43 protein-coding genes and 1 tRNA gene (1 of these 44 running past the window's edge) are annotated in these 57671 nt (G+C 45.0%); 18 read left to right on the forward strand and 26 right to left on the reverse strand.

Annotated features, from left to right (window positions below; translation table 11 throughout):
* Nucleotides 1–15 precede the first annotated feature (15 nt).
* Together FDF36_RS13095 and FDF36_RS13100 are read left to right on the forward strand one after the other, a co-directional pair.
* Nucleotides 16–597, forward strand: a complete 582-nt coding sequence (locus FDF36_RS13095) for a DUF3109 family protein (protein ID WP_005779295.1) — start codon at nucleotides 16–18, stop codon at nucleotides 595–597.
* The gene (locus FDF36_RS13100; RefSeq protein WP_220391608.1) at nucleotides 594–3566 is read left to right on the forward strand and encodes an AsmA family protein; all 2973 of its coding nucleotides are present in this window, start codon (nucleotides 594–596) and stop codon (nucleotides 3564–3566) included. Before FDF36_RS13095 ends, FDF36_RS13100 begins: the two co-directional genes overlap by 4 nt.
* Before the next feature lie 139 nt (nucleotides 3567–3705).
* Here the strand turns inward: FDF36_RS13100 and gyrB are convergent, their stop codons facing one another.
* From gyrB to FDF36_RS13115, 3 genes are all read right to left on the reverse strand, one after another.
* Nucleotides 3706–5664, reverse strand: a complete 1959-nt coding sequence (gene gyrB / locus FDF36_RS13105) for a DNA topoisomerase (ATP-hydrolyzing) subunit B (protein WP_220391609.1) — start codon at nucleotides 5662–5664, stop codon at nucleotides 3706–3708.
* A gap of 180 nt (nucleotides 5665–5844) precedes the next feature.
* Nucleotides 5845–6099: a 30S ribosomal protein S20 gene (gene rpsT, locus FDF36_RS13110; RefSeq protein ID WP_220391610.1), complete on the reverse strand. Its 255-nt coding sequence runs from the start codon at nucleotides 6097–6099 to the stop codon at nucleotides 5845–5847.
* A 39-nt stretch (nucleotides 6100–6138) separates the two neighbouring features.
* A tRNA-Glu gene (locus FDF36_RS13115) sits at nucleotides 6139–6210 on the reverse strand.
* Between the two features lie 298 nt (nucleotides 6211–6508).
* Here FDF36_RS13115 and recO point away from each other — a divergent pair.
* Nucleotides 6509–7237: a DNA repair protein RecO gene (recO, locus tag FDF36_RS13120; RefSeq protein WP_220391611.1), complete on the forward strand. Its 729-nt coding sequence runs from the start codon at nucleotides 6509–6511 to the stop codon at nucleotides 7235–7237.
* A 109-nt stretch (nucleotides 7238–7346) separates the two neighbouring features.
* Here the strand turns inward: recO and FDF36_RS13125 are convergent, their stop codons facing one another.
* From FDF36_RS13125 to FDF36_RS13195, 15 genes are all read right to left on the reverse strand, one after another.
* On the reverse strand, nucleotides 7347–7796 hold the full coding sequence (locus tag FDF36_RS13125; RefSeq protein WP_005783995.1) for a GatB/YqeY domain-containing protein: 450 nt from the start codon (nucleotides 7794–7796) through the stop codon (nucleotides 7347–7349).
* A gap of 74 nt (nucleotides 7797–7870) precedes the next feature.
* Nucleotides 7871–9181: a cell division protein FtsZ gene (gene ftsZ, locus FDF36_RS13130; RefSeq protein ID WP_220391612.1), complete on the reverse strand. Its 1311-nt coding sequence runs from the start codon at nucleotides 9179–9181 to the stop codon at nucleotides 7871–7873.
* Between the two features lie 26 nt (nucleotides 9182–9207).
* The gene (gene ftsA / locus FDF36_RS13135) at nucleotides 9208–10638 is read right to left on the reverse strand and encodes a cell division protein FtsA (protein ID WP_220391613.1); all 1431 of its coding nucleotides are present in this window, start codon (nucleotides 10636–10638) and stop codon (nucleotides 9208–9210) included.
* 76 nt (nucleotides 10639–10714) lie between these two features.
* Complete coding sequence (locus FDF36_RS13140; RefSeq protein ID WP_005784001.1) at nucleotides 10715–11455, reverse strand: cell division protein FtsQ/DivIB; 741 nt, start codon at nucleotides 11453–11455, stop codon at nucleotides 10715–10717.
* Between the two features lie 31 nt (nucleotides 11456–11486).
* The gene (murC, locus tag FDF36_RS13145; RefSeq protein ID WP_005813788.1) at nucleotides 11487–12881 is read right to left on the reverse strand and encodes a UDP-N-acetylmuramate--L-alanine ligase; all 1395 of its coding nucleotides are present in this window, start codon (nucleotides 12879–12881) and stop codon (nucleotides 11487–11489) included.
* On the reverse strand, nucleotides 12878–14020 hold the full coding sequence (murG, locus tag FDF36_RS13150) for an undecaprenyldiphospho-muramoylpentapeptide beta-N-acetylglucosaminyltransferase (RefSeq protein WP_005784003.1): 1143 nt from the start codon (nucleotides 14018–14020) through the stop codon (nucleotides 12878–12880). The genes murC and murG overlap by 4 nt, the downstream gene beginning before the upstream one ends.
* A 1-nt stretch (nucleotide 14021) precedes the next feature.
* Nucleotides 14022–15317, reverse strand: coding sequence for an FtsW/RodA/SpoVE family cell cycle protein (locus FDF36_RS13155; protein WP_005784004.1), 1296 nt, complete (start codon nucleotides 15315–15317; stop codon nucleotides 14022–14024).
* A gap of 58 nt (nucleotides 15318–15375) precedes the next feature.
* Entirely contained in the window at nucleotides 15376–16710 is a 1335-nt protein-coding gene (gene murD, locus FDF36_RS13160) for a UDP-N-acetylmuramoyl-L-alanine--D-glutamate ligase (protein WP_005801874.1), read from the reverse strand.
* 139 nt (nucleotides 16711–16849) lie between these two features.
* A complete protein-coding gene (gene mraY, locus FDF36_RS13165) occupies nucleotides 16850–18118 on the reverse strand; it encodes a phospho-N-acetylmuramoyl-pentapeptide-transferase (RefSeq protein ID WP_005784008.1) in 1269 nt (422 codons plus the stop codon).
* An 85-nt stretch (nucleotides 18119–18203) separates the two neighbouring features.
* Entirely contained in the window at nucleotides 18204–19661 is a 1458-nt protein-coding gene (locus FDF36_RS13170; protein WP_010991957.1) for a UDP-N-acetylmuramoyl-L-alanyl-D-glutamate--2,6-diaminopimelate ligase, read from the reverse strand.
* A gap of 17 nt (nucleotides 19662–19678) precedes the next feature.
* Nucleotides 19679–21778 (reverse strand): penicillin-binding protein, encoded by a 2100-nt coding sequence (locus FDF36_RS13175; RefSeq protein WP_005784012.1) that lies wholly within the window; start codon nucleotides 21776–21778, stop codon nucleotides 19679–19681.
* Between the two features lie 27 nt (nucleotides 21779–21805).
* Entirely contained in the window at nucleotides 21806–22147 is a 342-nt protein-coding gene (locus FDF36_RS13180; RefSeq protein ID WP_005784014.1) for an FtsL-like putative cell division protein, read from the reverse strand.
* Nucleotides 22148–22175: 28 nt separating this feature from the next.
* Entirely contained in the window at nucleotides 22176–23090 is a 915-nt protein-coding gene (gene rsmH / locus FDF36_RS13185) for a 16S rRNA (cytosine(1402)-N(4))-methyltransferase RsmH (protein WP_220391614.1), read from the reverse strand.
* Between the two features lie 20 nt (nucleotides 23091–23110).
* A complete protein-coding gene (gene mraZ / locus FDF36_RS13190) occupies nucleotides 23111–23563 on the reverse strand; it encodes a division/cell wall cluster transcriptional repressor MraZ (RefSeq protein WP_022012506.1) in 453 nt (150 codons plus the stop codon).
* A 106-nt stretch (nucleotides 23564–23669) separates the two neighbouring features.
* On the reverse strand, nucleotides 23670–24170 hold the full coding sequence (locus tag FDF36_RS13195) for an HU family DNA-binding protein (RefSeq protein WP_220391615.1): 501 nt from the start codon (nucleotides 24168–24170) through the stop codon (nucleotides 23670–23672).
* A 526-nt stretch (nucleotides 24171–24696) separates the two neighbouring features.
* Here FDF36_RS13195 and FDF36_RS13200 point away from each other — a divergent pair.
* The 3 genes from FDF36_RS13200 to FDF36_RS13210 are packed head-to-tail and all read left to right on the forward strand — an operon-like array spanning nucleotide 24697 to nucleotide 26493.
* Nucleotides 24697–24945: a hypothetical protein gene (locus FDF36_RS13200; RefSeq protein WP_259281442.1), complete on the forward strand. Its 249-nt coding sequence runs from the start codon at nucleotides 24697–24699 to the stop codon at nucleotides 24943–24945.
* 2 nt (nucleotides 24946–24947) lie between these two features.
* Nucleotides 24948–25988, forward strand: a complete 1041-nt coding sequence (locus FDF36_RS13205) for a 6-bladed beta-propeller (protein WP_259281443.1) — start codon at nucleotides 24948–24950, stop codon at nucleotides 25986–25988.
* The gene (locus FDF36_RS13210; RefSeq protein WP_220391617.1) at nucleotides 25948–26493 is read left to right on the forward strand and encodes a hypothetical protein; all 546 of its coding nucleotides are present in this window, start codon (nucleotides 25948–25950) and stop codon (nucleotides 26491–26493) included. The genes FDF36_RS13205 and FDF36_RS13210 overlap by 41 nt, the downstream gene beginning before the upstream one ends.
* 98 nt (nucleotides 26494–26591) lie before the next feature.
* Here the strand turns inward: FDF36_RS13210 and FDF36_RS13215 are convergent, their stop codons facing one another.
* Nucleotides 26592–27098: an RNA polymerase sigma factor gene (locus tag FDF36_RS13215; protein ID WP_005784022.1), complete on the reverse strand. Its 507-nt coding sequence runs from the start codon at nucleotides 27096–27098 to the stop codon at nucleotides 26592–26594.
* 613 nt (nucleotides 27099–27711) lie between these two features.
* Between FDF36_RS13215 and FDF36_RS13220 the strand changes: the two genes are divergently transcribed.
* The 4 genes from FDF36_RS13220 to glsB all read left to right on the forward strand — a co-directional run bounded on the left by FDF36_RS13220 (nucleotide 27712) and on the right by glsB (nucleotide 32499).
* The gene (locus tag FDF36_RS13220) at nucleotides 27712–29871 is read left to right on the forward strand and encodes a TonB-dependent receptor (protein WP_220391618.1); all 2160 of its coding nucleotides are present in this window, start codon (nucleotides 27712–27714) and stop codon (nucleotides 29869–29871) included.
* Entirely contained in the window at nucleotides 29868–30371 is a 504-nt protein-coding gene (locus FDF36_RS13225; RefSeq protein WP_220391619.1) for a DUF4625 domain-containing protein, read from the forward strand. Before FDF36_RS13220 ends, FDF36_RS13225 begins: the two co-directional genes overlap by 4 nt.
* Before the next feature lie 265 nt (nucleotides 30372–30636).
* Entirely contained in the window at nucleotides 30637–31455 is an 819-nt protein-coding gene (gene glsA / locus FDF36_RS13230; RefSeq protein ID WP_220391620.1) for a lyso-glycine lipid O-acyltransferase GlsA, read from the forward strand.
* Nucleotides 31456–31485: 30 nt separating this feature from the next.
* A complete protein-coding gene (gene glsB / locus FDF36_RS13235) occupies nucleotides 31486–32499 on the forward strand; it encodes a glycine N(alpha)-acyltransferase GlsB (RefSeq protein ID WP_220391621.1) in 1014 nt (337 codons plus the stop codon).
* On the opposite strand, the gene FDF36_RS13240 is transcribed toward glsB, so the two are convergent.
* Nucleotides 32471–33799: a deoxyguanosinetriphosphate triphosphohydrolase gene (locus FDF36_RS13240; protein WP_220391622.1), complete on the reverse strand. Its 1329-nt coding sequence runs from the start codon at nucleotides 33797–33799 to the stop codon at nucleotides 32471–32473. The genes glsB and FDF36_RS13240 overlap by 29 nt on opposite strands.
* Before the next feature lie 101 nt (nucleotides 33800–33900).
* Between FDF36_RS13240 and dut the strand changes: the two genes are divergently transcribed.
* From dut to FDF36_RS13265, 5 genes are all read left to right on the forward strand, one after another.
* Nucleotides 33901–34335, forward strand: a complete 435-nt coding sequence (dut, locus tag FDF36_RS13245) for a dUTP diphosphatase (RefSeq protein WP_220391623.1) — start codon at nucleotides 33901–33903, stop codon at nucleotides 34333–34335.
* 30 nt (nucleotides 34336–34365) lie between these two features.
* Nucleotides 34366–36123, forward strand: coding sequence for a tetratricopeptide repeat protein (locus tag FDF36_RS13250; protein WP_220391624.1), 1758 nt, complete (start codon nucleotides 34366–34368; stop codon nucleotides 36121–36123).
* An 8-nt stretch (nucleotides 36124–36131) separates the two neighbouring features.
* Nucleotides 36132–36707: a lipoprotein insertase outer membrane protein LolB1 gene (lolB1, locus tag FDF36_RS13255; protein WP_409013157.1), complete on the forward strand. Its 576-nt coding sequence runs from the start codon at nucleotides 36132–36134 to the stop codon at nucleotides 36705–36707.
* Nucleotides 36704–38017: a murein hydrolase activator EnvC family protein gene (locus FDF36_RS13260; protein WP_220391626.1), complete on the forward strand. Its 1314-nt coding sequence runs from the start codon at nucleotides 36704–36706 to the stop codon at nucleotides 38015–38017. Before lolB1 ends, FDF36_RS13260 begins: the two co-directional genes overlap by 4 nt.
* A 70-nt stretch (nucleotides 38018–38087) precedes the next feature.
* Nucleotides 38088–42077: a hybrid sensor histidine kinase/response regulator transcription factor gene (locus FDF36_RS13265; RefSeq protein WP_220391627.1), complete on the forward strand. Its 3990-nt coding sequence runs from the start codon at nucleotides 38088–38090 to the stop codon at nucleotides 42075–42077.
* Nucleotides 42078–42386: 309 nt separating this feature from the next.
* Here the strand turns inward: FDF36_RS13265 and FDF36_RS13270 are convergent, their stop codons facing one another.
* The 5 genes from FDF36_RS13270 to FDF36_RS13290 all read right to left on the reverse strand — a co-directional run bounded on the left by FDF36_RS13270 (nucleotide 42387) and on the right by FDF36_RS13290 (nucleotide 51146).
* Nucleotides 42387–43463, reverse strand: coding sequence for a glycoside hydrolase family 43 protein (locus tag FDF36_RS13270; protein ID WP_220391628.1), 1077 nt, complete (start codon nucleotides 43461–43463; stop codon nucleotides 42387–42389).
* A gap of 192 nt (nucleotides 43464–43655) precedes the next feature.
* Nucleotides 43656–44822 (reverse strand): glycoside hydrolase family 76 protein, encoded by a 1167-nt coding sequence (locus FDF36_RS13275; RefSeq protein ID WP_220391629.1) that lies wholly within the window; start codon nucleotides 44820–44822, stop codon nucleotides 43656–43658.
* 285 nt (nucleotides 44823–45107) lie between these two features.
* Entirely contained in the window at nucleotides 45108–46892 is a 1785-nt protein-coding gene (locus tag FDF36_RS13280) for a glycoside hydrolase family 2 protein (RefSeq protein ID WP_220391630.1), read from the reverse strand.
* Nucleotides 46893–46997: 105 nt separating this feature from the next.
* Nucleotides 46998–49046 (reverse strand): beta-L-arabinofuranosidase domain-containing protein, encoded by a 2049-nt coding sequence (locus tag FDF36_RS13285; protein WP_220391631.1) that lies wholly within the window; start codon nucleotides 49044–49046, stop codon nucleotides 46998–47000.
* Nucleotides 49047–49082: 36 nt separating this feature from the next.
* Nucleotides 49083–51146, reverse strand: a complete 2064-nt coding sequence (locus FDF36_RS13290; protein WP_220391632.1) for a beta-L-arabinofuranosidase domain-containing protein — start codon at nucleotides 51144–51146, stop codon at nucleotides 49083–49085.
* A 277-nt stretch (nucleotides 51147–51423) separates the two neighbouring features.
* Here FDF36_RS13290 and FDF36_RS13295 point away from each other — a divergent pair, with 277 nt between their 5' ends.
* The 3 genes from FDF36_RS13295 (at nucleotide 51424) to FDF36_RS13305 (ending at nucleotide 57048) form a co-directional block, all read left to right on the forward strand.
* The gene (locus FDF36_RS13295) at nucleotides 51424–52530 is read left to right on the forward strand and encodes a glycoside hydrolase family 43 protein (protein WP_220391633.1); all 1107 of its coding nucleotides are present in this window, start codon (nucleotides 51424–51426) and stop codon (nucleotides 52528–52530) included.
* A gap of 100 nt (nucleotides 52531–52630) precedes the next feature.
* Nucleotides 52631–54445 carry a glycoside hydrolase family 2 protein gene (locus tag FDF36_RS13300; RefSeq protein ID WP_220391634.1) on the forward strand — a complete coding sequence of 605 codons (1815 nt, stop codon included), beginning with the start codon at nucleotides 52631–52633 and terminating at the stop codon, nucleotides 54443–54445.
* 95 nt (nucleotides 54446–54540) lie between these two features.
* A complete protein-coding gene (locus FDF36_RS13305) occupies nucleotides 54541–57048 on the forward strand; it encodes a glutaminase domain-containing protein (protein ID WP_220391635.1) in 2508 nt (835 codons plus the stop codon).
* A 343-nt stretch (nucleotides 57049–57391) separates the two neighbouring features.
* Here FDF36_RS13305 and FDF36_RS13310 read toward each other — a convergent pair whose 3' ends face one another.
* Nucleotides 57392–57671 carry the final stretch of a glycoside hydrolase family 38 N-terminal domain-containing protein gene (locus tag FDF36_RS13310; RefSeq protein ID WP_220391636.1) on the reverse strand. Its footprint extends 3338 nt past the window's final position, so 280 of the gene's 3618 nt are visible here — the last part of the coding sequence; its start codon lies off the right edge, out of view; it ends in the stop codon at nucleotides 57392–57394.

Genomic DNA, 57671 nt, shown 5'->3' on the forward strand with positions numbered 1-57671 from the left:
TTATAGGATAGAATTATGATTCAGATAGATGACGTTGTTGTAAGCCTGGATGTGCTTCGCGAAAAGTTTATATGCAACCTGGATGCCTGCAAAGGTGAATGTTGCATTGAAGGAGATGCCGGGGCCCCGGTAGAACTGGAGGAAGTGGAGAAACTGGAGGAAGTGCTTCCGGTCGTTTGGGACGAATTGTCACCCGAGGCGCGTGCCGTGATAGACAAGCAGGGAGTGGTGTATACCGATCCGGATGGCGATCTGGTGACTTCCATTGTGAACGGAAAGGACTGTGTGTTTACCTGTTATGACGAGAAAGGATATTGTTATTGTGCCATCGAGAAAGCATACCGGGAGGGAAAAGTAAATTTCTATAAACCGGTCTCTTGCCATCTGTATCCCATACGGGTAGGTAATTATGGACCTTATAAGGCGGTAAACTACCATCGGTGGGATGTGTGTAAGGCTGCTGTATTGTTGGGCCGGAAAGAGAATGTGCCTGTCTACCGTTTCCTGAAAGAACCGTTGATTCGCAAGTTTGGTCAGGAGTGGTATGATGAACTGGAAATTGTGGTAAAAGAGTTACAGGATAGAGGGATGATATGAACAGACAAGTAAAGAAGATACTCAAGATCAGTGGCATCACATTGGGCTCTGTACTCTTGGTGCTGCTTGTAGCCATTGCTTTCGTGATTAATTTTATCGTAACTCCGAAGAAACTGACTCCGGTCGTGTTGGATGCTGCCAATCAGACTCTGAATGCACACTTGGATATGGAAAGCGTAGAATTGACTTTCTTTTCGACTTTCCCACAATTTGGACTGAAAGTTAAGAACGGCTCTCTGGTGTCCAGAACTTTGAATGATAGTAATTGGTGTAAAACCGATTCATTGCTTTCTTTCAAAGAGTGTGTGCTGACTGTAAACCCGGTGGCATATTTGACGGAGAATCGTATTATCGTTCATAATCTCTCTTTGGACGAAGTATCAGTGTATGCCTACCGGGACAAGGCCGGACAGGCAAACTGGGAAGTGACCCGTGCTTCGGCAGATACGATTCCGGAAGATACTGTGTCTGCTGACTTTGATAGCGAAATTGATATCCGGAATATCGAACTTAAACATGCCAATCTCATTTTCGATGACCGGAATACGGATATCTATTCGCGGATAGATGATGCTAATCTGAAGTTGAGACTTTCATTGACAAAAGGTGTTTCTACCCTGGGACTGAAGTTCGACAATAAGAATATACTTTTCTGGCAACAGGGAGAATTGCTGGTCAATAAGATAGCTACTTCTCTTCGGACGGATATTACGGTGGATCGTCAGACTGCTGTCTGGAAACTGAAAGATACGGAGCTTAATGTAAATGGGATTCAATTGGATGTGAACGGGGCATTCCGTCGGGATACTGTGGCAAAAACGATCGGTATGGATCTGGAATATGGCTTGCATGCTCCATCTATGGAGACAGTACTTCGAATGATTCCGAAAGCATATGTGAAAGACAGTAAAGTATCGGCCAAAGGGGAGGTTACTGTCAGTGGCAGGGTGAGAGGTGTGTATGGTGACAAAAAGTTACCGGCTGTGTCATTGAAGATCGGTATTAAAGAGGCTTCGGCACAATACAAGGGTTTGCCGTATGGCATTGATGAGGTGACGGCGGATTTTGATGCGTATGTCGATCTGATGCGTCATCAGCCTTCTTATCTGAATCTGAAAATCTTCCACTTTAAGGGGGCGCATACCGAAGTACTGGCCGATGCGAAAGTAGACGATTTGTTGAACGATCCGTTGATCACTTTTCATACCAAGTCGACCGTTGACCTGGATGCACTTGCCAAAACCTTTCCGTTACAGGAAAGTGTGACGATCCGGGGTAAACTGGATGCGGATATGGGAATGAAGTGTCGTCTTTCTACTTTGAAGAAGCAGGACATCGGACGTATGAAGTTGGGAGGCAAGCTCGAACTGAATGATTTCGAATTGAAAGATACTGCTAAAGATTTCAACTTCCTGGGTAATGCGACTTTCCGTTTCCGTGATAACGAGACTTTGCAGGCTCAGGTGGATATCCGGAAACTGGTGTTGAGAAGCCGTTTGCTTTCTTCTGATATTGAACGGTTGGTTGCCAACGTAACTTCTACTAATCCGCAGGATACTACCCGTATCGTTTCTTTGCAGTGCGATATGGAAGTAAGTAAACTTCATGCTTCGATGGGAGATTCGATAAAGTTATACAGTGCCCGTGCTAAGGCCCAAGCGGCTTTGGAACCTCAGGAAGCGGATGTAACAAAGCCGGCGGTTGATTTCTCGCTTCGTGCCGATTCGCTTTTCTTCAGTGCGGCGGAGACTCGTATGGCTATGAATGTGGCCGGCATCAAGATGAAAGCTGAGAAATTAAGTGACTCTTTGTGGGTGCCTAAGGGAATCGTTGGTTTCGATCGTTTGCGTTTCCGTACACCGGAGTTCGGATTGCCCATCCGTATGGCAAAGACAGCGGTAACAGTCGATGGGCCGAAAATCAGGCTGAAGAATGCTTCTGTCCGTATCGGACGTTCTGACATGACGGCTACCGGTGATATGGAGGGCGTTTACAGGGCTATGACGAAAGGCGAGAAGCTGACAGCGCATTTATCCCTTACTTCCAATCTGATAGATTGCAATCAATTAATTAATTCATTGTCTTTTCCTCAGGACACTACGGAAGTGCTTACCGACAGTGTGCCTTCGGAGATGAAGTTATTCGTGATTCCCCGAAACATAGATTTTGAACTGCAGACAGATTTGAAAAAGGTAGTTTTTGAAAAAATGCTTTTTGAAAATGTGCATGGTGCGGTGGATATTAAAAATCAGGCCATACATCTGGAAGACCTTTCGATGCGCGCTCTCGATGCGGATATGAAAGCGGTAATGGTTTATAAGGCCAGTAGCCCGCGTGGTGGATATGCTGGTTTCGATTTCAAAATCCGGAATATCAATATTGCAAAGCTGGTTGATTTCGTGCCTTCACTCGACACGATAGTGCCCATGCTCCGTTCTTTTAAAGGGCGTGTTATGTTTGATGTGGCAGCCGATGCCCGCTTGGATTCGGCTATGAATATCCGTATCCCGACTTTGCGCTCGGCTATTCATATCAAAGGGGACAGTCTGGTTCTGATGGACGGGGAAACCTTTGCTGAGATTTCAAAGATGTTGATGTTTAAGAATAAGAAAGAAAATGTATTCGACAGTATTTCTGTCAATGTGACGGTACATGACGGTAATGTGACCGTTTATCCGTTCCTCGTAGAGATAGACCGTTATAAAGCGGCTATCGGCGGTGAACAAGGACTGGATATGAATTTTAATTATCATATTTCCATTCTTAAATCGCCATTGCCGTTTAAAGCCGGAGTAAATATTACAGGTAATCTGGATAAAATGAAATTCCGCATTGGCAAGGCTAAGTATAAAGATGCGGTTACTCCTACTGCAGTGCATCGGGTGGACAGTACCCGTGTGAATATGGGTAATGAGATTGTTAACCGCTTCCGGAGAGTAATTACCGGACGAAGGCCCAGGCAGAAATAAGTGTTGCTTGCCCTCTTCTGAGGAGTGGTGAGGCAATTGAAGTAATTGAACCGATGAAAAAAGCGCCGGCCCGAAGGATTTCCCTTCAGTACCGGCGCTTCTTCGTTGTAAGATGTGAGGTTGGTGTTTATATTACGAATTATGCATCGATATTTGCATACGTTGCATTCTCTTCAATGAATTCGCGGCGTGGTCCTACGTCTTCGCCCATTAACATAGAGAATACGTAGTCGGCTTCTGCTGCGTTTTCAATATTGATCTGTTTCAGCATACGGTTTTCGGGATCCATGGTTGTTTCCCACAACTGCTGGGCGTTCATCTCACCCAAACCTTTATAGCGTTGTGTGTGTACCGCATTTTCCGAACCGCCACCGTAAGTGTCGATAAACTTCTGGCGTTGTGCATCTGTCCAGCAATACTCTTCTACTTTACCTTTTTTGCAAAGGTAGAGTGGGGGAGTGGCAATATACAGATATCCGTTCTGTATGATTTGCGGCATGTACCGGAAGAAGAAAGTCATGATCAGTGTGTCGATGTGTGAACCATCGACATCGGCATCGGTCATGATGATAATTTTATTATAACGCAACTTCGCGATGTTTGCTTCCTTACTGTCTTCTTCAGTGCCGATAGTAACACCTAAAGCGGTGTATATATTGCGTATTTCTTCACTTTCAAGCGCTTTGTGATACATTGCTTTCTCTACGTTCAGAATCTTACCGCGTAACGGAAGGATGGCCTGGAATGCACGGTTACGACCTTGTTTGGCTGTACCGCCTGCTGAATCTCCCTCGACGAGGAACAATTCGCACTTTTGCGGGTCTTTATCCGAACAGTCAGCCAGTTTTCCCGGTAGTCCGCCTCCTGACATGGGAGATTTACGCTGTACCATTTCGCGTGCTTTACGTGCAGCGTGGCGGGCAGTGGCAGCCAGAATCACCTTGTCTACAATGGCTTTTGCTTCTTTCGGGTGTTCTTCCAGATAATAGTTCAGCACTTCACCTACAGCCTGGTCGACAGCACCCATCACTTCGTTGTTTCCCAACTTGGTTTTAGTCTGTCCTTCAAATTGAGGTTCAGCAACTTTTACAGAGATCACGGCTGTAAGTCCTTCACGGAAGTCATCACCGGAGATTTCTATTTTGACCTTTTCCAGCATTTTGCTGTCTTCTGCATACTTTTTCAGTGTACGGGTCAGGGCACGGCGGAAACCTGCCAGATGCGTACCACCTTCTATTGTATTGATATTATTGACATACGAGTGGATATTCTCAGAGAATCCGGTATTATACATGATAGCTACCTCGATGGGGATGTTCTGCTTCTCTGTGTTCAAATAGATCACATCGTTAATCAAGTGTTCGCGTGATGATTCTATGAAGCGTACGAACTCTCTTAAACCTTCTTCCGAGTAGAAAGTTTCGTGTTTGAAGCTACCGTCTTCGTTTATTACACGTCGGTCTGTCAGTGAGATGCGTAATCCCGCATTCAAGTAAGCCAGTTCACGTAAGCGTGAAGCCAGAATCTTGTAGTCATAGACTGTTTCAGTAAAGATAGTGTCATCGGGCCAGAATTGCTGTTTGGTTCCTGTATGGTCGGCTGTTCCTACTTCTTTGACTGCATAAAGGGGCTTGCCGATTTCGTATTCCTGCTGGTAAATTTTACCGTTACGGAATACCTGGGTGGTCATGTGTGTAGACAATGCATTCACACAGGACATACCTACACCGTGAAGACCTCCGGATACTTTGTACGAACCTTTATCGAACTTACCTCCGGCATGCAGTACGGTCATGGCAACTTCAAGGGCAGATTTCTGCTCTTTTTCGTGGAAATCTACAGGGATACCACGACCATTATCCTGTACAGTGATAGAGTTGTCTTCGTTGATAATTACTTCGATATGGTCGCAATAACCGGCCAATGCTTCGTCGATAGAGTTGTCGACAATTTCATATACCAAGTGATGAAGTCCCTTTACGCTGATGTCACCAATGTACATCGCAGGGCGTTTTCTAACTGCTTCAAGTCCTTCCAATACTTGGATACTATCTGCTGAATAAGACCCGTTATTGGTGGGATTCTGTTCTTCGCTCATAATTTGATTCCTAATTATAATAACAGAGCAAATATAGTGAAAATATCTGAGTTAGAGAAGAATGAAGAGTGAAAAAAGAAGAATTAAAAATAAACTCGACCGGGTAATGGAAAGCATGAAAAGCCGAACTAAAAAGTCCGGCTTCTAATATTGTATAGAGTCTGTTATATATCTTATCTCTTAAGCAAGCTTATTGATGTAAATGGCCAACTTAGATTTCAGATTGTTAGCTTTATTCTTATGAATAACGTTTGTCTTAGCTAACTTGTCTACCATCTTAATGATGCCCGGATACATAGCAGTTGCTTCTGCTTTGTCAGTAGTTGAACGAAGTTTTCTAACAGCATTTCTCATGGTTTTACCATGATATCTGTTACGAAGTCTTCTGGTTTCTTCTTGTCTGATTCTCTTGATTGATGATTTATGATTTGCCATCTCGACTAATCTGTTTTAATTCGTTTATTTTTTTAATTGTAGCCCGTGGGGGAATCGAACCCCCCTTTCAAGAATGAAAATCTTGCGTCCTAACCGATAGACGAACGGGCCATCCTGTTTTGAGCATTTCTGCTCTTTTTTGTTTCGCTTTGCTTTCGTTCTGTATCGTTGTTTCCCGATTGCGAGTGCAAAGGTAGGGCTTTTTTTAAAACTACCAAACTATTCGCAGAAAAATTTTCTGATTATTTTTGATGGTTTTTCGCTTTTGTTTAGGCTATGTATTGATAATCAATTTCTTATTTGCTGTTTTATTTTCTGGCGAAAGAATGATTTTTTTTGAGATAGTAGTATTCGATTGTCTATTTCCTCTTTTTTTGTAGCTTTGTTACCGGAAAGAAAAGTTAGAGTTATGTTGCAAAAAACGGTTGGAATCGTTCTTCATGTATTAAAGTATAACGATACATCGAATATCGTAGAGATGTATACTGAGTTGTCAGGGCGTGCATCCTTTTTGGTCACTGTGCCTCGTTCTAAGAAGGCTACTGTCAAATCGGTGCCGTTTCAACCATTGGCTTTAATCGAATTTGAGGCGGATTACAGACCGAATACTTCACTTTTTAGAATTAAGGAAGCCAAATCTTTCAGTCCCTTTGCTTCTATTCCCTATGATCCTTTTAAATCGGCTATCGCTCTTTTTCTCGCTGAATTTCTTTATCGTGCCATTCGTGAGGAGGCTGAGAACCGTCCATTGTTTGCCTATTTACAACATTCTATATTATGGTTGGATACCTGCAAGATCAGTTTTGCTAATTTCCATCTGGTATTTCTGATGCGTCTTTCACGCTTTTTGGGGCTGTACCCCAACCTGGACGATTATCATGCGGGTGACTATTTTGATATGTTGAATGCCACTTTTACGTCCGTTCGTCCTCAACTGCATTCTTCTTATATACAGCCCGATGAAGCCGGACGGTTGTTGCAGTTGATGCGTATGAATTATGAAACCATGCATCTTTTTGGAATGAACCGCACGGAAAGAGCCCGTTGTCTGGCTATTATTAATGAATATTACCGGTTGCATCTTCCCGATTTTCCTATACTGAAGTCACTGGATGTATTGAAGGAGCTGTTTGATTAGTGCTTCATGCATATTGGAGGGATATATATTATAGACAAGCCATAAACAAAATACCCCGGATGCGAGTCTGACTTGCATCCGGGGGTAGAAAGTATTTTTGTTTTGAGACTTATCCCAATAACTCTTTTACTTTAGCTGAGATTGCGCGTCCTTCGGCCAATCCTGCCAGTTTTTTAGAAGCGACTCCCATTACTTTTCCCATGTCTTTGCCGCTGGTGGCACCTACTTCAGCAATAATTTCTTTCAGTGCGGCTTCCAATTCTTCGGCACTCATCTGCTTAGGCAGGTAAGTTTCCATAACTTGCACCTGAGCCAATTCTGCATCAGCTAAGTCCTGACGACCTTGTCCTATATATATTTCTGCGGCATCCTTACCTTGTTTTACCAGTTTTTGCACGATTTTCAGTGCATCTGCATCTGTAAGGGTGTCATTAGCTCCCGGAGCTGTTTTAGCTTCCAAAAAGAACTTTTTTACATTTCTTAGGGTTTCGAGAGCTACTTTATCTTTCGCTTTCATTGCGTTTTTAATGTCTTCGCTGACTCTTTCGAATAAATCCATGATGTTATTATGATTTAACGATTTACGGTTTACAATTGGTAAATCCGGGTTAATGATTCGGTATTTTACTTTAATTAAAATGTGATAACTCCACTGTCATCTATAGCCTCTTCTGTTGCTATCTCTTCTTCCAGTGCGGCCTTTGCTTTGATTTTACCCAAAGTTGTTTTGTCACGTAAGTAAGTAGGAGAGTCCTCTACCATGGCGATGATGTCATCGTTATCCAGGTCTTCCGGATTGAAGAGATAGATATGCCGGCGTTTACGCAGATTGCGTGTTCCGATTCCACTGGCACTTTCACCGTATGCTTTGCGGATGCGCTCTTTGTTCTTCTCCTTCTCTTCTTCCAGTTGCAACTGTCGCTCTTCTTCTTCCTGACTGCGTTTTTCGTGCAGGTCGTCCATGCCCGGTACGTCTTCTACACCGAAACCGGTAGCCAATACGGTGATTTTTACTTTCGTATCCAGTGAGTTGTCCATAGCCACACCCCAGATCACTTCCACACCTTCGCGGAATTTGCTCATGAACTCGTGTACTTCGTTCATTTCTTCCATCATCAATTCGGAAGCAGGACAGAAGGAGACGTTCAGCATTACCTTCTTGGCGTTGAAAATATCATTATTATTGAGCAAAGGTGAATGCAGTGCATCGTCTATTGCTTTGGTTACACGGTTTTCTCCTTCGCCGAATCCGGTACTCATGATGGCTACGCCGCCATCCTTGAGAATCGTTTTCACATCTGCAAAGTCCAGGTTGACCGTACCTCGCATGGTGATAATTTCGGCTATGCTCTTGGCTGCGATTGATAACGTATCATCTGCCTTGCCGAATGCATTCATAAAAGTCAGGTCGGAGTAGATTTCACGTAGGCGTTCATTGTTGATCACCAGCAAAGCATCTACGTGTTGTGCGATGCGTTCTACACCGTCCAGAGCCTGAATAATTTTCTTTTCGCCTTCAAAAATGAAAGGGATGGTAACGATTCCGACAGTCAGGATGTCCATCTCTTTAGCGATACGGGCGATGACGGGAGCGGCTCCGGTTCCGGTTCCTCCACCCATTCCGGCAGTGATAAATACCATTTTGGTGCCATCGTTCAGCAGAGTTTTGATGTCTTCGATGCTCTCTTCGGCAGCATCACGTGCACGCTCCGGACGGTTTCCGGCACCGAGTCCTTGCGTGATGGAACGTCCCAGTTGCAGTTTGACCGGTACAGGAGACTCAGCCAATGCCTGGTTGTCGGTATTGCAGAGAACGAATGTTACGTCGTGTATGCCTTCCCGGTACATGTGGTTGACGGCGTTACCTCCACCACCTCCTACACCAATCACTTTGATGATTTTCGGTGAATCTGTAGGGAAATCGAATTGTACTATCTCGTCCATATTATATTGTATTATGAATTATCACTTTATTTCATATCTTCGTCAGAGAAAATTTCATTAGAGAGTTTGTCGAAAGTCGATTTAAACCAGTTAGGTTTATTTCTTCTCTCTTCTTCCCTTCTTTTCTTCTCTTCCAGTTTGCGTTGCTTTTCTTCTTCTTTCCGCTTTTTCTCTTCTTCTTCTTTCTTCTTCTTGGCAGCGCGGGCAGCGGCTTCCTGTTCCTTCAGACTTTCGTCTTCTTCAAACATGTTCACCGGTTCGGGCTGGGGCTGAGGTTGTATATGCGGCTGTGGAGCGGGTGTCTCCAATAAACAACAATTTTCGTTGCCTGCAATAAGCAGTCCGAATAAGGTGTTTTGTGTACCGTCTTTCTTCACAACGTCTTCGTCTGCATGGATGGTATTGCGTACGAAACGTGCGTTTCTCACCTTCTCTATTTTACTCCGTTTACGTAGAACCTCGTCCAGGTCTTTCAGGTTGGCGGCCCCTCCGGTGATGATGAGTCCGGCCAGAAGTTTGTCGTCATATCCCGAAAGTTGAATCTGATTCCATACGTTCGCGATAATCTCTTCGGTACGTGCCTCGATGATATTATTCAGTTTAGCTAACTCTATCGTTCTATTTCCGTCTTCCAATTGGCAAGTAGCAGGTTCTTCGCCTTCTTCCTCTTCGTAGAAAGCATTGCCATATCTGATTTTCAGGCGTTCGGCCTCTTCTTCTTCCATCTGAAGGGAGACGAGGTCATGGGTAATACTGTTTCCTCCTAATGGCAGCACAGTGAGGAAGCGGAGGATATTATTCTTATAAATGGAAATGGTAGATGTGTCGGCACCAAAGTCGATCAGTGCGCAGCCGGAGCGTCTTTCACTTTCCGTCAGTACTGCATCGGCAGTGACCAGAGGTGAGATCAATAGGTCTGCTATTTCTATTTTAGCCTGTTCGAAGCAGCGTTCCAGATTTTTCTTGAGCGAAGCACGTGCTACAATATTCAGAAAACGTCCTTCAATGTGGCTTCCGGCTACACCGACAGGGTCGGCTTGAAGATTGTTTCCTATTTTGTATTCTTGCGGAGCAACGTCCAGTATATCCATATCGATCAGTGGTATCTCGAGGTTCTCATCACAGATTGAGTCGACCAGTTCCTGAGAAATAATGGTTTCTTCTTCAAGATCGCGACTTACCACATTGCGCACCGTACGGAGCGATTGTCCGCCGATACCCACATAGATCTTGGCAATTGAGTTATTGAGAGCCCCCTCCAGTTTATTGATGATTGAAGTCAGGCTTTGTGCTGTTTTATCCAGATTATAGATCACTCCTTTCCGGATGAAAGAAGACGAATCCTCCCTGGCATAAGCTAATACCTGTATACTTCCATCACTATTCTTCTTTCCGGCTATGCCGGCTATCTTCGATGAACCCAGTTCAATAGCGGCGATAAAATCTGTTGTTGCCATATAAAATCTTATTTTATTCCCTTTCGTATTATAGACTTATCTCTTTAACACAAAGGTACGTTTAGCTGTTTACAAATTATTGTTTCTTTTTTGTGCAGATAATCTGATTTCCAAATTCCAGGCTGATACGCGAATATTTATTCCATCCCACCTGGTTGAGTCCTTTTTCGTAAAAGGTCTTCAAGCGTTTCAGTTTATCTTCAAAATGTTCCAGTTTACCCAAATAGATAATATGATTGCCTACCCGGGGGACCAATTCGATTTCTTTTCCGGGCAGCACGTTAATCTGTACAATCTGGGCTTCCCAGAACGGATTGTTTTGCAAAAATACACCAAACTTATATAAATCCTTCATTGCAAACGACTTTTCTACATTTCCGGTGACAATTGCCCGGTGTGCTACGCATTTTGCATCGGGCGGCATCATTTTTCCTTTGTTATCCAAATAGTAGTTTTCACCGTTGCTGCTCATGATGTGGAGAATCGGTACGCGTTGGGTTACTTCCACACAAATTTTGCCGTTTGGCGTTTTATAGCATTGAGCTTCATTGATGAGTGGATGTTTATCCAACTCTTTTTCTAATGTTTTGGTGTGTACCCGGTCCATTTTCTTTCCAACGGGATAAATGCCTTTCTTCTGCAGGATGGCAGCCACCTCGTTCTTGGTAACGAAGCCGGCATTGAGTGTATCCTTGATCACTAATTCCATGTCACGGCATACCTGATGGGCAGGTTTGTCGTTGAACACTGTCACAGCTGCTACAAGGTAGGCTATGAGAAGTAACATGACGATGGTCAGAAGAATTCTTTTTATCATAAGGAAATTTATTGTTTTGACGATTTACAAATTAATTGTCCGAAGGAACCATTCTTCGGGACAATAAGTCACAAATACCCGGAACATAGTTGTCTATGTCTCCTGCTCCCAATGTAATTAATACTTCGATATGTTTTGCTTTCAGTACATCGAGTATTTCTTCTTTCTTGCACATGCTTTTTTCAATACCCGGACGTAGGTTGTCATATATCAGTCGGCTGCTTACTCCCGGAATAGGTTGCTCGCGCGCCGGATAGATATCTACCAGTATCACTTCATCGAGTAAAGACAGACTGTCGGCAAAATCTTTGTAGAAGTCGCGGGTACGGGTATAGAGGTGTGGCTGAAAAACCGCAGTGATCTTTTTGTCCCGGTACAACTCACGCATGGACATCACGCTTTGTTTAATCTCGGATGGATGATGTGCGTAGTCACTCAGGAATACAATCCGGTTATTCTTGATTTTAAAGTCGAACCGGCGGTCCACACCCCGGAAACTGGCCATTCCCTGTTTGATCTCTTCAGGTGTGACTCCGTTAAGGTGGGCAAGCGCCATCGCAGCGACACCATTCTCTATATTTATACTTACCGGTACTCCTAGCTGAATGTTGTCGATACGAATGTCAGGCCCTACGAAGTCAATGAAGATTTCTCCGTTTCCGATGCGAATGTTCTCAGCATGAAAGTCTCCCTCGTCACGTGAGTAAGTATATATCTTCACTCCCTCTTTCACTTTCGGCTGTAGGGAAATGCCTTTGCGGATAATCAGTGCTCCTCCGGGCTGAATCAGTGTGGTGTAGTGTTCAAAGCTTTCCAGATAAGCCTGTTCGGTGCCATAAATATCCAGATGATCCGGATCGGTTGCGGTAATGACAGACATATAAGGAGACAACCAATGGAATGAACGGTCAAATTCGTCTGCTTCAATCACCGTATAAGGGCTGGTTGAAGAGAGTAGCAGATTCGTTCCGTAATTTTTGGAAATACCTCCCAGAAAAGCAGTACAACCTACATGTGACTGATGAAACAAGTGGGCCGTCATCGTTGAGGTAGTGGTTTTACCATGTGTGCCGGCTACACAAAGTCCTTTGCTGGAACGGGTAATGGTGCCCAGTACTTGTGCACGTTTCTGTATTTCGAATCCATTATCACGGAAGTAAGTTAATTCGGCATGTTCCTGAGGTACGGCAGGGGTCAGGACTACCAATGTGGTAGCTTTGTCTTTGCAAGCCTCCGGTATGAGATCGATATTCTCTTCGTAATGGATCTGTGCTCCTTCTTCTATAAGATGTTGAGTCAGTTCACTGGGAGTACGGTCATAGCCTGCCACTACTTTTCCTTTAGAAAGAAAATAGCGGACGAGGGCACTCATTCCGATACCGCCTGCCCCGACAAAATATACAGATTGAATCGTTTCTATATTCATGATTGTTGCGCTAATTTTATAACTTCTTTTGCAATAACGACAGCGGAATCCGGTAAAGCCAGGTGTGCAATGTTTTCACTGAGTTCGCTCAGCTTCTCGGCATTGGCGATCGTTTCCAGTGCTACCGGTAATAGCTTGTTTTCTGCTTCCGCATCCTTTACGTAGATGGCTGCTTGTTTATTCACCAAAGCCAAAGCATTTTTGGTCTGATGGTCTTCTGCCACATTAGGGGACGGAACCAGGATAACGGGCTTATTCAGCAGGCAGAACTCGGAAATAGACCCTGCACCGGCACGTGAAATAACCAGGTCGGCAGCAGCATAAGCGGCAGCCATATCTTTGATGAAGTCCGTTACAAACAGATTGGGTATCTCTCCCGCTGCTTTTACAGCTTCTGTCACTTGTTGATGATAAATCTTTCCCGTTTGCCAGATGAACTGCACGTCTGTAGTCCGGCGAATCAGTTGCAGTCCCGCAATCAATGTGTTATTGATGGTGCGTGCGCCCAGGCTTCCACCCAAAATCAGAATGGTCTTCTTTTCCGGATTCAGCCCGAAAGAACGAATAGCCTGTTCACGTTCCGGTTTTTCCGCCAGCAGATTCTGACGTACCGGGTTACCTGTCATAATGATTTTATTGGCAGGAAAGAATTTCTCCATTCCGTCATACGCCACACAAATTCTTCGTGCTTTCTGTGCCAATAGTTTATTGGTTACTCCGGCGTATGAATTCTGCTCTTGTATTAAAGTAGGTACTCCCATCATTCCCGCCATTTTTAAAGTAGGACCGCTTGCATATCCTCCTACTCCTACTGCTACCTGGGGGCGGAACTGCCGGATAATGTTTCGTGCTTTCCATTGGCTGCGTACCAATTTTAATAATACGGCGACATTTTTCCACAGATGTTTACGATCGAATCCTGCTACAGGCAATCCGATAATCTGATAGCCTGCATCCGGTACTCGTTGCATTTCCATTCTGCCTTCGGCTCCTACAAACAGGATTTGTGCATCGGGACGTAACTCTTTTATGGCGTTTGCAATGGATACGGCCGGAAAGATATGCCCTCCGGTACCACCACCGCTGATGATGACTCTTAAGGCATCACCCTGTCCTTCTTTATTATTTTCTTTATTCATATTACTCTTCAAATTTAGCATCACTGTTTAAAACCTCTGCCGTAGGTTCGGCCGCAGTCTGTGCCTCGCTTGCAATCGCCTCATTTCCTTCACTCTGGGTGAGCAGAGGAGCAGGATTTTCTTTTTTCTCTTCCAGATAAGCGGTATAGCGGCTGACACTCAGTATCATGCCGATGTAGGCACAGTTGATCAGTGTACTTGTACCTCCTTTACTGATAAGCGGTAAAGGTTGTCCTGTTACAGGAAACAGTCCGACGGCTACCATCATGTTCAATATGGCTTGTGATACCAACATCAAGGCAATGCCCATGACAAGGAATGCCGGGAATGTACGTTCGCACTTTTGGGCGATTCGGCCTGTCCGGACCAATAGCCAGATGTAGAGTATGACTACAAAGGCGCCTCCTACCAGCCCCAACTCTTCAATGATAATGGCAAAGATGAAATCGGAGAATGCCTGGCTCAGGAAGTCACGCTGAATGGAATTTCCCGGTGCCTTACCTATCACGTTACTGGTAGCGATGGCAATGCGTGCATGAGCTATCTGGGCATCTTTGTCAATATCGAATTTGGCTGCCGGAACTTCTTCTTTCTCCGTAAAGTTGGTAATACGACTTTTCCAAGTGTCAAACCGATGGAGGAACGGGATGTCGGTATCCTTCGGTATAGCCAGCAGAAATACTGCTCCCAGACAGCCAACCAATGCCAGACCGCCCAATAACATGGCTAACTTCTTGAATGCAACACGTCCAATGAACATCATCAATACTACTACTCCGAACAACAGCATAGCTGTCGAAAGGTTTTCAGGAGCGATAAGCATACATACCAGTCCGGTCAGTATCATGATATACTTAAAAGCTTTCGGATTGGCCCCTTCATCATCCTGCTTTTTGGATAGAATGAAAGAAACCGCGATGATTACTGCCATCTTGGCCAGTTCTGAAGGCTGGAATTGTAGCCCCATAAAACTCATCCAGCGGGCGGCTCCGTTCACACGGTCACCTGTGATGACTCCCATCAAAGTTACGAAAGCCAGCAATACTACCGAAATAGGGTAGAGGAAAACCGGAAACACCTGAAACCATTTATAAGGGATGTTGTGCATCAGGACCACTACGACCGCACCTACCATCAGGATGATGGAATGTTGTGTGATGGGTCCCCAGTGGTCGCCACTTTTATAAGTCAGCGTACTGGCAGCACTAAACACCTCTATGATAGAGATGAGGCAGAGGCAAAGGAAAATAATCCAGATTACCTTATCACCTTTGAATATGTTCTTTAATAGATCCACTGCTTTAAGTTTTTAGCTCTTCGGAGCCTGAACCTTTTATGGCTCAGGACTTTGATTTTTATAATTCTCTTACATACTTCTTAAACTGTTCGCCACGGTCTTCATAGCTCTTGAAAAGGTCAAAGGAGGCGCAACATGGACTCAACAATACTGTTTCTCCCTTTTTCGCCAGCTTGTAAGCTGCTTCTACGGCATCCTTCATGCCGGTCTGTACTTCGGCTACAGGGAGTCCGAGACGGTCGAAAAACTCATGAAGCTTTTCGTTGTGCAATCCCAGGTAGACCAGTGCCGAGCATTTCTCCCGTACCAGTTCTTCTATTTCCGTATAATCGTTTCCCTTGTCTTTTCCTCCGAGAATCAATACCGTTTTAGTAGTCATACTCTGCAAGGCATACCAGCAAGAGTTTACATTGGTTGCTTTGGAGTCATTGATAAAATCAATGCCACGTACGCGTGCCACCTTCTCCAGGCGGTGTTCTACCCCCTGAAAGTCACTGAGCGCTTTCCTTATATCTTCTTTGGTGATACCGGCAAGGTTGGCGGAGATACCGGCGGCTAAAGAGTTATAAAGATTGTGTTGGCCGGTCAGGGCCAACTGTTCCTGTTCCATATTGAAAGCGATCGGTTCGGTAATTACTACTTCATGGTCTTCCACATAGGCGATAGATCCTTCTTCTTTGATTGCCGAGAATGGATACAGGTGGGCACGAATGCCATGTTTGTCCAGTTCACGTTTGATGATAGGGTCATCGTTCCAGAAGATAAACGCGTCTTCCGAAGTCTGATTCTGCGTAATACGAAACTTTGCGTTAATATAGTTCTGCATACAATGGTCGTACCGGTCCAGATGGTCCGGCGTAATGTTCATCAATACAGCGATATCGGCACGGAAGTTATACATGTTATCCAACTGGAATGAACTCAATTCGATTACATAATAATCATGTTTCTCTTCGGCCACTTGCAATGCCAGGCTTTTACCGATGTTTCCGGCAAGTCCCACATTTAGTCCTGCGCTTTTAAAAATGTGATAGATAAGCGAGGTTGTGGTCGTCTTTCCGTTCGAGCCGGTGATACAGATCATTTTGGCATCGGTGTATCTGCCGGCAAATTCTATTTCCGAGATGATAGGTGTGCCCTGTTCTCTCAATTTCAGAATCAGTGGGGCGTCATTAGGAATTCCGGGGCTTTTCACAACTTCGTCAGCATTCAAAATCAGTTCTTCTGTGTGTCGGCCTTCTTCCCAGGCAATGCCATGGCCGTCAAGGAGAGTTTTATACTTATCCTTGATAGCAGACATATCTGATACGAAAGTATCGAATCCTTTTACTTTGGCCAGAACGGCTGCTCCCGCACCGCTTTCACCGGCTCCTAATACTACAATTCTTTTCATGATTTTTAGGTTTCGATTTATCAACCGGAATTTGTCGATCCGTCGATAGATCTTTTTCTTTATGCTACAAGTTTTAGGTTCATACTTTGTGATTAGCGGCAGGCACTTGTAGCTCATAGCCTGTTGCTCGTCACTTCTGTTATCTAATCTTCAGCGTTATAATCGTAATAGCTGCCAGCACGATGGTTACAATCCAGAAGCGGACTGTGATTTTTGATTCGTGGAACAACTGATCGGGCTTCGTAAACTTTACGCTGCATCCCGGCTCTACCAGACTCATCGAAGTACGGAAATGGTCGTGTATCGGGGCCCGCTTAAAGAGGCGTTGTTTTACACCCTTTCTTTTTCCGGCTTTATAATAGAAGCGCTGCAGAAGTACTGAAAGGTTTTCAACCAAAAATATACCGCAGAGAATCGGGATTAGCAATTCTTTGTGAATAATAATGGCAAATACCGCAATGATACCTCCAATGGTCAGACTGCCCGTATCACCCATGAATACCTGGGCCGGATAGGCATTGTACCATAAGAAACCGATCAATGCTCCGATAAAGGCGCATATAAAGATTACCAGTTCCTCACTTCCGGGAATATACATGATATTCAGGTAACCCGCAAACTCGATGTGGCTCGATACATAAGCCAATATGCCCAGCGTTAGTCCGATGATGGCGGAATTGCCTGCTGCCATACCATCCATACCATCATTCAGGTTGGCTCCGTTTGACACGGCTGTCACGACAAAGATGGTGATAATGACAAACAAAATCCATCCGGCTGTTTGAGCGTGTTCTCCCATAAAGCCTACAAGGTCGGCATAGTCCAGGTTGTTGCTTTTGAAAAAAGGAATCGTGGTCTGGGTAGATTTCAGATCGTGAGTGCCATGTATTACTTCGATTTCGTTTTCCGATTTCTGAACTTCTATGTTTTCACGAATCACTACGTCCGGACTCAGATATAGAGTCAGTCCGACAATTAAGCCGAGACCCACCTGACCGATAATTTTGAATTTACCGTGGAGCCCTTCTTTATCCTTTTTGAATATCTTTATATAATCGTCTGCAAATCCTAAAGATCCCAGCCAGACGGTGGTGATCAGCATCAGTATCATATAGATATTATGCAGTTTCCCCAATAACAGACAGGGGATCAGGATTGCTACGATAATGATGACACCCCCCATGCTGGGCACTCCTACTTTATTGACGCCGAACGGATCGATTTTGGCGTCACGCTGCGTCTCGGTGATCTGTTTCCGTTTCAGCAGATTGATGAACTTATCTCCCCAGATACTGGAAATAAGCAGTGCCAGGATGATAGCCATCAATGCACGGAACGAGGTGTACCCAAACATTCCGGCACCCGGAAAGTTGAGTTTGTGTAGCCATTCAAACAGATAGTATAACATAACTTTATTTACGGTTAGACGATTTACGCTTTTCGATTGAATAACATCCGGTGCTTATAAGCGGGGGTGTTTCAATCAGATCTGCTTAAACAGTCAATGAAAAAATCTCTTTTAAAACTTCTTTATCATCAAAGTGATGCTTCACTCCTTTGATGTCCTGATAATTCTCGTGCCCTTTTCCGGCGACCAGAATCACATCTCCTTTTTCTGCAAGCATACAAGCCGTGCGGATAGCTTCTTTACGGTCTGCGATGCTTAGCGTTTTTTTCTTATCCTCGGTATCCAGTCCTGCCAGCATGTCGTTGATGATATCCTGCGGCTCTTCGAAACGGGGATTATCCGAAGTTATGATGACCCGGTCGCTTGCCCGGGCTGCTTCTTTTGCCATGATAGGGCGTTTCCCTTTATCGCGGTTACCGCCTGCACCTACTACGGTAATTACCTTGCCTTTTCCTTCGAGCACTCCATGTATGGCGTTCAAGACGTTGACCAGGGCATCCGGTGTGTGTGCATAGTCTACAATGGCTGTATATCCTTGTGGAGAACGGATGGCATCGAAGCGTCCGGCAACCGGATGCAGCGTACTGAGAGCAACCAGCACGTCCTCTTCTTTCTTGCCCAGCAATACGGCAGCACCAAATACAGCCAGTAAGTTCGATGCATTAAATTTTCCGATAAACTGAACTGCGAGTTCATGGTTGTTAAAGTCGAGAAGCATCCCCTCGAAATGAGATTCCAATACTCTTCCTTTGAAGTCGCTCAGACTGCGGAGAGAGTAAGTATATACTTTCGACTTGGTGTTCTGTGTCATCACCAGTCCGTTTTTATCGTCCAGGTTGGTCAGACTGAAAGAGTTCTTAGGCATATCGTCGAAGAACTTCTTCTTTGCTTTCAGGTAGTTCTCTACTGTTTTATGATAGTCCAGATGATCGCGTGTCAGGTTGGTGAAGATGCCGCCGGCAAATCTCAGTCCGCTGATTCTTTTTTGTGCGATGGAGTGTGAACTGACCTCCATGAAAACATATTTGCAACCTTCGTCCGCCATGCGTCCCAATAGACGATTCAATGTGATCGGGTCGGGAGTCGTATGTTCGGTAGGAATGGCTTCATCATCTATATAATTGCATACCGTGGAGATTAATCCCACTTTATAGCCGAAGTATCGGAACGTATTATATAATAAGGTGGCAATCGTTGTCTTTCCGTTTGTTCCGGTAACGCCTACCAGTTCCAATTTTGAGCTCGGATTTCCGTAGAAAGTCGTAGCTGCTTTTCCTACGGCATCTTCGCTGTCGGCAACCTGAATGTAGGTAACTCCTTCTGCAAGTTCTGCAGGTAACTCTTCACAAAGAATGGCCGTGGCACCTTTTTCAACCGCTGCCGGAATGTAGGCATGTCCGTCGGTCTGTGTGCCGTGCATGGCCATAAACAGATGGCCGGACTCTACCTGTCTGGAGTCGATGTCAACCCCGGTTATCTCGATATCCTGATTTCCGGTAATTTTCACCGGTTGGATAGATGTTAGAATCTCTTTTAGTTTCATACCTTAATCTATAATAATCAATTCAGATGGATACTGATGGTTTGTCCCTTCTTGATGGTAGTTCCCTGGGGCAACGACTGGCTCTTTACTTTGCCGACTCCCGACAGGGTTACTTTCAATCCTTTACTTTCCAGCAGGTATACAGCGTCTTTGGCACCCATACCTATTACGCTGGGCACAAAGTTGCGTAATTGTTCTTTTCCCTGCAGGATTACTGCTTTGGGGGCTGCCTGTGCATGTCCCCACACCTCTTTGTTCTTTTTAGCCTTAAATTCAGCCTGTGTCTGGATGTTTAGGCCTTCCAATACTTGCCTTGCTTCTATCATTTCGCCTGCTTTTACATCGGGAATCACTACCGTATTGGTATCGATTGCGTTCCGGATGTCCAGACGTAGGTCTTTGGCATACACTCTTTCGGCAATTTTGCTGAATACGCTACCTGCCATCAAACCTCCCGAAGCGGGGGTTCCCGGCTTCTGTATAGAAACGATGCAGCTGTATTTCGGAGCTTCCGAAGGGAAATATCCGCAGAAGCTGACCAGATAGTTCACCCGTCCCGATTTATATCCGGCGGCACCTTGTGAAATCAGTGCCGTACCTGTTTTGCCCGAAACGGCAAATTGCTTGGAACCTGCCGGGGCAGCCAGACCTTCGTGTACTACCTTGTAGAGAATTTCCTGAATCTGCTTCAAGGTCCGCTCCGAACAGATTTTCGGATTGATGATTTCCGTAGGATATTCTTTCACTATTTCTCCGTTCTTAATGGCTGCTTTCACAAACTTCGGCCGTACCATAACTCCGTTGTTGGCAATGGCGTTATAGAATGTCAGTATATTCATCGGTGGTACCTGGGTCTCATAGCCGATGCTCATCCACGGCAGAGTGGTCTTTGCAAAATAACGCTCTTTAGGACCTTTAATGTTGGGTTTGCCTTCTCCCGCTATTTGCAGTTGGAGGGGCTGGTCGATACTCATCCGTTTCAGTCCGTCGACAAATTTTTGCGGATCACTTCCATAATATTTATCGATAATGCTGGAAGTTCCTATATTGGAAGATACTTCCAAAATTTGCGTAACGGTCAGGTAGCCATATCCTCCTTTATACCAGTTCCAGTCTTTCATGGGCCGACCGTGCATCATCTTGGTACCGTTTCCTGTATCTATACCGTCTTCCGGAGTGATCTTGCCATCTTCAAGGGCCACCATGATAGAAGCTGTTTTAAATGTTGATCCCGGCTCGAGCATATCGCTGATAGCGTTATTCCTCATTTCGTAATAATTGCCATCTCCGGCTTTCGTCATGTTGACAATGGCTTTTACTTCGCCGGTTGCCACTTCCATCAATACGGCCACACCTACGCTGGCATTCAGCTCTTTTAGTTTATCGGTCAATGCCTTCTCGCAGATATCCTGCATGCCTACGTCGATGGTAGAAAGCAGGTCACAACCGTCTACCGGAGGAATATCCACAATGTTCAGGTATTTATTCATCACCTTTTGCCGGTGAGTAATTCCGTCATGTCCTTTGAGGATAGAATCAAAAGCCAACTCGATACCGTTTTTAGCTCCCTGGGCCGTATCGGCATATAAGTCACCCAACGTACGGGCAGCAAGTGAACCAAAAGGTTTCTTTCTTTGGTTATAAGCCAATTCATGGAATCCGCCTTTGTATTTGTTGAGGTTAAACACCGGAAGGCGTTTAGCTTCTTTATATTGAATATATGAAATACGTTTCGGATAAATCAGATAGTTACGGCTTCCCTGTTTGCGCCCTTTCTTAAGGTGAGTCTTAAATTCCGAAGCGCTTTTATCAGGGAATATCTTATGAAGTCCTTCGCATATCTCGTCCAGATGATTCATCAGCATGGTGTCTTTTTTTACTCCACCGGCTTTGAAGTCCATATATATACGGTATTCCGGCAGCGAACTGGCCATCAGTTTGCCGTCGGACGAAATGATGTTTCCGCGGTTGGGTTTCACCGTTACGTTCTCCTTGACGAAACGGTCGGCCACATCCTGCCAGTATTGTCGTTCGGCAAACATCGTGATGCCTGCTTTGACAACAATGGCTACTCCTATCAGTCCCATCAACAGGATGACGAAGAAGTAGCGGGTCATTATATTTTTCTTGTTTACAGCCATCTTCTATTTCGTACTGATTAAATAAGGTGGATGGGTTGATGTCTGCAAGTCACTTTCTTTGGTCGATATATAATCCTCTATCCGCGACTGACGGCTTTTTTCCATCAATTCCGAACTTCGTGTCAGTGCATCATATTTTATGTCGATCAGTTCTTTTTTCAACTTATCTATTTCGATTTGCTGTTGCTGGCTTGCGTAGCGATTATGAATGTAGAAAATGATGAGCACCATAATCAGTACCAGCAATTTAGTCTGGCGGCGAAAAAAGTCGGTAGCCAGAATATCACCTCCCAGAATACTTTTCAGGGAGTTGCTTTTCTTCTTTTTTGCTTCTTTATCTTCCATTTCACTTCTCTTATTTCACTCTGTTCCCTTACTTCTTCTCGGCTATTCTCAACTTGGCGCTGCGCGACCGGGGATTGCGTGCTATCTCTTCTTCATCGGGCACAATTACTTTGTTGTTTACCAGGCGGAAGGGAGTTTGCAGGTTGCCGAAAAAGTCCTGCGTTGTTTTACCTTCTACATTACCGGTTTTCATGATGTTTTTCACCATGCGATCTTCCAAAGAGTGATAGGTGATTACCACCAGCCGTCCTCCTGGCTTCAATGCTTCTGTTGCTGCCATCAGCATTTCCTTCAGTGCTTCCATTTCCTGGTTTACTTCAATGCGGAGTGCCTGAAACACCTTTGCCAATTCTTTCTTTTCGCGTTCGCGTCCGAAAAGCGGTTTCACTACTTCAAGAAATTCACCGATCGTTTCTATTTTCTGTCCGCTGCGTGCTTTGACTATGACGGAAGCCAGTTTGCGGCTGTTTTTCAGTTCACCATATAGGTAAAAAATATCTGCCAGGCGTTCTTCTTCGTATGTATTTACCACATCGGCCGCTGTGATGCCTGCACGCTTATTCATGCGCATATCCAGTTTTCCGTCAAAGCGGAAAGAGAATCCCCGTTCGCTGTCATCGAAGTGATGTGAAGATACCCCCAGATCAGCCAATATGGAATCTACTCCTTCAATATCGTGGTAGCGCAGAAAATTATGCAAATAACGGAAATTGCTCCGTACAAAAGTGAAGTGCGGGTCGTTTACAATGTTACGTTCGGCATCCTCGTCCTGGTCGAAACCCAACAGGTGTCCGCCGTTTCCAAGACGCGAAAGTATTTCGCGGGAATGTCCTCCCCCGCCGAAGGTAACGTCTACATACGTCCCGTCCGGGGTAATATTCATGGCATCTACGCTTTCCTTCAGCAGTACCGGTACATGATATGTTGTTTCTTCTTCTTTCATTTTACCTCTTTGTTCGTTGTTCACCGTTCTTCTTTCATAATTTCCTCCAGGGCTGCACCAAATGCATCGGGGGCCATAAAGGGCATTTCCGTACGTTCCTTAGCCCATATTTCTATCTTGCTGTCTACACCGATAAAGCGCACGTCGCTTTGTATACCGGCTATTTGCAGATAGCGTTTGGGTATTAATATCCGCCCGTTTCCGTCTATCGTGATAATTTCTACATCACTGACGAATTGGCGGAAGATAAGTTGGTGGTTAGCGTTCCATTTATTTAGTCGTTGCCGGAGTTCATTCAGCTCTTCATTCCAGACTTCTTCCGGATAGAGTACCAAGCAGTCTTGAAATACGTCTTTGCGCATGATGAGCTTGTCTTCAGAACCGGCTTGTAGCTGCCGTCTGAATTGGGCGGGGATAAAAACTCTTCCTTTCGCGTCCGCCTTAGCTTCAATATTGCCTAAAAAACGTATCATTTCACCTTATTATAATAAGCGACCGTAAAAGTAGGTATTTCCCCACAATTCCCCACAATTTTCCACCAAAAACTTTCGGAGAAGTTTTCAACCGATTGTTAATTGCTTATTCGTCTGATAATGAATTATGTTCGGAGATGCTTTGCTGGTGGGGGATAGAGTCGATTGTGTCCTTCCCGGAGCTGTCTTGTGGCTTTGTGGACTTCCGTCCGTATTTTAGTTGCAGGCTGACAAAATCGGTTTTCCTCACGTTGTTCAGGAAAGTCGGGGCGGCTTTGAAGCAAATGCGGGATACCCATACTTTGTTGGCGGTACATTCTTCCGGTTTATCCACCGCTTCACTGGTGATGCTGGGATAAAAATTGCCCAATCCATCGATAGAAACGGTACGGCCTTCTTTCAAGTGGGCGGCAATAATGTCCGATAGTTGAGTAAGTGCAGAGAGTACGTCTCCGTTTTGAAGAGAACTTCTTTCTGCGAGCTGATTAGCAATCTGTACACTGTTTACAGGCTTTTTCTGTAAAGCTCGTGTTGTGGCATAATATCGTTCTTTGACGACACCTTTACTTTTGTCTACTTTCTTAGTGACTGCGTAGTTGATGGACATTCGTATTTTAGGTTTTTAATATGAATATATTTCCTTTTTGTCTCTTATTATATAGGTATATAACATCTATAAGTTATGTTTAAAAATATCCGGATGTTTTAATAGATAACATCCGGATGTTCTGATATAAAAGATCTGGGTGTTTTGATGTATAACATCCGGATGTTTTATGTCATAAATTTTAAGCAAAGATATGCTAAAGTATGGAGATGCACAAGTGAGAAAGGTATTATTGTGCGCTTTTTTGTTGGTTTGGGGGCTTTTTTTATGAAGTTGGTCTGGAGGGTGGTTTGGTTTTGTGTGTTATTTTGTAGTTTCAGCCGTATATTTAAAAAAATAATATAAAATAGATTGTGCTTTAATAAAAATATTCATATATTGCAAAACGTTATATGAATATTGTGCTTTTTAATAAACTTATAATGAAAATAATTATGAAACGGAACATTTTTAGTTTGATTGTAGTACTTATTGCTACTGTCTCTTTTGTTAACGTGTGGATCTCAGTTACTTCTACCAATAAAAAATGAAGATCCGACTTGCCGCTATAGAGGCGATGGCAATGATTGAGGCTGAAACTCCCGGGGATACTGAACTTTCACTTGCGGGAGCTTGTAAGATTACGTCTTATTGTTATGATTGGGCAGGGAATGTTGACGGCAGTATTACTTGCTGGGGCGCCGACTATTGTAAGCGGGGAATCAAGACGAAAGGGACTGTTTTTATCAGAGAGATTCGTTGGGTGGAATGTGACGGTAAAGAAACAGAATGTTGATCATGGATAATCTGTTTAAAGTTTTAGATAGGAGGAGTTTGATAGGCTTTTTGCTATTGGCTCCGGTTTGGGCACTGTTGTTTGGGGGATGCGGGCATGCGACCGATTCTTCCGAGAAAATGCTGAAATGTGAACTGGTTTCTTATATAAAGAGTTATCCTGATTCTTCATTTTTTTCTCAGGTGTGTACAATGCAATATCAGGATGGTAAAATTTATGTATTAGACGAGGCGCGGAGAGATGTCGCTTCCATGGATTTGGAGTTTTCTGATTTCAGTTTGATTGGGAAGCCCGGAGAAGGCCCCGGTGAACTGGCCCGGCCTGTAGGGCTTTATGTTGAGAAGGATACGGTCTATATACTGGATGGGGGTACCGTGAGCGTGAAAAAATATGTTCATTCAGAATTCATATCCTCTTTTTCTGTCCCTGCTGCAAACTCGTATCGTTTTTTTATGAATAAGGACACTGCTTTTTTATCTTCAGTTACTGATTCCACTTTTTATATGAAGAGTGCCGAAAACTGGCAGAGGGGTGATTTGTCTGCACTTGTTTTTGCGGGAGATGTTCATGATTTTGGTGATGTTAAAAGAAACGCTTCGCTAAATCAGAGACATTTAGTGAGGGATGACTCTTCGTTGTATGGTATTACAAGAAGTTCTTCCTTATTGGGAAAATATGATTTATTATCCAATAGGCAAGAGGATTCTTTCGATCTGGCATCCATTTCTTTAATAAAAGAGAATTTGGCTTACGAAAAGAGTCAACCCTATGATCCGCGGAGTTATTATGTTTTTATTTCAGATGCTTACGCAATGAATGGTAAATTGTATCTGCTTTGTGCGGAATTGAAAGATCGGGACAGAGGAGGGTTCCGCGTAAATAAGATATTGAGCTTGAAAACAGAGCCTAAGTTGCAGTTGGATGCTATTTATGTACTCCCGGGTAAGATTTATACCTCCTTCTGTGTTACTCCTGATTATATTTTCGCAACAAATTATAGTAATGAACGTATTGAAAAATTGGCTTTTCCTGTTCCCGATTAGTGTTTTTGTGTTGCTTACATTTAGTTGTAGTGGGGTAAAAAGCTCTGATGCGGAGAAGCTAATATCGGAACAAACAAGAGTTCAAAACCTGATAGAGAAGGATATTGCTTGGCTGGTGGGTAAGAGAATAAATAGTGTTGATTCCATTCTGTCTGATGACATATCGCATGAAAAAGTTCTGTTTTTATTTAACTATCACGATTGTGGTACCTGTGTTAAAACAGGGTTTACTATTGTTAATAGTATAGATAAAAAGAAAGGAAAGGAGTATGTGAAGGTAATTGGTTCTATGATTTCAGATTTGGCATCTGTGCAGCGCTTTAATGAGTATCATGGATTTATTTATATAGATACAAAAGATTTGATAAGGAGAGAACTCAAATATGTTCCTACGCCAATGTTATTGCGTCTGGATGCTGATAATCGCATTGTTAAGGCATTAATTCCAACTACCGGAATAGATAATCAAGCTGTCAAAGTGTTTGTTGAATCTTGTGTGAAATGATAAAAAGAGCAGAAAGGGAATCACTCTCTTTCTGCTCCTTGATACACAACTAAAAATCTGCACTAAAATGATTTATAGAAATCGACAATGTATGTGGCCTATTGTCTAAAGTCTTTCAGTTCTTCCTGTAAACGCTGGCGGGTGAAAAAGATACGGCTCTTTACTGTCCCGAGCGGCAAGTCCAGTTTCTCAGCTATTTCACGGTATTTGAATCCGGAAACGTGCATAGAGAAAGGCACTTTATATTCTTTGGGTAATGAATTGACGATGCGGTGCATCTCTTTTAAGTCGTAACGACTTTCGGTACTGTCGAGTCCTGATTCTTGCGGAAGGCTCAGATGATAAAGATTATCGGTCTGATCTACAAAAGTCTGATCGCGTACTACTTTGCGATAATTATTGATGAAGATGTTGCGCATGATGGTGTACATCCATCCTTTAAAGTTAGTGTCGGGAGTATATTTATCTTCGTTATCTAACGCTTTAAGAGAGGTTTCCTGCAACAAATCGTTTGCTTCTTCACGGTCGGTTGTTAGTTTGTATGCAAAGCGAAGTAGCTCTTCCTGAACTCCAATTAAATCTTTTCTGAAGCTTAAACTTTTCATAACGTTGCTTTTTAAATTGTGAATATTCGTTGTTTTTCGATGATGCAAGTTTACGGCATTTTTTAGACAGTGACGGGGGAAAATTAAGCTTTAAACAGGGTAAAAACTGTCAAATGATAGATTTTGGGTGTATTTTGATAGTTTTTGGGTGTTTTTGGGACGCTGAGTTTTCTATCTTTGCGTCGGTTTAAATATGAATGGGTGTGAAGAGAAATACTAGACATAGGATTTGGCTTGCATGGATGTTACTGATGACATTTATGCCCTTGTCTGTCGTGAAGGTTTTTCATAATCATTCCGAAGAAACTTCGATAACCTGTACAGACGCACATTCCGGAAAGTCCCATCACACATGTGAGACTTGTCCCATCTGTCAGTTTATGCTTTCCCCATTTATTGAGACCCCTTCTACTCTTCTGACTTATACGCCCCTTTACGTAAAATGGGAGAGTGGAACTTTTCAGGATAAAAAGCTTTCTATCGCTTTCTATCCGCATTATCTTCGCGGACCTCCTCTTGTTTTTTATCATATCGTTTAAATTGCGAAGGCAGACTGGATTTAATTTACCGTTTGTCTTCTTACTCTGTTTTATTTAACTAAGACGATTTAAGTATGCGTATCGGATTTTTTTCGGGTATGCTGGGAGGGTTATGTTTAATCTCTACCTTGCATGCTCAAGAGCCCGATTCACTGAAAGCCGTGTCCTTATCTGAAGTGGTGGTGACGGAGAGTTATCAGCATCTGAAGAATAAGAACTCCACATGGCGTATGGAGGTGGTAGGGAAAGAGTTTCTGCGTGAACACTTCACGGGGAACTTGATACAAACTCTTGGAACACTTCCGGGAGTACATTCCATGGATATCGGTTCGGGCTTTTCTAAACCTATGATTCGCGGAATGGGATTCAACCGGATTTCGGTTGTAGAAAATGGGATTAAGCAGGAGGGACAACAATGGGGAGCCGATCATGGACTCGAGCTGGATGCATTTAATGCCGGTCAGGTAAGTATTCGCAAAGGTCCTGCTTCCTTATTGTATGGCAGTGATGCAATGGGAGGGGCTATTGAACTTGTTCCATTACCATTGCCTGCGGGTAACCGGTTATTCGGTGAAGCGAGCTTGTTGGGGAAATCCGTCAACGGTACATTGGGAGGTTCACTGATGCTTGGGGTCAAAAAAGATGCCTGGTATACCTGGGCAAGGTATTCGGAACAGCACTTTGGGGATTATCGTATTCCGACGGATACTATTGTCTACCTCACCCAACGTATGCCTGTTTATCACCGAAGGCTTAAAAATACAGCCGGTTTTGAGAGAGATGTCAGTTGGGCTGCCGGATTTAGAAAAGAACGGTATGTCTCTTCTTATTCGGTGAGTAATGTTTTTCAGAAAACAGGGTTCTTTCCCGGTGCACATGGCATTCCCGATGTGTCGCGTTTGCAGGATGACGGGGACAGCCGTAACATAGAACTTCCGTACAGCCAGGTGAATCACTTGAAAGTTTCTACCCGGCAGAGCCTTTTGTACGATAAATGGGCGCTGACGTGGGATATTGGCTTTCAGAAGAATCATCGCGAGGAGTGGAGCCGGTTTCATACTCATTATGATGCTCAGCCTGTACCGGACAAAGATCCGGATAAGGAACTGGCTTTTACGTTGAACACTTATAGTTCTGCTGTTAAGCTGAAGTTGTTTGCTTCTGCCGTATGGCAACACACGGCAGGATGGGATGTACAATATCAGAGGAATATGATTGCCGGTTATTCATTTCTTTTGCCTGCTTACCGGAGATTCACCACAGGGGCTTTCTGGATGACCACTTATCGTCCGGGACCCACTCTGTCCTTCAGTGGAGGACTTCGCTATGATTACGGAAAGATAGATGCATCCGCTTATACCGACCCTTACTTGGCAATATATCTGCGGGAGCAGGGTTATGATGATGAATTTATCCGAAAGTATGAATGGCGTAGTTACCCCGTTCGTCGCCATTTTGGCGATTATTCCGGTTCACTGGGGTTGGTATGGAGTCCTTCCGGAGGTCATCTGCTTCAGGTAAATGTCGGCCATAGCTTCCGGTTGCCGGGAGCCAATGAATTGGCATCGAACGGAGTTCATCACGGCACTTTCCGGCATGAACAGGGAGATGCAGCGCTTGCTTCCGAACGCGGTTGGCAGTTTGATGTTTCATATACCTATGAAAATGGGCCGTTGTCGGTAAGTTTGTCACCATTTGTCAGCTGGTTCAGCAATTATATTTTTCTTCGGCCTACCGGAGAATGGTCGATACTGCCCCATGCTGGACAGATTTATCGGTACACCGGTGCGGAAGCCCTGTTTGCGGGCGGTGAGGCTGCAGTGGGCATTGACTTCCTCCGACACTTTAACTATCGTGTCAGTGGAGAATATGTCTATACTTATAATTGCGATGAACATATTCCTCTAAGTTTCTCGCCTCCTGCTTCACTCCGCAATACACTGACGTGGCGATATAAAGAGTTCAGCATTTATGGTGAGGTACAGCATATTGCCGCACAACACCGGGTGGCACGAAATGAAGATCCCACTCCCGGAGCGCAGCTGTTGAATGTCGGAGTATCTGCCAACCTCCGGATAGGGGGTATATGGGCCGAGGTGACTTTATCAGCCCGGAATTTATCCGGTGCCAAATACTTTAATCATCTTAGTTTTTACCGGAAAGTAGAAATCCCCGAACCGGGACGGAACTTTCAGATTTTAATTAAAGTACCATTTAAAAGTTTATTAAAATGAAAACAAAAAATTATTTGTCAATAATCAGTATCTTATTTTTTTCTTTTCTGTTCGTGTCATGCTCTAAAGAAGACGAAGGTGATACGATAAAACCCGTCATTGATCTGCTGGAACCTGAAGAAGGCGCTATATTAAGGATCGGAAGTTCTCATGGAGTACATTTTGAGATGAATCTTCACGATAATGAAGCGATTGCTTCCTATAAGATTAATATTCACAACAACTTTGACGGTCATTCGCATACCAGGGCATCGGAAGCGGGAATAACCAAGCCTTTTACATTTGAAAGGACCTATACGGATAAGGCCGGACAAAAAGATGCATACGTGCATAACCATGATATTAAAATACCGGTTGATGCCACTCCGGGAAACTATCACTTGATGGTTTACTGTTTAGATCGGTCGGGTAATGAAACTTACGTAGTACGTAATATTGTGTTAAGCGTGGAAGGAGGTGAAGAGGGAGAACACCACCATGATGAAGATCACCATGATTAAATAGAATACCTGAGCCTGAATATGAGTGGGGCCATACCGGTGGATGAGGAGTTAGAAAATCTCATCTCTGGGTATGGCCCTCTTTTGTGTGTCGCCCTTTATTGCTTGATAATTAGCATCCTCACCTCTCTTTTTTTATCCTCTTTTTCTGATAAACGCCCTCTTTTTCCCTTTTTTGATGGGACAAAATCTGTATTTTCTACCGATTTATTGCAATTAATAAAAAAGAACAGTTAATTTTGCGCAATCATTTCATCTAAAAAGAATGGCTGACGACTCTTTATTTTTAATAGATATTGATAAGATACTTCAGACGAAAGCTCCGAAGCGCTACAAGTACATACCAAAGTTTGTCGTCTCCTATCTGAAGAGGATCGTTCATCAAGAGGAACTAAACGTTTTTCTGCGTGACTCAAAAGATAAAGTGGGAGTGGATTTTCTGGAGGCTTGTCTTGAATTCTTAGATGCAACGTTGGAGGTAAAAGGTCTGGAAAATATTCCGAAGGACGGTTTGTATACGTTCGTGTCCAATCATCCGCTGGGAGGACAAGACGGTGTTTCTCTCGGATATATTTTGGGACGTCATTTCGATGGGAAGGTGAAGTATCTGGTGAATGATTTGCTGATGAACCTTCGTGGCTTGGCACCGTTGTGCATTCCCATTAATAAAACAGGCAAACAGGCAAAAGATTTTCCTAAGATGGTAGAGGCCGGATTCAAGTCGGATGACCAACTCATTATGTTTCCTGCGGGACTTTGCTCCCGGCGTCGGAATGGAGTGATCCGGGACCCTGATTGGAAGAAAACGTTTATCGTAAAAAGTGTCCAGTTCCAGCGTGATGTAGTTCCTGTTCATTTTGAGGGTCGTAATTCTGATTTCTTTTATAATTTGGCTAATGTCTGTAAGACACTGGGGATCAAATTTAATATTGCTATGCTTTATTTGGCAGACGAGATGCTGAAAAATCGTCATAAAACATTTACTGTCACTTTCGGTAAACCCATTCCATGGCAGACTTTCGATAAATCGAAAACTCCGGCAGAGTGGGCACAGTATGTGAAAGATATCGTGTATAAACTGTAACAGATTAAGGAACAACTACTAACAAAGTATATGGAAGAAGTTATTGAACCGGTAAGCAAGGAGCTGATTAAAGCTGAGTTGACTGAAGACAAGCGGCTACGTATGACCAATAAGAGTAATAACCAGATATACATTATTACTTATCAGGATTCTCCCAATATTATGCGGGAGATCGGACGTCTGCGTGAGATTGCTTTTCGGGCAGCGGGAGGCGGTACGGGATTGTCAATGGATATCGATGAGTATGACACCATGGAGAATCCGTATAAACAATTGATTGTCTGGAATCCTGAAGCAGAAGAGATTTTAGGAGGTTATCGGTACATTCTGGGGACAGACGTGCGTTTTGATGAGCATGGTGCGCCGATTCTCGCTACTTCACATATGTTTAATTTTTCAGATAAATTCGTGAAGGAGTTCTTGCCTACGACTATTGAACTCGGGCGTTCGTTCGTTACGTTGGAATATCAGTCAACCCGTGCCGGAAGCAAGGGATTATTCGCCTTGGATAATTTATGGGACGGATTGGGGGCATTGACAGTGGTGATGCCGAATGTAAAATATTTCTTTGGTAAAGTAACCATGTATCCCAGTTATCACCGCCAGGGAAGAGATATGATCCTTTACTTCCTGAAGAAGCATTTTGGAGATAAAGACGGACTTATTACTCCGATGAAACCACTTGAAATGGAAACGGATGAGGCTGAATTGGCAAGGATTTTCTGCAAAGATTCGTTTAAGGATGACTACCGGATACTGAACGGTGAGATTCGTAAACTCGGTTTTAATATTCCACCGTTAGTGAATGCTTATATGAGTCTCAGTCCGACCATGCGTATGTTTGGCACGGCCATCAATTATGGTTTTGGAGATGTAGAAGAGACCGGTATCCTGATTGCCGTTGACGAAATCCTTGAAGAGAAACGGATGCGCCACATCGAATCGTTCGTGAAGAACGATCCGGAAGATTGCCAGATAACTTCCGGGGTGAATAAAGTTTTCACACCGAAAGTAGTTACACCGCAGGAAGACTGTTCCCGTTGATTTTACGATAAAGATCCAGGGCAAAGACATCGGTCATGCCCGAAATATAATCGAGCACCGCCTGTACTCTCTCGTAGAGTGCAGGCGCTTTTATATTATATTGCCCTGATACACGGTTAATAAGCAGTTGTGAATAGGCTTTCTCCGGCGAAGTGACAGCATCTATCATTAACTCAAGAAGCGTGTTGATGACTCGGAAACCTGCTAACTCAATGTCCAGTACGTCCCGTGAACGATAAATTTTGCTGAAAGATACCTCCGAACAATGCTTGTATGCTTTTCCCGGACGTTCTGATATATGCTTGATCAGGGCTCCTTCGAAGGTCCCTGAAAGTATTTCGGTTTCGTTATTTAAAAATACCTGGGTGCACTCCTTTATCAATAACCCGATAACTGATGAGCGGAGGTAAGCTATCTGTTCGTTCGTATCTTTGACAATGTCGAATGTTTTTCGGATACGTGCCTGGCGTTCATCTGCGAAATAAGCCAACAACAGTTCTTTAGTTTCTTCTGTGGTAAGGATTTTCAATTTATGGGCATCCTCGATATCCATCATCTGGTAACAGATGTCATCGGCAGCTTCTACCAGATAGACCAACGGGTAACGTACGTATTTTAAAGGACGGTCGCTGAGTTGAATAAGACCCAGTTCCGTTGCGATACGGCGAAATCCTTCTTCTTCGGTGGTGAAGAATCCGAATTTGGATTTATTTCCTGCGAGACTCGATGAAAAAGGATATTTTACGATAGAGGCCAAAGTTGAATAAGTCAGGACAAATCCGCCTTTCCGACGTCCTTCGAATTGGTGTGTCAACAACCGGAACGCATTTGCATTCCCCTCAAAATGTGTCAAATCATCCCATTCCATCGGTGAGAACTTCTCTTGGAGCTGTGCTCCTTTTTCTTCTGAAAAGAAGGTAGAAATGGCCTTTTCACCGGAGTGACCGAAAGGTGGGTTACCCAGGTCGTGCGCCAGACAGGCGGCAGAAACGATGGAACCGATCTCAGGCAAAAAGGAGTCTTGCAGTTCGGGCTGCCGGGCAAGCATCGCTTTCGATACATCGTTGCCTAATGAACGTCCTACACAAGATACTTCAAGGCTATGTGTAAGTCGATTATGAACAAAAATACTGCCCGGAAGCGGAAAAACCTGGGTTTTGTTCTGAAGTCTTCTGAAAGGGGCGGAGAAGACAAGACGGTCATAGTCCCGCTGAAACTCCGAACGATTTTCCTGACGCTCTTCGTGAAACTCTTCCATGCCGAAACGCTTAGCTGAAATCAATCTTTTCCAGTCCATCATGATCTTTACAATTTGGTATTTGCACATTATTTAACTGCAAAAGTATGAATTTTAGGCTCAAATTGCGTATTTTCGCCCGTTAAATAGTAAACAGACTGAATATGAACATACAAGTAATCAATAAATCGAAGCACCCGCTTCCCGCATACGCGACCGAACTTTCTGCAGGAATGGATATCCGCGCTAATATTTCCGAACCTATTTCTTTGGCTCCCATGCAACGCTGCCTGGTTCCTACAGGACTGTTCATAGCTCTTCCAAAGGGATTTGAAGCGCAAATTCGTCCTCGGAGCGGACTGGCTTTGAAGAAAGGGATTACTGTGCTGAATTCTCCCGGTACAATTGATGCAGATTACCGTGGGGAGATTTGCATAATCCTGGTAAATCTTTCGGCTGAGACGTTTGTCATAGAAGATGGGGAGCGTATTGCACAGATGGTCATTGCACGCCACGAACAAGCTGTATGGAAAGAAGTTGAGGTACTGGACGAAACGGAACGCGGTGCGGGTGGTTTCGGACACACCGGAAGAGGATAGATGTTCGGTCGAATCAATAATTGTAATAAAATGAAAATAAATAAATTGCTTTTCGGAATGCTGCTGCTTCTATTGGCTTCCTGCGGTTCATCCCGCAAGGTGCAGAAACAATCGGAGCAAGTTGCCGTTCAGGAAATAAATCTCGCTCCGGAGCAGCAACGTAAATATGACTATTTCTTTCTTGAAGCATCGCGCCTGAAAGTGAAAAAGGAGTATACGGCCGCCTTCGACCTGTTACAACATTGTTTGGCTATTAATCCAACCGGTTCGGCAGCTCTATACGAGATTTCCCAGTATTATCTTTTTCTTAAACAAGTGCCGCAGGGGCAGGAAGCATTGGAGAAAGCAGTTGCTTATGCTCCTGATAATTACTGGTATAGTCAGGCATTGGCCAGTCTGTACCAACAGCAGGATCAGAAAGAAAAAGCGATCGGAATACTCGAAAAGATGGCGACACGTTTTCCCGCTAAACAAGATCCGTTGTTCAACCTGCTCGATTTATATAATCAGAAGGAAGACTATGGCAAAGTTATTTCTACCCTAAACCGTATAGAGGAAAAAATGGGAAAGAATGAGCAGATCACAATGGAGAAATTCCGTATCTATCTGCAAATGAAGGATGACAAAAAGGCTTTTGAAGAAATAGAGAGCCTGGTCAATGAGTATCCGATGGACTACCGCTATCAGGTGATTCTGGGCGATGTCTATATGCAGAATGGCAAGAAGCAGGAAGCTTATGATACTTATAAAAAAGTTCTTGCCGCAGAACCGGACAATCCGATGGCATTGTTTTCATTGGCTTCGTATTACGAGCAGACCGGACAGAAAGAACTGTTTGAACAACAGATGGATACTTTGCTACTGAACCGGAAAGTACCTTCGGATACAAAGGTGAATGTGATGAGGCAGTTTATCGTCCAGAGCGAACAGGAGGGAAAAGACAGTACACAGGTTATCGGACTCTTTGACCGGATGATGCAGATGGATATGGATGATGTGCAAATTCCGATGCTTTATGTACAGTATCTACTATCCAAAGGGATGGAGGCACAGTCTATTCCGGTATTGGAGCAAGTAGTACAGATAGATCCTACCAATAAAGCTGCACGCATGACTCTATTAGGTTCCGCCATCCGGAAGAATGATTATGAACAGGTGATTAAGATCTGTGAGCCGGGGATTGAGGCAACCCCGGATGCTTTGCCGTTTTATTTTTATCTGGCTATTGCATATAATCAGGCCGAACGTTGGGACGATGTACTGGAAGTCAGCCGGAAAGCACTGGAACATGTCACTCCGGAGAGTGACAAGCAAATGGTCTCCGATTTCTATACAATTACGGGTGATATATATCATACCAAAAAGTTGATGAAGGAGGCGTATGCAGCGTATGATTCGGCTTTGGTATACAATCCGTCCAATATCGGTGCACTAAATAATTATGCTTATTATTTATCGGTAGAGCGCAGGGATCTCGATAAGGCGGAGGAGATGAGTTATAAAACCGTAAAAGCCGAACCGAGCAATGCTACTTATCTGGATACTTATGCCTGGATTCTTTTTGAGAAGGGAAACTATGCTGAGGCCCGTATCTATATTGACGATGCCATCAAGAATATTAAACCGGAAGAAGAGAGCAGCGTGGTGTTTGAACATTGTGGGGATATCTATTTTATGACCGGTGACGTAGAAGGTGCCTTGAAATATTGGAAGAAAGCACTCGAACTGGGTACTGAATCGAAAACACTTAAACAGAAAATAGAAAAGAAGAAATACATTGCGGAATGAAAGGATGTATGTTTAAGAAATCTGTTATCAGACAGTCATACCTGCTGCCTTTACTACTTTTGGTAATGCTGCTTGCGGGTTGTAAAACATCGAAGGTTGTCAAGACCGCACCGGTGGAACCGGCTTACCTTTCGTCTAAGCTGCAGCTGACAGTGCCTAACAAAAACGGCAGTATTACTGTAAGTGGCAGTATGAAAATGAAAAGTGGCGAACGGATTCAGCTGTCTGTCCTGATGCCGGTGTTCCGTTCGGAAGTAATGCGCATGGAGGTCACTCCGGATGAAGTATTGCTGATAGACCGTATGAATAAACGTTATGTACGGGCAACCCGTGATGAACTGAAAGAGTTATTGCCTGAGAATGCCGATTTCGACCGGTTAGAGAAACTTTTGTTCAAAGCTTCCCTTCCGGGAGAGAAGAACGAGCTTACAGGACGTGAACTGGGGATTCCTTCTTTGGAGAAAGCCAAAGTGAGACTGTCTGATTTTTCGACCGCCGAATTTGAATTAATCCCCACCGAGGTATCATCCAGGTATACTCAGGTGGCATTAGAAGACTTGTTAAAAATGCTGATGAAACTATGAACCGCTTTCTTTTGATTCTGGTAAGCTGTCTCTGTTTGACAACTGTTGTTTCAGCTCAGTCCAATAAACTGATTAAGGAGCTGGAGAGTAAGCGTGGTGCCTTGCAACAACAGATTGCGGAGACTGAGTCATTGCTGAAGAATACGAAGAAAGATGTAGGTAGCCAGTTGAACGGGCTTGCTGCCCTTACCGGACAGATAGAGGAGAGAAAGCGCTATATCATTGCCATGAACAATGACGTAGAGACTGTCGGTAAAGAAATCTCCGGATTGGAGCGTCAGCTCAGAGGGCTTCAGCGTGACCTGAAAGATAAAAAGAAGAAATATGAGTCATCCGTGCAGTACTTGTATAAGAATAAATCGGTTGAAGAGAAACTGATGTTTATCTTTTCTGCCAAAAGCCTTGGACAGACTTACCGGCGCCTCCGTTATGTGAGAGAATATGCTACTTATCAACGTCTGCAGGGAGAAGAGATCCTGAAGAAGCAGGAACAGGTGAACCGTAAGAAGAAAGAGCTTCAGCAGGTGAAAGCCGCTAAAGAAAACCTGTTGCGGGAACGGGAGAGCGAAAAGGCTAAACTGGAAGCACAGGAGAAAGAGAAACGTGAGATGGTGGCTAACCTTCAGAAGAAACAGAAAGGGCTGCAAAGCGAAATTAATAAAAAACGGCGTGAGGCTAACCAGCTGAATGCAAAAATCGACAAGCTGATCGCAGAAGAGATAGAGCGTGCCCGCAAGCGTGCCGAAGAAGAAGCTCGCCGGGAAGCAGCCGCCCGCCGGAAAGCGGCTGCCAAAGAGGACAAGACCTCCTCAACGGGAAGTGGCACTGCTCCGGCAAAGAAAAAGGCGGCGCCTTTGGAAAGTTTCACTATGAGTAAGGCCGACCGGGAACTTTCGGGTAATTTTGTGAGTAACCGGGGCAAACTGCCGATGCCTATCACAGGTCCTTACATCATTACCAGCCATTACGGACAATATGCCGTGGAAGGATTACGTAATGTGAAACTTGATAATAAAGGAATTGATATACAAGGCAAGCCGGGTGCACAGGCACGTGCTATCTTTGATGGTAAAGTAGCAGCCGTGTTCCAGTTGAATGGGCTTTTTAATGTACTCATACGTCACGGGGATTACATTTCGGTATATTGTAACCTCTCGTCTGCTTCTGTGAAATCCGGTGATACGGTAACCACCAAGCAGGCTATCGGTCCGATTTTCTCAGACGGTAGTGACAATGGACGGACTGTCTTACATTTCCAACTGCGCAGAGAGAGGGATAAGCTGAACCCCGAACCGTGGTTGAACCGGTGACGCTTTCATTGGGTAAATAGGCACATACATAACAACAAGTCGTTTTTTTAATCTTAAATGAATACAACACATGCGAATCATCACTCTACTAATTACTTTATTTGCTTTTGGGATAACACCGTTGCAGGCATTCTCCTATTTCTCTTTTAAGAAGTATCAGGTAGAAGACGGATTATCACATAACACAGTCTGGTGTGCCATGCAAGACAGCTATGGTTTTATCTGGCTGGGCACGAGCGACGGTTTAAATTGTTATGACGGGCGAGGCAACAAGGTTTACAGAAATATCCTGAATGATAAATTTTCGTTAGAGAATAACTTTGTGCAGGCGCTTTTTGAGGAAGAGAACCAGAACATTTGGGTCGGAACCAATTGGGGACTTTATATCTATGACCGGGAACATGATCGTTTCACCAATTTCGACAAGAAAACCCGGTATGGAGTCTTTATCAGCAGTGAGATTAAGAAAATTATAAAGACCGAGAGCGGATTAATCTGGATTGCCACTTTAGGACAGGGATTGTTTATCTATGATCCCAAGACCGATGTGTTGACACAAAACAGCCTTCAGACTTCTTTTATATGGGATGTCTGTGAAAGTAACTCCCGCCACATTTATGCTTCTTCCTTACAAGAAGGTCTGCTTTGTTTCGATGAGAACGGCAAATTTCTGCAATCTTATCCTCTTATATCCGTGGGGAATAATCCCGATAATTACCGTATTAACTGTTTACTTGATATTCGCAGCGATATCTGGTTCGGAGCCGGAAGCAATCTGCTGTATTGTCTGAACGAGCGCACCGGAAAATTGGACTGTTATAATGCTTCCCATCTGAATTTTGGTGTTATTCGTTGTCTGTTAAGTTATTCGGAAATAGAACTTCTGGTAGGTACTGACAACGGGCTTTACCTTTTTGATTTGCGTGATAAGACTTTTTCGCGGATCGATAACCCATCAGATCCCAGAAGCTTGAGTGACCAGTCGATCAATGCTATGATGCGTGATGCAGAAGGGGGAATTTGGGTGCTGACTAATCTCGGAGGAGTAAATTATCTGGCTAAGCCTACCAAAAGATTCGACTATTATCCTCCTGTCTACCGGGATGGGGGAGTAACTGCCGGGAAGGTGGTAGGCCCTTTTTGTGAGAATGCTGCCGGAAATATCTGGGTGGGTACCCGCGACGGTTTATGCTTCTTCGACGTGTCCACTCATCAGTTGACCGCTTATCCGATCGGTGGGAGAGCGGATAAAAAATATGACATACGCTCTTTGTTGCTGGATGGTGACCGTTTGTGGATAGGCACTTATGCCGAAGGCTTGAAGGTACTCGATCTCCGGACCGGGCATGTGAAGTCGTATAATCATCTGCAGGACACCCCGAACACGATTTGCAGTGACGATGTTTTGGCTGTCTACAAAGACCGTAGCGGAGATATTTTTGTCGGGACCAGTTGGGGCCTGTGCCGTTACAATCCTCAGGAAGATAACTTTTCAACCATCACTACGGTAGGATCGATGGTATCTGTGGTCGATATTCTGGAGGACATGTATGACAATTTGTGGATTGGCACGTCCAACAGTGGGGTGTTCCGCTTTAACACACGGAACGGACACTGGAAACATTTCCAGCACGAAAGGAATGATTCGACTACCATTACCAACAATTCCGTGATTACACTGTTTGAGGACCTGAAAGGTACCATGTGGGTTGGTACGAACGGTGGAGGGCTTTGTTCATTCGATCCGAAGACGGAGACATTTGTTGACTTTGATCCGGACAATACCATATTGCCCAATCGGGTCATCTACTCCATTGAGCAGGATAAGACGGGCGATTTCTGGATATCAAGCAATGCGGGACTGATAACGATTAACCCGATCACCAAGCAGCATTTCCGCCAGTTCACGGTCAATGACGGTCTGCAAGGTAACCAGTTCACTGCCCAGTCATCCTTGAAGACGACAAGTGGCAAACTCTATTTCGGCGGAATCAGTGGGTTCAATTCTTTCGTTCCCGACCAGTTCATGGATAACCAGTACATCCCTTCTGTATATATCACCGAAATACGTCTGCCCTATACGACAGATGAACGGGTGGTACAGGATATTCTTCATCTGGAAGAGCCTCTTTATCGTGCCAAGACCATTACGTTGCCTTACGAATATAATACTTTCTCGGTTAGCTTCGTTGCCTTGAGTTATGAAGATCCGTTGAAGAACCGTTATTCCTACCGCTTGAAAGGGGTGGACAAAGAGTGGGTGGTCAATTCAGAACTGAATACGGCTTCTTACACTAATTTGCCTCCGGGTAAATATGTTTTCGAAGTAAGAGGTTCGAATAATGATCATAGGTGGAACGATCAGACTACCTCTCTTCTGATTGTAATCACGCCTCCATGGTGGCTGACTACATGGGCATACTGCATCTATACGCTTCTTCTGATCGGACTTGCCTATTATGCAGGCTGGCGATGGAACCGATATGTGAAGAAGAAGTACAAACACCGGATGGAAGAGTATCAGACTGCAAAGGAGAAAGAAGTCTATAAATCAAAGATTAGTTTCTTTATCAATCTGGTACACGAGATCCGTACCCCGTTGAGCCTGATCCGTCTTCCTCTTGAAAAATTGCTGGAGGATAAGCGGGAAGGACGGGATGCCAAGTACTTGTCGGTGATCGACCGGAATGTTAATTACCTTTTGGGGGTCACCAATCAACTGCTCGATTTTCAGAAGATGGAGAACGGCGGAGTACAGTTGAATTTGAAGAAGTGCGATATCAATCAGTTGGTAAGCGATGTTCATGGGCAATTCACAAGTCCTGCCGAACTGAAAGGCATCTCGGTGGTGCTTGATCTGCCGGAAGGTGAGATTTTTGCCTCGGTGGATCGCGAAAAGGTTTGCAAGATTATTGTCAACCTGATAGGTAATGCGGTGAAATATGCCCAAAGCCGTATCGATATTAAATTGGTATCTTCCGGTGAGGGTTTTCGGGTTTCGGTGAGTGATGATGGTCCAGGTATTCCGGATGCTGAGAAGCAGAAAGTGTTTGAGGCCTTCTATCAGGTAAAGGACGGTAAATCGGGTGCGGTTGGCACAGGCATCGGACTGGCCTTCTCCAAGTCATTGGCTGAAGCCCATCATGGTACCTTAAGTCTCGAGGACAGCGTATATGGCGGTTCTTCTTTCGTGCTCACTTTGCCTTGGGGCGAGGAGGTGGTTTCTGAAGAGCCCGAGGTGCTGATGCCGGAAAGCCAGAATCCGATTGCCGAAGAATCGGTTTCCGAGGTGCCGGGCAGTAAGTTTACCATCCTGCTGGTAGAAGATAACGTAGATCTGTTGAATCTGACGCGGGAGTCACTGAGCACCTGGTTTAAAGTCTTGAAAGCCCAGAACGGCCGGCAGGCGCTTGAAGTGCTTGCCAATGAAACGGTAGACGTGATTGTCAGCGACGTGATGATGCCTGAGATGAATGGTTTGGAGTTGACGGCTAAAGTCAAGACAGATATTGAATACTCCCATATTCCTGTCATCCTGCTGACGGCAAAAACTACGTTGGAAGCTAAGGTTGAAGGTTTTGAGTATGGAGCGGACGTGTATATCGAAAAGCCGTTCTCCATCCGCCAGTTGCACAAACAGATTGAAAACCTGCTGAAGTTGCGCCAGTCGTTCCATAAAATGATGACCGAATTGTCCGGCAACAGTGGAGCTTCGCCCGTCAGTCTCGTAGAATATTCCGTTTCGCAGAAAGATTGCGAACTGATGGCTAAAGTGCGGGCAGCCGTCGAGGCGCAGCTCTCTGATGAGCATTTCTCTGTCGACACATTGGCGGAGTCCCTCAATATGAGCCGTTCCAACTTTTATCGCAAGATAAAGGCACTGGCCGGCATGCCGCCCAATGACTATCTGAAGACGATTCGCTTGAACAAGGCTGCCGAGTTATTGAAAAACGGGGTACGCATTACCGACGTGTGTGAGCAGATTGGTTTCAGTTCTTCGTCTTATTTTGCCAAATGCTTTAAGATTCAGTTTGGAGTGTTGCCCAAGGATTATCATTGATCATCTTCTGCGATGAATACTATTTTACGAAAATATTTGCTGAAAGATGGCTTGGTCCGGCCTTTCGGAGCCTTCCCGGAGAGGGGAGGATTTATGTGTACGCGCGGTAAGTCTGCGCATATACGCAGATTTATTTTCGTCTATGCGTAAATCCGAATCCTTCAGAAAGGTGCTTTAGGGCGTTTTGGAGAGAGAAAGAGTGATCGGGGCGGAGCGGGGAGTAGCGGTATCCCCTGTTCCGCTTTTATAGATAGAAGTCGGGATGATTCTTAATTTTTATAAATTAAATACCGGCCGGAGAGGTGTCTTTCACTTCTCATTGATCCCTTCTTTGCGAGGTTTTCCCAGGAGAGGCATTCCATCGGTATCCCAGCTTATTTTTTGCAGGCGGGGACTGCGTGAGTCTGTTGCGCCCGGAGCGTCATTCGGGATTCTTCGGGCATGATAAAGCATATACCATTCCTTTCCGTCCGGCGAAGGTACGAAAGAAGGGCTGCCCGGTCCGAAGACACTGTCTTCGGGTTGTTGTTCAAAGACAGGCGTGTCCAGCTTCTTCCACGATGCGGCGTCTGTCAGGTCGCTGCCGGCATCGGCACTCAGCCGTCCGATGCAGTAATAAGGGGTCCAACTTCCGCTTGCACAGTAGTATATCAACACTTTGTCCTTGTTTTTCGGCTCAAAGAACTGTGGGGCTTCGTTGACGTGGATCGGATAGGCCGTTTTACTGCCGTCGGGCGAAATCCATTGACGTTCCCATTCATACTCCGGTTCCGAAATCATCACTCTGTCCGACGAGAGTGTCCATGGATTCTCCATCTTGGCTATGTAGATGCATTGGGTTTCGGCCTCGATCCGTCGTTTGGGCCATCCGCACCAGATGAGGTAACGTTCTCCTCGGTGCTCAAACGTACTGGCATGGATTGCCCAGTTATCGTCTTTGTCCGTTTTGATCCGCCCTTTCATCACAAACTCACCCTCCAGCGGGTTGGCTGAGACATTTTCGATCACATAGATGTGGTGATTATCCATATTGCCGTCGTCCGCGGCGAAGTATACGTACCATTTTCCGTCAATCCGGTGTATTTCAGGTCCCCAAAGGTGATACGAACTGGACATTTCCTTCGGTATCCACACCTCTTTTCGGGTTGCATGTTCCAGATCGGTGATATCATTCGTTTCCCAAAGGATGATTTTATTCTCGGCTCCTTGTGTATAGTAATATTTACCTTCGTGAAAAACAGCCCATGGTTCTGCTCCCACGGGCAGTAGGGGGTTGGTATAGGTGGCTCCGGAAGGGACCTCCTTGGATGCGGGAGCCTTTTTGTTTTGACAAGCCGGACAGCAGATGAGTGCCAGCAAGAGCAATGGGATATGTATGAGTTTCATAGGCTTGGGGTTTACAACAACGTTACAAATATAAATACCTTTTGAGGGGGCTGAAGGCGGAGAGGGGCAAGTTTAGGCTATTTTAACGTGAATCGGTCGACCACGCGGAGGGCACAGAGTTCCACAGGGAATCTATTTCTTAGTTAAACAAGAGATTAAAACTTTGTGGAACTCTGTGGTGGGCCGATGGCGTCAGAGCTCGCTGATTTCCGAATACAGCTCAATCATGCAGGAGTTTTCCAGCAAGCTTTTGAACTTGTCTTTACGGTTGCCCGACCAGTCGTTGTTCAGCAATCCGTTTTCGTCACGGGTATACTGCCAGGCATAGTCCGCATTGTCTATCATGGCTTTCACGTAAGTATCATCTTTATCAACCTCGTAAAGAGCTTTCAAGCCGCGGAAGAGGATGACGTTGAACCACGGACTTGACGGAAAGAACTTCATTTCCCCTTTTACCGTAGGCTGCGGTTTCAGGAAATGCCGGCAGGCACCTTTGGCCGTCTGCTGTGCGTCTTTCAGGTACTGTTCGTCTCCGGTAGCCTGATAGAGCAGTACGCCTGCTTGGATCATCTGTCCGCTGTTGTACGTATATTTGGCATAACCGATTTTTCCTTGCAGATTTTTATTGTCCCAGTAGACAAAATCAGACGGGTCACGGAGGTTATCACGTGTCCACTGGTAAGTTGCCTTGGCTTGGTCGAGGTATTTTTTCTCTTTGGTCAGCTTGTAGAGCTTCATGCAGAGAACTGTTGCAGGAGCATTCGAACAAGTATTCTTTGATTCCTTTTTCTGTTCGCACCAGTAGATACCGCCTCCCAGATCATCCGACCATCCGGAATAGATGTAATCGTGCAAGGCAATGGCTTTCTTCAGGTATTCCTTATTCTTTGTGGCTGCGTAATAGTCGCAGAAGTCAATCGCTACCCAATCATTGTCGTCGTAGTAACGGTCATTCTGGCCGGCAAAGGCGGGATAAGACTGATAACACTCCGGTTGGCGGGTAGTATCCCAGTACAAGTCGAGTCCGGGCTTGATCTGCTTGTCCATCAGTTTCTTGTACTTTTTGTCGCCGGATGTTTTATAGAGCGATACACAGCCTGACACCATTGCCGAATAAGGCCACAGGAAAGATACTTCTTGTTGGGTAACTTCTGAGCCGGTGTTGGCTGTATACGTGATCTGTTGATTCGGATTTTGTGGATAAGTTTCCATCAGCAATCCATACTTTTTTACCTCATAGAGAGACAGTACCCGTTGGAGGAGTGAATCGGCTCTCTGAAGGTAGATTTTACCTCCCAACTGTGCCGATAAACAGGCAGGAACCAGCAAGAAGGTGAGGGCAATGAATGATTTTCTCATATTTATATTCAAATAATGGCGATCGGTGGTTGGGCAGGTGGCACGGCGTTCACAGGGGTTAATCCGGTGAGCGGGCTGTGCGACTCGACAATAACTCAACTACTGATTCGCATAAACAGTAAAATTGTAGATTGCAGTCGAGAGCTTCCCGGGGTGCAAGGACCTTTTCACCACAGGCAACACAGGTTATTCATGTTGACCATTCGTGACTTAGAAGTCACTCTGTGTTACCCTGTATCCTCTGTGGTGAGTTTTGGTACATCCCCGGGCGCGAGGCTCCCTTCTTTACTTTATTTTCTCGAAGATAGCTTTGATCCGTTTCATATCCAGTTTGGGAGTACGGTCGTAATAGTAGATACCGTTCTTCTCCTGTTCCACGTCGGTCAGCTGTGTATAGCAGAATCCCGTCACGTGCGGTGAGTCGATAAAGGCATCGATCTGACCTTCCAGACGTTTGTAGAATGCTTCTGCATTTTCCGGCATGCCTCCGTATCCCCATGAATTTTTCCGGTCTTTCTCTGCCATCCAGGGGATACCTCCGAACTCGTCAACCATGTAAGGTTGTCCTTCGTAAACAGCCAGAAAGTCTTTGTCGCGTGCATTACGATAAGGCTCTTTGCCTTCTTCCATTTTTAGCTGTTCAGTCAGTTTGGCACGATCCTGTTCGTAGTTGTGTACGCTCCAGATATCTGTTATCACATGGTTATCACCACTGGCATCGTTTACCGGACGAGTCGGGTCGATAGCTTTGGTAATGTTGTATACGTCACGTACCAGACGGACATAAGCATCTGGACCGCCACCCCAAGTTTCATTGAAAGGAGTCCAGGTTACGAGTGAGGGATGATTGCGGTCACGAACCACTACTTCACTCCATTCACCCAAGAAGTTGCGTGCAGCCAGCTCCTTGTTTACATCCAGCATCCAGCTTGCCGATTCTCCCCAAGTGATGTAGCCTAACTTGTCGGCCCAGTAATAATATCTCTCTTCAAATACTTTCTGGTGAAGACGTGCCCCGTTGAAACCGGCTTCTTTTCCCAGTACGATGTCATTCTTCAGGTCTTCATCGCTCGGAGCTGTCCAGATACCTTCCGGATAGAATCCCTGATCGAGTACCAGGCGTTGGAAATAAGGTCGGTTGTTCAGATAGAAACGTCCGTTGGCTGTGTGCACTTTGCGCATACCGGCGTATGATTTCACTTCGTCCAGTACGTTGCCTTTAGCGTCCTTTACCTGATAAATGAGATCGTACAAGAACGGATCTTCCGGCGACCATAGCTTCATATTCTTCACCGGCAGAACTACTACCGAACTGTTGGCACAATTTACACTTTTCTTGGCAACGGTTTTATTTCCGTCTTTCAAAGTGATTTCCAATGTGTTGGCCGATTCATTATAAAATTCCGGTTCGATGACCAACTGTTTCTGGTCGATGTCCGGGCGTACGAATACCGACTTCAGACCATTGGCTGAGACAGCTTCCATCCATACAGTCTGCCAGATACCGGTAGTACGGGTATAAGAGCAGCCTCCCGAATAATAGTTACCGCATTGCTTTCCTCCGGTCTGTAGTCCGGAACGGAGATCATCTTGTACGAATACCACCAGATTGTGAGTCTTTCCGGGTACTACATAGCGAGTCAGGTCTACGGCAAACGAAGACGAACCGCCAAAATGACGTTGTACGAATTTACCATCGATGTAGATTTCTGCACAATAGTCCACAGCACCGAAGTTCAGGAATATCTTTTTCCCATTCCAGTCCGATGGGACGGCAATATTGCGTTGATACCACATCTGTTCGATGAAATCGGTATAGCCTACTCCCGAAAGTTTACTTTCCGGGCAGAAGGGTACAGTGATGTTTTTATCAAACTTCTCTGCCGACTGCAGGCGGCGGTCTTTTCCTGATTTACCAAAATCGAAATCGAATGTCCAGGTCCCGTTCAGGTTTACCCATTGTTCCCGTTCGAACTGTGGACGGGGATACTCCGCTCGCGGAGTATCTGCACTGAAACAGGACCAGCTGTTCAGCATGAATAGCATTGCTGCTGCTAAAAGTTTTTTCATTGTAATTGTGTGTTTGGGTCCTTCTTCCCCCTCCACTTGCAGGTAGGGGAGAAAGGAGGACTTGTGTATGAATATTGAGTTTATTATTATAATGGTTCGGAGTGGTTATTCACCTCTCGATCGGGAGGCTCCCACTACCGGAAATTCCGTTATTCTTAATGTAGTGCATCCATAAGGAATCAGGGTGATTTCTGTTTCCGGCCCTTCGCCTCCGCTACAGAAAGAATAAGGTTGAGGCCCTGCCATTTCGTTGTAAAGTTTCCATGAAGGTACCAACCTTGCTTTCATCCGTATTTCTATCGGAGCATTTTCCTTATTCCAAGGGAATACGGAAGATTGCTTTTCCGTATGAATCGTTACACGGGCATGTTCGTTCGCTTGGTTACGGTTGAAATCAACCAATCCATAGTTCCATGCTTCGGTTGGAGTCACTGCATAATAATACGGACCATACCAAGGTTCCTCAAACTTTTTCTTTTCCCATTTTTCTTCCATCTTCAAAGCAAATACCAACGGACCGCGTTCAATGGTTACCGAATTTTCATACCAAGTGCTGGCAGTGACTTCCATCGGCAGATGAAGTTCTACCCGGTCTCCTTTTTTCCAGTTGCGGTTGATAATGGCCATCCGGCCTCCTTCGGCATGTTGAAGGAGTTGTCCGTTGACTGATATTCCAGCTTGTTTGCACCATTTCGGGATACGTAATTGGAGAGCGAAGTTTACTTCTTTCCGTTTTTTATCCATTGATTGAAGGGAGAAACTGATTTTGTCATCCATCGGATAATAGGTTTCTTCACTGAAAGTTACCGTACACCCGTCCGCTACTTTGGCCGTCACTTCCGATGGAGCGTATGCCGTAACAGCCAGTCCGCCGTCAGGAGTGGCATACCAGAGGTTTTGGGCGAATTTAGGCCATCCTTGGTGCATGTTCGATGCGCAACAAGGATATCCTGTCAATAGTCCGAAACAGTTGTCCGTTCCTCCATGATCCTGATCGAAGTTGCGGCGGTGGCGTGTCACCATCACCTGATTGGCTTGCTGGAAATATTGTTTCGTCATGAAATCGTCAGAAATTTGGGTAGGCAGTGCATTGAATGCAATCCGTTCCAGATGGTCGGCGAAATCGATATCACCTGTGATCTCTACCATTTTCTCCAGCGAATACATCAGTTCCACTGCCGAACAAAGTTCGGAACCCTGAGTTGGATTATTACCATGCAAAGCTTCGTCACCGCCATACATACCCTGAGGTTGTCCGTGAAACTGGCGAATATCACTGAAAGCACGTTTCACTGCATCGAGATATGCTTTGTCCGGTTCTTGTTGATAATAGATGACAGGTTCTTTGATGCCTTGCGCCAGGTTGACGCAATGAATTGTGTTGATGCGTCTCAGGTCACCCCGGTTCACCATGTCTACAAAACTAAAACTCTGTTTATGGATCAGTTTGCCAAGATCAAGGAGGAACGAATCTCCGGTGATATTATAAAGCCAATACACAGCCTGAAGATTATCACAAGCACGGAATTCTGCCCAAAAGGTCCAGTTGCCCAGTGGTTTTTCCGGTAAAGTTTTCAGTTGGTAGCGGAAATAGTTGGTCATGAACCTGATAACCCGCTGGTCATTGGTGGCGGAATAATATTGTTGAAGTATCTTTAACATTACCATGCGTGGCCACCAGTCGTGTGAGTTGTCCCGTTGTATGCCGGCTTCTCCCGGATAGTCTTTGGCCGGGCCAAAGAATCCGTCTTCCCGCTGGCTATTTAAAGCCCATTCTATCCAGGGTTGCACTTTAGCTTTCAGCTGTGCATCGTCCAGGATATATGCCAGTGGAAGTAATCCGTCAATCCAATACGGTCCTCTTTCCCATTGGTCACCGTCGCCGCCGAGCCAACCGTTGCGTTCGCCCATCACTAACGGATACAGTTTGTCCATTTGCCCGGTTGCCCCGTTTTTCTGCCTGACCAGCATTTCCTGCAGCCATCCTTTAGCTTTGATACTGCCCAATGGCAGTTCCATAAAAGGCTTGCGCACCAACGGATAGCGGTTGTTGGTATAATTTTCGGGGGTATCGGCCCGGAGCCCGCTTCCTAAAGAAGAGAAGCAGAGACTCAGTCCGATAAGCAGATATGTAAACGTATTCTTTTTCTTCATGAGTGTTTTTCTATTAATGTTTGGGTACAGAAAGTTTTATTCTCTGGTGTTCGGGAAAGCGGAAACACGCAGCCTGGCTGCTCCCATCGGTATCAGTGTAATTTCCTCTTTCTCTCCTTTCGGTGCATCCATTTCAGGGAGTTCGCTGCACAAATCGTATTGGTCGATGATCCATGAAGGAACTTTCCGTCCGATGGCTTTTACTTCAATCGGTGTACTTGCTACGGTGAACGGGAAGTTATCTGCCGGCCATTCTTTGCGTACTACTTTAAAGTCTTTCAAAGGTTCGTTCTTACCGAGTACCAATGCGTAGTTCCAAGGAGTTTTTGCATAGATCTCGTATGTCGGCCATTGGCTGGCGTCGGCGCCTTTCTGCCATTTAGAGTCACCGATAGCCGTAGCGCGGCTGTCCTTTTTCACATAATCTTCGTCAATTATCAGTGACATTGTCAACGGACCGTAGTCTACGCTTACACTGTTTTTGTTCACTTGCCATGTACGCATCGAAAGTTGCATCGGCAGTTGAATCTCCACTTGGTCATTGTCTTTCCATTCGCGATTGATGCAGGCATATTGTCCGGTTTCGGGGTTGGCCGCTACCTTCTTGCCGTTAACAAAGATAGTCGCACCCTCTGTCCATGAAGGGATTCTCAGATAGAACGGGAAACTTACAGCTTTCGGAGTATTTACCGTAAACCGGATGGTTTCCTCGAAAGGATAATTCGTCTGCTCGTGAAGGCTTATTTCGTTTCCGTCACCCACTTTCACTGTTGCTTGGCAGGCGGCATACATGGCGGCCGCTACACCGTTATCCGGACTGGCCAGAATCAGATGTTCGGCATAGTAAGGCCATCCCTGTGCATGATTGTGCTGGCAGCAACGGCTACTGAAGGGATTCATTGCCAGGAAAGGTCCCCGGTTGTCGATGCCCGGATGATGGTTCTTTGAGTCACTGACAGTTTGATTGGGACAAGTGATATAACGCAAACCCTTGAAGTCCGGCATTACGGCAGCCGGATAACTGTTGAATGCCACCTCTTCGCAGTGTTCTGCCCAAAAAGGATCGCCGGTCATACACAGCATCAACTCGTCCGAGGCCATCTGTTCCACCAATCCGCAGGTTTCTACTCCCTGGCGCGGGTCAATTGATCCCATACGTGCATTTTCATCGGCACCGAACATACCGCCCGGCACTTGTCCGAAAGTACGGCGGATCAGGTTGTGCACATTATAAGATGCTTTCAGCAGGGTCGAGTCTCCCGTCATCATATAATAGGTAGCCGGTTCGCGGAAACACTGCGCGATGTTCACGTTGTGCCAGTTTGGCAATGCCGACGGACGGGTCCAGTCTGCTGTGTTGCGGTGTATTTTCTCAGCCAGTTCCAGTAAGAACTGATCTCCTGTACGGTTATAGAGCCAATATACGCTTAACAGGTTGTCCCCGCCACGGCTGTTTTCCCAATAATCTTCCAGAAACTGTTCATCCGGTACACTCAGTTGCCATTTGAAGTAATTGGTCATCAGGTCAATAACCCGTTGATCATTTGAATATTCGTAATAGGATTGAAGACACCAGAGCATGATCATCTGTGCCCACAACTCTCTTTTTCCGTTTCGTTCGTTGATAGGACCGAAATATCCGTCAGGCTGTTGGCTGGCAAATGCACCTTCAAGCCATATCTTGGCCTCGTCGATCATTTTCTGATCCTTTAATATATAGGCCAGGTTTCCATATCCTTTCAGCCAGTAGGGAACCTCTTCCCATCCATGGTCTCCTCCTTGGGTCAGCCAGGCATTGTTCTCCTTACCCAGCCATGCGCTGATTTCATTCAGATGCCCCGTCAGTCCATCTTTCTGTAGTTCCAGATATTTCTTTAACCATCCTTCGGGTTGGATACTTCCTACAGGTAGTTTAATGAAGTTCATCGGTTTCAGTGGCAGGCGGTTTCCTACATAATTTACGTTGGTTTGTGCACAGTCGGGCCGATTCACTATAGCTACTGCCGATGATGATTGATCGGAAGTGCACGATGCTGCCAGTAATCCGGCGGTAATCAGGATTCCTGCCAGGCCTCCTTTCAGATTTTTCATCTTTTTCATGTTTGGGTGTTTTTACTTATGGTTATTATTTAGGGGTTATTTCGATACAAATCAGTAGCTTCGTCTGATATCATGCTACAAAGTTTGTGAATTCTGCATGAAATGTGTGAAACAAACTATTCAATAAATAGCAATTACTGACCAATAAGATGTGAAATACAGGTTCAGTGAACAATAGGAGCATAAAAAGAACAGTTTCTTTTGTTTATTGAGCAGTATTTATCCCTTTATTCAACGAAAATGTTTTTTCTTTGTAGCATCTTAATAACGAAAAGCTATGAAAACAAAGATCTACCTGCTATTTATTACTACCTTATTCTTCTGCGCCGGTTGTGGAAACAAGAACGGCGGGCAGAAACAGAGGTCGGTAAGTGCAGCAAAGGATACATATATAAATCCTTTGTTTCCGGAAGGAGCCGATCCGAGTGCTCTGTTCCATAATGGCAAGTATTATTATACACATGGGACAGAAGATAAAATCCTGCTTTGGGAAACGTCTGACATTACCGATATGGCTCACTCTGTTTGTAAAATGGTGTGGCGTCCGGAAGATCCGTCCAATTGTTGTCACCTCTGGGCACCGGAGATTCATTATATAAATGATAAATGGTATATTTATTATGCTGCCGATGATGGCAATACGGACAACCATCAGTTGTACGTACTTGAAAACTCTTCTCCCGATCCCATGCAGGGTAAATTTGAAATGAAGGGGAGCATTATGACCAATCCCGAATGGAATTGGGGTATACAAGCCACTACTTTCGAACATAAGGGAGTTCGTTATTTAGCCTGGTCCGGTTGGCCCAAGAGAAGAACCAATGCTGAAACTCAATGTATCTATATTGCCCGGATGAAAGACCCGTGGACACTTGACTCTCCTCGTGTCTTGATATCCAGACCCGAATATGAGTGGGAACGCCAGTGGGTAAATCCGGATGGTAGCCGTACGGCTTATCCTATTTATGTGAATGAAGGACCTCAGTTCTTCCATTCGAAGGATAATAAGACATTGATTCTCTATTATGCCGCCAGTGGTTCATGGTCACCTTATTATTGCATCGGAATGCTGACTGCCGATGCCGAAAGTGATCTGCTCGATCCGGCCTCTTGGACAAAAAGTCCGGTTCCGGTATTCCAGCAATCGTTGGAAAACGAAGTATACGGTCCGGGTGGTCTCTCGTTTGTTCCTTCGCCCGATGGCACGGAGTGGTATATGATTTACCATGCCCGTCAGGTAACCAACGGAGATACCGGTAGTCCTGAGACCCGCAATCCGCGGATACAGAAAATAGGATGGGATGCTAACGGAATGCCCGATTTAGGGATTCCGGTTCGTGCAGGAGTCGCCTTGCCGAAGCCTTCGGGTATTCCCTTGAAATAAAATAGTTATTTAGAACGTTTTTCCTTAGTTTGACAGGTAGCCGACTACCTGCCCGGGGAACGTATTGCGTAATCAATAGGTTAAACATAATTTGAAGACAATGAAAAAGAGCATTTTAATTGCAGTTCTGACAGCGTCGATAGCTACTTCCGCTTTTGCACAATGGAAACCGGCAGGAGACAAAATCAAGACAAAGTGGGCTGAGCAGGTGAATCCTGAAAATGTACTGCCCGAGTATCCGCGTCCGGTAATGGAACGGGGAGAGTGGAAAAACCTCAATGGTTTGTGGAATTATGCCATCACAGAAAAGGGAGCCGTTCCTTCGGCTTATGAAGGACAGATCCTGGTTCCTTTTGCCGTAGAGTCCAGCCTTTCAGGTGTTGGTAAGAAAGTAAGTCCCGATGAGGAACTCTGGTATCAGCGTACCTTCACTGTACCTGCCACTTGGAAAGGTAAAAAGGTGATGCTGAATTTCGGTGCTGTAGACTGGAAAGCCGATATTTGGGTGAATGATATTAAAGTAGGGCAGCATACCGGCGGATTTACTCCTTTCTCGCTTGACATTACAGCTGCTTTGGCTGCTAAGGGAGACAATAAGCTCGTAGTGAAAGTATGGGATCCGACAGACCGCGGACCTCAGCCTCGCGGCAAACAGGTGAACCGTCCCGAAGGTATCTGGTATACGGCCGTGACAGGTATCTGGCAGACTGTTTGGATGGAACCTGTGGCCGAACGTCATATAACGAATGTTCGTACTTCTTCGGATATCGACCGAAAGAAACTGACCGTAGATGTTGCTACCAGTACCGGTTGTCCTTCCGAAGTTATTGAAGTGAAAGTGTTCGATGGCAAACAATTGGTTGCTACCGGAAAAGGACTGAATGGCCAGACCATCGACATTCAGATGCCTGCCGATGCAAAATTGTGGAGTCCTGCCTCTCCGGCTCTTTATTCTATGCAGATTGCCCTGTTGAGCAACGGTAAAGTGACTGATAAAGTAGACAGTTACACAGCTATGCGTAAATATTCTACCCGCCGTGATAAGAACGGGATTGTACGCCTGCAACTGAATAATGAAGATGTGTTCCAGTTCGGTCCGCTCGATCAAGGATGGTGGCCCGACGGATTGTATACAGCTCCGACAGACGAGGCATTGGTGTATGACATCCAGAAAACCAAAGATTTCGGATTCAATATGATCCGTAAGCATGTGAAGGTAGAGCCGGCACGTTGGTATACACACTGCGATAAACTGGGTATCATTGTATGGCAGGATATGCCGAACGGCGACCGTGAACCGGAGTGGCAGATGTATAATTACTTCACGGGTAACGAGCTGAACCGTAGTGAAGAGTCGGAACATATTTATCGTAAAGAGTGGAAAGAGATCATGGATTATCTGTACAACTATCCTTGCATCGGTGTATGGGTTCCGTTCAATGAGCGTTGGGGACAGTTCAAGACCGAAGATATTGCGGCATGGACAAAGAAGTATGATCCTTCACGCTTGGTGAACCCGGCAAGTGGCGGCAATCACTTCCCTTGCGGTGACATTCTCGATTTGCATCATTATCCCAATCCGTCCCTCGACTTCTATGATGCCGGACGTGTTACTGTATTGGGTGAATATGGTGGTATCGGACTGGCATTAAACGAACACCTTTGGGAACCGAATCACAACTGGGGATACGTAAAGTTCAATTCTCCGGAGAAAGTAACGAAACAATATGTTGAGTACGGCAATGAATTGTACCGGTTGATTCAGCGAGGTTTCTCGGCTGCTGTCTACACACAGACCACTGATGTGGAAATGGAAGTGAACGGACTGATGACATATGACCGTAAGGTGATTAAGGTGAATGAAGCCCAGGTGAAGGCTATCAATACCAAGATATGCAATTCTTTAAATAAGTGATTAGAGTAGGGTGTCGATAGGTACACAAGTTTTTGATTAAGGTATAGATTGTTGAAGGATACGATTTTGAGTGAAACATACAAATAAATAAAATAATGAAAAAACTATTTGCAATGGCTTTAGCAGTCGGTATGCTATGTAATGCACAGGCAGCCGATTTGTACAAAGCGAGTAAAAATGTAGCTTTGCGTGCTCCGGCAGTGCCTCTCATCACTTCCGACCCTTATCTGTCCATCTGGTCGCCCACAGATGCACTGAATGAAAGCAGCACGATGCATTGGACCGGAACGGAACATCCTTTGTTGGGTGCCATACGTGTGGATGGGAAAACCTATCGTTTTATGGGCAAAGATAAGTTGAACCTTGAGACTCTTGTTCCGATGACGGATACCGATACCTGGCAGGGAAGTTATACTTTTGACCAGCCGGCTGCGGGATGGAATACCCTTTCGTTCAATGCTGCCGGATGGAAAGAGGGACAAGGTGCTTTCGGTACTCCCGATATGCCTCGTGTCCAGACTCGCTGGACTACTCCGGATATCTGGGTTCGTCGTGAATTTCAGATCAATGACGACCTGAACGGAGAAACCATCTATCTGAAATATTCGCACGACGATGTATTCGAACTCTACCTGAATGGTGAAAAGCTGGTTGCTACGGACTATTCATGGAACAACGACGTATTACTCGAACTATCGGACGCAGCCAAGAAGAAGCTGCAAAAAGGAAAAAACGTACTTGCCGCACACTGTCACAACACAACAGGAGGTGCTTATGTAGATTTCGGCCTTTATCGCCTGAACAAACAGACGACGGGCTTTGAGACGGCAGCCGTCCAGAAATCGGTAAGCGTACTCCCCACACAAACTTACTACACGTTTACTTGCGGTCCGGTGGAACTGGACCTGGTGTTTACCGCACCTTTGATGATGGACGACCTCGATTTGTTGTCTACTCCCGTTAATTATATTTCTTACCGCGTTCGTTCGCTGGACAAAAAGCAACATGATGTGCAGATGTATGTGGAGACCACTCCGCAGCTTGCCATCAATGAACTGACGCAACCTACCCGTTCGAAAGTGATCCGCCGTAACGGTATCAATTATGTACAGGCAGGGACTATCGACCAGCCTATCCTCGCACGAAAAGGAGACGGTATCTGTATTGATTGGGGATATGCTTATCTGGCAGGAAATATAGGTGCCAATAAGGCTGTAAGCCTGGGTAACTATTATGGTATGAAGAACGAGTTTGCTACCAAGGGTTCTTTGTTGCCTACACAAGCCGAGTGCGTGACCCGTCGTGCCGACCAGATGCCGGCTATGGCCTATACCGATAACCTGGGCAAAGTAGGTGCCGATGGCAAATCCGACTTCCTGATGTTGGGTTACGATGATATTTATGCTATCGAATACTTCTACCAGCCTCGTATGGCTTACTGGAAACATGACGGTGAAGTGACTATCTTTGATGCCTTCGAACGTGCCAAGACCAATTATGCATCTGTCATGGAACGTTGTCGCGCTTACGACGAAATGATTCTGAACGATGCAGAAAAAGCAGGTGGCAAAGAATACTCTGAACTGTGTGCATTAGCTTACCGCCAGGTAATCGCTGCCCATAAGCTGTTCAAGGATGCGGATGGTAACTTGCTCTTCTTCTCTAAAGAGAATAATAGTAACGGTTGTATCAATACTGTCGACCTGACTTATCCGTCTGCTCCGCTCTTTCTGGCTTATAACCCCGAATTGCAGAAAGGCATGATGACCAGTATCTTTGAATATAGTGCCAGCGGACGTTGGAACAAACCTTTCCCGGCTCATGACATAGGTACATATCCTATTGCGAATGGACAGGTTTACGGAGGAGATATGCCGATTGAAGAGGGTGGAAACATGGTGGTCCTGACTGCTGCTATTGCCAAAGTAGAAGGAAATGCCGATTATGCCAAGAAGTATTGGGATTTACTGACTATCTGGACGGATTATTTGGTAGAATACGGACAAGATCCCGAAAATCAACTTTGTACCGATGACTTTGCCGGGCACTGGGCACACAATGCCAATCTTTCGGTAAAAGCTATCATGGGAGTAGCCGGTTATAGCGAAATGGCCCGTATGCTCGGTATGAATGATGTAGCCGACCAATATGCCGCTAAAGCCAAAGCCATGGCTACCAAATGGGAACAAATGGCACGCGAAGGCGATCATTACCGTCTGGCTTTCGACCGTGAGAATACCTGGAGTCAGAAATACAATATGATTTGGGACAAAATGTGGAATCTGCACCTCTTCCCCAACAATGTGATGGAGAAAGAAGTCGCTTACTATCTGACCAAACAAAATCTTTATGGTCTCCCGTTGGATTCCCGCAAAGAATATACTAAGTCCGACTGGATTATGTGGAGTGCTGCTATGTCTTCGGACAAAGCGACTTTTGAAAAGTTCATTTCTCCCGTATATAAGTATGCCAACGAAACCGTATCACGCGTTCCGCTGAGTGACTGGCATTATACCGATAGTGGTAAATTTGTCGGTTTCAAGGCACGCTCTGTAATCGGTGGTTATTGGATGAAGGTATTGATGGATAAAATGCAGAAATAATAAGAACCGGTATATAATAGAGTTTACTGTTAAGGGTTGTATCCAAAGCTTGTTCAGCTTGGATACAACCCTTTCTTAATTTCCCTTTAAAGATACTCTATTGGAGCTCCTGACTAATTAACTAATAAGGATGTTGGGGTGTGAATCAATATTGACCGTAGGCCCAGTCTGCTTAACTCACCAAAGTTGGCCAACTTAGATAGGAGTCAAGTCAAATCAAACTTTGAGGGGAGTTATGTGAAAAAAGAGTGGCTAACAGTACATAACCATTAGCCACTTTTCTTATTTCTTAGCTTATGCAAGTTAGTTGTTGAAATTCAAACTTTCCACTACTTGATTTGCATTATTTATAAACTTCCAGTTCGTAAATACGTGTATCTCTGCCTCCGGTGCTTTGTGTAGGACGAGTCACAAGCAGACGGATGTAACGTACTTTTCCGTCATAGTTCAGCGGACGTGAAACGACATTTGCATGGTTACCGTCGATAGCATCCAGAGTCGTCCATTCATCGCCCGGGTTCATTTTACCTTGCAGGAAGCAACCATTGGTGATGTATGAGTGACTTTCCTGTCCGGCGTTCACCATCTTCCAACCACTGATGTTTTGTGCTTCACCCAGATCG

The organism is Bacteroides fragilis (assembly GCF_019583405.1).
Classification (GTDB): Bacteria; Bacteroidota; Bacteroidia; order Bacteroidales; family Bacteroidaceae; genus Bacteroides; species Bacteroides fragilis_B.

Excerpts from the sequence above, each read along its gene's own strand:
- FDF36_RS13095 (WP_005779295.1), top strand. The coding sequence starts at position 16 with ATGATTCAGATAGATGACGTTGTTGTAAGCCTGGATGTGCTTCGCGAA.
- FDF36_RS13100 (WP_220391608.1), top strand. The coding sequence starts at position 594 with ATGAACAGACAAGTAAAGAAGATACTCAAGATCAGTGGCATCACATTG.
- gyrB (WP_220391609.1), bottom strand. The coding sequence starts at position 5,664 with ATGAGCGAAGAACAGAATCCCACCAATAACGGGTCTTATTCAGCAGAT.
- rpsT (WP_220391610.1), bottom strand. The coding sequence starts at position 6,099 with ATGGCAAATCATAAATCATCAATCAAGAGAATCAGACAAGAAGAAACC.
- recO (WP_220391611.1), top strand. The coding sequence starts at position 6,509 with ATGTTGCAAAAAACGGTTGGAATCGTTCTTCATGTATTAAAGTATAAC.
- FDF36_RS13125 (WP_005783995.1), bottom strand. The coding sequence starts at position 7,796 with ATGGATTTATTCGAAAGAGTCAGCGAAGACATTAAAAACGCAATGAAA.
- ftsZ (WP_220391612.1), bottom strand. The coding sequence starts at position 9,181 with ATGGACGAGATAGTACAATTCGATTTCCCTACAGATTCACCGAAAATC.
- ftsA (WP_220391613.1), bottom strand. The coding sequence starts at position 10,638 with ATGGCAACAACAGATTTTATCGCCGCTATTGAACTGGGTTCATCGAAG.
- FDF36_RS13140 (WP_005784001.1), bottom strand. The coding sequence starts at position 11,455 with ATGATAAAAAGAATTCTTCTGACCATCGTCATGTTACTTCTCATAGCC.
- murC (WP_005813788.1), bottom strand. The coding sequence starts at position 12,881 with ATGAATATAGAAACGATTCAATCTGTATATTTTGTCGGGGCAGGCGGT.
- murG (WP_005784003.1), bottom strand. The coding sequence starts at position 14,020 with ATGAATAAAGAAAATAATAAAGAAGGACAGGGTGATGCCTTAAGAGTC.
- murD (WP_005801874.1), bottom strand. The coding sequence starts at position 16,710 with ATGAAAAGAATTGTAGTATTAGGAGCCGGTGAAAGCGGTGCGGGAGCA.
- mraY (WP_005784008.1), bottom strand. The coding sequence starts at position 18,118 with ATGTTATACTATCTGTTTGAATGGCTACACAAACTCAACTTTCCGGGT.
- FDF36_RS13170 (WP_010991957.1), bottom strand. The coding sequence starts at position 19,661 with ATGAAACTAAAAGAGATTCTAACATCTATCCAACCGGTGAAAATTACC.
- FDF36_RS13175 (WP_005784012.1), bottom strand. The coding sequence starts at position 21,778 with ATGACCCGCTACTTCTTCGTCATCCTGTTGATGGGACTGATAGGAGTA.
- FDF36_RS13180 (WP_005784014.1), bottom strand. The coding sequence starts at position 22,147 with ATGGAAGATAAAGAAGCAAAAAAGAAGAAAAGCAACTCCCTGAAAAGT.
- rsmH (WP_220391614.1), bottom strand. The coding sequence starts at position 23,090 with ATGAAAGAAGAAGAAACAACATATCATGTACCGGTACTGCTGAAGGAA.
- mraZ (WP_022012506.1), bottom strand. The coding sequence starts at position 23,563 with ATGATACGTTTTTTAGGCAATATTGAAGCTAAGGCGGACGCGAAAGGA.
- FDF36_RS13195 (WP_220391615.1), bottom strand. The coding sequence starts at position 24,170 with ATGTCCATCAACTACGCAGTCACTAAGAAAGTAGACAAAAGTAAAGGT.
- FDF36_RS13200 (WP_259281442.1), top strand. The coding sequence starts at position 24,697 with ATGAAGATCCGACTTGCCGCTATAGAGGCGATGGCAATGATTGAGGCT.
- FDF36_RS13205 (WP_259281443.1), top strand. The coding sequence starts at position 24,948 with ATGGATAATCTGTTTAAAGTTTTAGATAGGAGGAGTTTGATAGGCTTT.
- FDF36_RS13210 (WP_220391617.1), top strand. The coding sequence starts at position 25,948 with ATGAACGTATTGAAAAATTGGCTTTTCCTGTTCCCGATTAGTGTTTTT.
- FDF36_RS13215 (WP_005784022.1), bottom strand. The coding sequence starts at position 27,098 with ATGAAAAGTTTAAGCTTCAGAAAAGATTTAATTGGAGTTCAGGAAGAG.
- FDF36_RS13220 (WP_220391618.1), top strand. The coding sequence starts at position 27,712 with ATGCGTATCGGATTTTTTTCGGGTATGCTGGGAGGGTTATGTTTAATC.
- FDF36_RS13225 (WP_220391619.1), top strand. The coding sequence starts at position 29,868 with ATGAAAACAAAAAATTATTTGTCAATAATCAGTATCTTATTTTTTTCT.
- glsA (WP_220391620.1), top strand. The coding sequence starts at position 30,637 with ATGGCTGACGACTCTTTATTTTTAATAGATATTGATAAGATACTTCAG.
- glsB (WP_220391621.1), top strand. The coding sequence starts at position 31,486 with ATGGAAGAAGTTATTGAACCGGTAAGCAAGGAGCTGATTAAAGCTGAG.
- FDF36_RS13240 (WP_220391622.1), bottom strand. The coding sequence starts at position 33,799 with ATGATGGACTGGAAAAGATTGATTTCAGCTAAGCGTTTCGGCATGGAA.
- dut (WP_220391623.1), top strand. The coding sequence starts at position 33,901 with ATGAACATACAAGTAATCAATAAATCGAAGCACCCGCTTCCCGCATAC.
- FDF36_RS13250 (WP_220391624.1), top strand. The coding sequence starts at position 34,366 with ATGAAAATAAATAAATTGCTTTTCGGAATGCTGCTGCTTCTATTGGCT.
- lolB1 (WP_409013157.1), top strand. The coding sequence starts at position 36,132 with ATGTTTAAGAAATCTGTTATCAGACAGTCATACCTGCTGCCTTTACTA.
- FDF36_RS13260 (WP_220391626.1), top strand. The coding sequence starts at position 36,704 with ATGAACCGCTTTCTTTTGATTCTGGTAAGCTGTCTCTGTTTGACAACT.
- FDF36_RS13265 (WP_220391627.1), top strand. The coding sequence starts at position 38,088 with ATGCGAATCATCACTCTACTAATTACTTTATTTGCTTTTGGGATAACA.
- FDF36_RS13270 (WP_220391628.1), bottom strand. The coding sequence starts at position 43,463 with ATGAAACTCATACATATCCCATTGCTCTTGCTGGCACTCATCTGCTGT.
- FDF36_RS13275 (WP_220391629.1), bottom strand. The coding sequence starts at position 44,822 with ATGAGAAAATCATTCATTGCCCTCACCTTCTTGCTGGTTCCTGCCTGT.
- FDF36_RS13280 (WP_220391630.1), bottom strand. The coding sequence starts at position 46,892 with ATGAAAAAACTTTTAGCAGCAGCAATGCTATTCATGCTGAACAGCTGG.
- FDF36_RS13285 (WP_220391631.1), bottom strand. The coding sequence starts at position 49,046 with ATGAAGAAAAAGAATACGTTTACATATCTGCTTATCGGACTGAGTCTC.
- FDF36_RS13290 (WP_220391632.1), bottom strand. The coding sequence starts at position 51,146 with ATGAAAAAGATGAAAAATCTGAAAGGAGGCCTGGCAGGAATCCTGATT.
- FDF36_RS13295 (WP_220391633.1), top strand. The coding sequence starts at position 51,424 with ATGAAAACAAAGATCTACCTGCTATTTATTACTACCTTATTCTTCTGC.
- FDF36_RS13300 (WP_220391634.1), top strand. The coding sequence starts at position 52,631 with ATGAAAAAGAGCATTTTAATTGCAGTTCTGACAGCGTCGATAGCTACT.
- FDF36_RS13305 (WP_220391635.1), top strand. The coding sequence starts at position 54,541 with ATGAAAAAACTATTTGCAATGGCTTTAGCAGTCGGTATGCTATGTAAT.